Source organism: Nonomuraea sp. NPDC050478, from assembly GCF_044458265.1.
GTDB classification, from domain to species: domain Bacteria; phylum Actinomycetota; class Actinomycetes; order Streptosporangiales; family Streptosporangiaceae; genus Nonomuraea; species Nonomuraea ferruginea.
Genome location: NZ_JBITHT010000005.1, coordinates 170485 through 224676, shown reverse-complemented (window position 1 = coordinate 224676; position 54192 = coordinate 170485). Strand labels below are relative to the sequence as shown.

Below are 54192 nucleotides of genomic sequence, written 5' to 3'. Positions count from 1 at the left end.
CACAATTATGGATGGATGATCGGATTGTGGAAAGGGCGGGCAGTTTACCTCTTACGTCGTCCGTGCAAGAACGTGACAAGTCTGATCAGCCGCTCAAGCTCGTCAGGCTGCCGGGAGAACGAGGTCAGCCGCATTCCGGGCACCGGGAAGCGCTGCCGCGCGATGGCCTTGGCGCGGGCGAACTCGCGCAGCCCGTCGGCGCCGTGGATACGACCGAAACCGGAGTCGCCCGTACCGCCGAACGGCAGCGAGGCCACGCTCGCGAACGAGATGACCGAGTTGACGGACGCCATCCCGGTGCGCATCGCGCGCGCCAGCGCCATCGCCCTGCGCCGGTTCCCGGAGAACACCGTGCCGGCCAGCCCGTACGCCGTGTCGTTGGCCAGCTCCAGCGCCTCCTGAGCGTCCTTGGTGCGGCGCACCGTGATCGTCGGCCCGAACGTCTCCTCGCGCACCGCCGGTGAGTCCTCGGGCACGTCCTCCACGATCACCGGGTCCACGTACGGCGGCCGCACCGAGTCGGGCCCGCCCGCGACCGTCCTGCCGGACTTGGTGGCGTCGTCGATGTGCCGCTTGATGATGTCGAGCTGCCCCGGCATGGTGATCGGCCCGTAGTGCTCGCCCGCCTTCACCGTGGCGGCCCGCTCCGACAGCGCCCGCATGAACGGCTCGTACACGGCGTCGACCACGTACACCCGCTCCACGCCCACGCACGTCTGGCCGGCGTTCGACAGCGCGCCCCACAGGCACGCGTCCGCCGCCGCCTCGACGTCGGCGTCGGCGTCGACGATGAACGCGTCCTTGCCGCCGCACTCCGCCACCATCGGCGTCAGGTTCTCCGCGCAGGCCGCCATGACCCGCTTGGCCGTCGCCGTCGAACCGGTGAAGGCGATCTTCTTCACCCGGGGGTCCCGCGCCAGGGCCGCGCCCGTCTCGCCCAGCCCCGTCACCGTCTGGAACACCGGCCGCTCCGGCACCGCCTCCGCGAACAGCTCCGCCAGCCGCACCCCCACCCCGGGCGTGAACTCGCTCGGCTTGAACACCACCGCGTTGCCCGCCGCGAGCGCGTACGCGATCGACCCCATCGGGGTGAACACCGGGTAGTTCCACGGCCCGATGACCCCGACCACGCCCAGCGGCAGGTACTCCAGCGTGGCCGACAGGTTGGCGCCGACCATCCCGGGGGAGACCCGGCGCGGCCCCAGCACCTTCCGCGCGTTGCGGGCCGCCCAGTCGATGTGCGTGATCGCCAGCACGATCTCCAGCGTGGCGTCCGCGACCGGCTTGCCCGTCTCCTCGTGCACCAGCGCGGCCAGCTGCCGCAGCTCGCGCGTGACGACCGCCTTGTAGTCGAGCAGTCTGCGCCTGCGGCCCGCGTGTCCCAGCCCCTCCCACCACTCGGCGGCCTCCTGCGCCCGGGCGACGGCCGCGCGCACCGCCTCGGCGTCGTGCTTGGGGTGACTGGCGACGACCGTTCCGGTCGCGGGATTCAGGGAGTCGAATGTGAGCGTCGTCATGACGCCAACATAGAACGGTAAGCCGTCGCTTACTAGCGGGCCGGTGGCTCAGAAGAGCGTCGGGTTCTCCGGCTCGATGCCGCGCAGCGCCTGGTAGTCGAGCGTGACGCACTCGATGCCGCGGTCGGCCGCCAGCACCCTGGCCTGAGGCTTGATCTCCTGGGCGGCGAACACCCCGCGCACCGGGGCCAGCAGCGGGTCGCGGTTGAGCAGCTCCAGGTAGCGGGTGAGCTGCTCGACGCCGTCGATCTCGCCACGGCGCTTGATCTCGACCGCCACCGTCGCGCTCTTGGCGTCGCGGCACAGGATGTCGACGGGGCCGATCGCCGTCATGTATTCACGCCGGATGAGCGTGTAGCCCTCGCCGAGAGTGGTGATGTGCTCGGCGAGCAGCTCCTGCAGGTGGGCCTCGACGCCGTCCTTGATCAGCCCAGGGTCGACGCCCAGCTCGTGGGAGGAGTCGTGGAGGATCTCGGCCATCGTCAGGACCAGCTTCTCGCCGGTCTTGCCGTGGGTGACGGTCCAGGTCTCGCCGTCCTCCTTGAGCTTGCACGGCGGGTTCATCCAGTTGAGCGGCTTGAAGGCGCGGTCGTCCGCATGGATCGACACGCTCCCGTCCGCCTTGATGAGCACGAGCCTCGGCGCCATCGGGAGATGTGCCGTGAGCCGTCCGATGTAGTCGACGCTGCATCGCGCGATGACCAGCCGCATGAGAGTCCACCCTAGCGGCTCTGTAAAACTACAAGCATGGCGTTTGAAATGGTGGGAGTGGTCGGGCTCGGCACGATGGGTGCCGGGATCGCGGAAGTGTTCGCCCGGGGCGGGCTGCGGGTCATCGGGGTGGAGGCCGACGCCGACGCGCTCGCCCGCGGCCGGGGCCACCTGGAGAGATCGACGCAGCGCGCGGTCGACCGGGGCAAGCTGGCGGCCGGTGACCGCGACGAGGTCCTGGGCCGGATCACGCTCACCACCTCCCGCGAGGACCTGCGCGAGGCGGACCTGGTGGTCGAGGCCATCCCCGAGGTGCTCGGCTACAAGACGGCGCTGATGAACGACCTCGACGGGATCTGCAAGCCGGAGACGGTGCTGGCCACCAACACCTCCTCGCTGTCGGTCACCGCGATCGCCGCCGCCACCGGGCGGCCGGGCCGGGTGGTGGGCCTCCACTTCTTCAACCCGGCGCCGGTCATGCGGCTGGCCGAGGTGGTGCGCACGGTCGTGACCGACGACGACGTGGTGCCGGCGATGCGCGAGCTGGCCGTACGGCTCGGCAAGACGGCGGTGGTCGTCGGCGACCGCGCCGGGTTCGTGGTGAACCGGCTGCTCCTGCCGTACCTCAACCACGCCGCCGTGCTGATGGAGCAGGGCGTGGCCGGGCGCGACGACATCGACGCGGCGATGCGCGACGGCGCGGGGCTGCCGATGGGCCCGTTCCAACTGCTCGACCTGATCGGGCTCGACACCGCCTACGAGATCATGGGCGTGCTGTTCGACGAGACCCGCGACCGCCGCCACGCGCCCGCGCCGGTGCTGCGCGAGCTGGTCTCGGCGCGGCTGCTGGGGCGCAAGAGCGGGCGCGGCTTCTACGGCGACGAGCCCCGGCCGCACGAGCCCGCCAAGTCCTCGGTGATCACGTTCGACGTCGCCGGGCAGGGCGGCGACGAGCTGGCCGAGCGGCTGGGCACCGCCGGGTTCAAGCGGTCGGCGGAGCCCGACGTGCTGCTCCGGATGGCCGACCGGCCGGTGATCGAGCACGCCGTCCAGCTGTCCGACCCGTCGCGGCTGGTCGGTGTCCACGTGGTGGGCGGCCGGGTGGCCGAGGTCGTCTCCACGGTCCTCACCTCCCCGGAGGCGGCCTTCGCGGCCGCCGACCTGATGAAGGTGATCGGGCTGGCCCCGGTGGCCTGCAAGGACCGGGCCGGGTTCGTGGTGGACGCGCTGCTCTACCCGTATCTCAACGACGCCGTGCGGATGTACGAGTCGGGCTACGCCTCGATCGACGAGATCGACTCGGCCATGCGGCTCGGCTGCGGCTACCCCGCCGGGCCGTTCGAGACGCTGGAGTCCGTCGGCCTGGACGTGGTGCGCGACGGGCTGCGGGCGCTGTACGCGGAGTACCGCGAGCCGGCGTTCGCCCCCGCGCCGCTGCTCGACCAGCTCGTCACGGCGGGCGTGCGCACCTTCCCGCGGCCATGAGCCCGCGCCGCGCCCGGCGCAAGGAGCCCGCCCGGCCTCCCGTCTTCCCGCGCAGCTCCGACCGGGTGGAGGAGTGGCCGGACGGTGAGTGGAAAGTACGCTCACTCACCGGCGGGACCTCCACCAAGGACTACCGCTGTCCCGGCTGCGACCAGGAGATCCGGGGCGGCCAGCCGCACCTGGTCACCTGGCCCGACTGGCCGGGCGGCGAGGACGAGCGCCGCCACTGGCATCCGGTGTGCTGGCGCAAGAGACTGGACCGCGGCCCGGGCCGCAGCCGCTACTGACCGACTCGACCCCGATGGACGAAGGAGCGACGTGGAAATTCGCGCGGCGACCGTGCTGCCCGCCCGGCGTGAGCCGATCGAGCTGCACACCGGCGACGGCCTGACCCTGGTGGGCGAGCTCGCCCTGCCCGAGGACCGGCCGCCGGCGGCGACCCTGGTGATGCTGCACCCGCTGCCGACCCACGGCGGCTTCATGGACAGCCATGTCTACAAGAAGGCCGCCAACCGCCTGCCCGCGCTGGCCGATCTGGCGGTGCTGCGCTTCAACACCCGCGGCACCTCCTCCGACCGGGGCACCTCCGAGGGCACGTTCGACGGCGGCGAGGACGAGCGGTTCGACGTGGCGGCGGCGCTGGAGTACGCCGAGTTCCACGACCTGCCCCGGGTCTGGGTGGTCGGCTGGTCGTTCGGCAGCGAGCTGGCGCTCAAGTGGGGGCACGACCCGCTGGTCGAAGGCGCCATCCTGCTGTCCCCGCCGCTGCACAGGGCCAACGAGACCGACCTCGACGCCTGGGCGCGGTTCGGCCGGCCGCTGGTCGCGCTGGTGCCCGAGTTCGACGACTACCTGCGCCCCGACGAGGCCAGGCGCCGCTTCGCGCGGGTGCCGCAGGCCGAGGTGGTCGGCGTCGAGGGCGCCAAGCACCTGTGGGTGGGCGAGCCGTACGTGCGCGTCGTGCTGAACGAGATCGTCCGCCGCGTCGTCCCCGACCGTCACCCCCTCCCCACCGAGGTGTGACCGCCATAGAATCTCGTTCGGTCCGTACGGAGGAGGCAACATGGGCGCGTTCGCTCTCGACGGCAAGAAGGCTCTGGTCACCGGGGCGTCCAAGGGCATCGGCAAGGCGATCGCGCTCGCGTACGCCGAGGCGGGCGCCGACGTGGCGCTGACCGCGCGGTCGGCCGACGCGCTGGCCGAGGTGGCCAAGGAGATCCAGGCGCGCGGCCGCGAGGCCGTGGTCATCCCCGCCGACCTGACCGACAGGGACACCGCCGCCGCCGTCGTGCGCGAGGCCGTCGCCGGGCTCGGCCACCTCGACGTGGTGGTCAACAACGCGGGCGGGTCCAACTTCCTGGTCGAGTTCAAGGACCTGCGGCTGGCCGGCTGGGACAAGATCATGCGGCTCAACCTCGACTCCGCCATGGCCGTCTGCCACGCCGCCGCGCCCCACCTGCTCGGCCGCGGCAGCGGGTCCGTGATCAACATCGCCTCCGCGGCCGCGCTCGGCGCGCCCTTCCTGGCCCCGTACGCGGCCGCCAAGGCCGGTCTGGTGGCCCTGACCAAGACGCTGGCCCTGGAATGGGCGTCGGCGGGGGTACGGGTCAACGCGCTGTGCCCCGGCTGGACCGCCACCGACCTCAACCGCAACCTGTGGGACGACGAGAGCGGCGGACAGGCGACGGTGGCGAACGTGCCGATGCGCCGCTGGGCCACGGTGGAGGAGATCGCCCAGCCGGCCGTGTTCCTGGCCAGTGAGGCCTCGTCCTACATGACCGGCCAGATGATGATCGTCGACGGCGGCCTCACCACCGCCTGACGAACCGGACGGACCATTCACCGCATATCGGCACCGGCTGTGGAGTGATTGTCGCGGGGAACCGGGCTACCGTGAGGTCCGTGCAGCTCTACACGAGAACAGCCGGGACCGGGCTCCCGGTCGTACTGCTCCACGCGTTCCCGCTCTCGTCGGCCATGTGGCTGGCCCAGCGGGAGGGGCTGGCCAGGGCGTGCCGGGTGATCACCCCCGACCTGCGCGGCTTCGGCGGATCGCGGCTCGGCGACGACGAGCCGTCACTCGACCTCATGGCCGACGACGTTGCCAGGGTGCTCGACGGGGAAGGCGTCGAGCGGGCGGTCATCGGAGGGTTGTCGATGGGCGGTTACGTGACCATGGCGTTCTGCCGCCGCCACCCCGACCGCGTGCTGGGCGTCATCCTGGCCGCCACCAAGGCGAGCCCCGACGCCGCGCCCGCCCGCGACAACCGCGAGCGCATCGCCCAGGCGGTGCTCGCCGACGGCAGTGGCGTACTGGTCGAGGAGGTGCTGCCTGGCCTGATCGGGACCACCACCAAGCAGCGCAGGGCCATGGTGTTCGGCCGGGTCAAGGGGCTGGTGCAGTCGGCGCCGCCCAAGGCCGTGGCCTGGGCGCAGCGCGCGATGGCCGCGCGGCCCGACTCCCTCGACACGCTGGCCGCGCTCAAGGTGCCCGCGCTGGTGCTGGTGGGCGACGAGGACGAGCTGGCGCCGCCGGCGGACGCCCGGGCCATGGCCGGAGCGGTGCAGGACGGCCGGCTGGAGATCATCTCCAAGGCCGGTCATCTGATCGCCGTCGAGCAGCCCGAGGCGTTCAACGCCGCTGTCGAGCGCTTCCTCAGCTCTGAGCTTGCCGGGGTATCACGATCTCACGAATGATCAGGGCGATCGCGGCGGCCACCGGGATGGCCAGCAGCGCGCCCACGATGCCGAGCAGCGTGCCGCCCACCAGGGCGGCGATCACGGTCACCGCCGGGGTCACGTCGACCGAGCGTTTCATCACCTTCGGGTAGATGACGTAGTTCTCGATCTGCTGGTAGATCACGAAGAAGATCGCGCAGGCGATGCCGGCGGGGAGCGAGCCGAGCAGCGCGACACCGGTCACCACCACGGCCCCGATCGTGGCGCCCACCAGCGGGATCAGGTCGGTCAGGGCCACCACGAGGGAGAGCGCGAGCGCGTACTCCACGCCCAGGATCGACAGGAAGATCCACGTCAGCACGCCGGCGATGAGCGAGATGAGGATGTTGCCGGCGACGTAGCCGCCGATGCCGCCCAGGATCTCCTCGGCGATCGCCCCGGTGCGGTCGCGGCGCGAGGCGGGGACCAGCTTGAGCAGGTAGGCCTTGATCGTGTGCAGCGAGCCGAGGAAGTAGAGCATGAGCACCAGCAGCGTCACCGTGGTGAACAGGCCGTCGATCACCACCAGCCCGGCTCCCACCACGCCGGTGGCCAGCGACGGTCCGAGCGTGCTCGTGACGAACGTGGCCAGCTGCGGCAGGATCTGGTAGTCGGCGTCGAGCTCGCGCAGCGTCGGGTGGCTGCTCAGCTCGCGGATGTAGCCGGGCACGGCCGCCACGAAGTCGGCGAGCTCCCGGCTGACCGGCGGCACCACGGCCAGGCCGAACAGCACGAACGCCACGATCACCGCGGCGAACACGGACGTGATCGCCCACCGCCTGGCCAGGCCGCGCCGCTGCAGCGCCTCAACCGCCGGGTTGAGCCCCACGGCCAGGAACATCGCCACCACGATCATGATGATCACGCTCAGCGAGCTGACGACCATCTGCGCGATCGCGATGGCGGTGAGCACGCCGAGCCCGCCGGTCAGCCCGAACAGGAATGGGCCCCGGGCCAGCGGCTTCCCCGGCATCCCGTACGAACCCAGCGAGATCCCCGCGGGGACGTCGCCGGGGATGACGGTGCGCGCGCCCTGCTCCGCGCGCGGGGGACGCGGGGTGGCCTGAGCGTGATCTCCGGACCCGGCCGGCGCGGCCGTCCTGGCCCCGTCCGTGAGGGCGGAGGGCGGGTCCGCGGGAGGCTCCGGGCTCGGGAGGGAGTCCGCTCCGGCGGGCTCGGCTGCTGCGGTCACGGGGTCTCCTGCACGAGGGGGGCGCACAACGAGAGAGAGCCTAGCGACCTTGGTCGCCAGGCTCTCTCCGGTTATGCGATCGATCCCCGTGCAGCCGGCCCGGGACGCCCCTCGTGCCGGCCTACTCCTGCCACCACTCGGCGTCGTCGTCGGACTTGCTCGCGGCCTTGGCGGGAGCCGCCGGGGCGGCCACCGGGGCCGGGTGGTCGTCGACCGACGCGGCGGCGATGGCCGGCTTCGGCGGGGCCGCGGTGACGGCGGGGTCGGGGTCGAGGCCCGGCAGCGCCGCGCCGCCGAGCAGCTGGCGCAGCTGGGCGAGGTGGCTGGTGATGCTGTCGCGCTGGCGGGTCAGCTCGTCGACCTGGCGCTGCATCGAGGTGCGGGTGCGCTCGGCTTCGTTCTTCGCCTCGGTGACGATGGTCTCGGCGCTGCTCTTGGCCTCGGCGACGATCTGCTCGGAGTTCTTGCGCGCGTTGGCGACCAGCTGCTTGGCGTGCAGGTCGGCCTCGCGGCGGGTCTGCTCGGCCTGCTGGGTCGCCTTCGTGGCCCGGGACTCGGCGGTGGCGGCGCGCTGCTCCGCCTCGGCCACCAGCTTCTGCGTCGCGGCCTGGGTGGCGGCGTGGCGCTCGGCCTCCTGGCGCTCCGCCTCCTCGCGCCGGGCGGCGAGCTGGATCTCGAACTCGGCCTCGTCCTGCGCCCGCTTGGCCTCGGACTCCTCCAGCACCCGCTGAGCCTGCGCGCGCATCTCGTCGGCCTGCCGCTTGGCGGTGGTCAGGACCTCGTCGCGCTCGCGCTTGGTCGAGGCTCGCAGCTGGGCGACCTCGCGCTCGGTGGTGGTGCGCAGCTTGGCGATCTCGCGCTCGGCGTCGGCCCGCTTCTCCGCGACCTCGTGGTCGGCGGTGGCGCGGAGCTTGGCCACCTCGCGCTCGGTGGTCGCCGTCAGCTCGTCGGACTCGCGGCGGGCGGTCGAGCGGATCTCCTCGGCGTCGCGCTCGGCGCTGGTGCGCATCTCCTCGCTCTCGCGCGTCGCCTGCGCCCGCTTCTCGGCCGCCTCGGCCTCCGCGGCGGCACGCAGGTCGGCCGCCTCGACCTTGGCCGCGGCCTTGATCTCGTTGGCCTCGGACCTGGCCGCCTGGACGAGCTCCGTGGCCTGTTCTTCCGCCAGGCGGAGCAGCTGTTCGATACGGGCGCCGAGACCGGAGTAGGTGGGCCGCTCCTGCTCCTGCAGCTGGCGCTGGGAGTCGGAGAGCTCGCGCTGCAAGGACGTGGTCTGCTCGCGAGCCTGGCGCAACTCGGCGTCGAGCTGCTTCAGGTGGTCGTGGACCTGATGCCGGTCGTAACCTCGGAGCACCACGTCGAACTCGCGGGCTGGTGCGTCCTCGAAGAAGTTGTTGAGCTGGGCGTCGATGTCGGACTGCATGGAGGCTCGATCCTGGGTTGTCGAGACGGCTACACGGGCCGGACGGGGGGTTCGGGGCATCCGAGCCTGGAGCCCGTGCCTCGGGGCAGGCTCCATGTCCGGTGGAAGGCCAGCGTACTCCGCCGATGCCGAGTACGAAGCCCCGTCCGGGTTTCTGCGTGACTAGTTACTTATGAACGATTTTTGCGTTTGCTAGCCCTTGGCCGCTTGCACCAACTCGGTCAGCATTCCTCCCACGTCCTTGGGGTGCAGAAACGCGATCCGGGAGTCCATGGAACCGTGACGGGGGCGCTCGTCGAGCAGCCGGACGCCCTTGTCGCCGATCTTGGACATCGCCTCCGCGACGTCCGGGACGCCGAACGCCACGTGGTGCACTCCCTCACCCCTCTTGGCGAGGAATTTCCCCACGGGGGAGTCGGGCGAGAGCGGTTCGAGCAGCTGGATGTAGGAGCCGCCGCCGTCGGCGTCGGCGATGCGCAGCATGGCCTCCTTCACCCCCTGCTCCTCGTTGACCTCGCGGGCGACCACCTCCAGCTCGAACAGTTCAGAGAAGAGCGCGATCTTCTCTTCGAGGTCGTTGCACGCGATCCCGATGTGGTCGATGCGCATGAACATGTGGGCCACCTCCATAGCGAACACCCTGCTACCGATAGGTATGGTGTCAAAGAGCTCCCCTCGTGTGCACAGGAGGCCCCGCATGTCTGGTTCCGTCATCGTCGCCGGAGCGCGTACCCCCATCGGAAAACTGCTCGGCTCGCTGTCCGGCCTGAGGGCGGTGGACCTGGGCGCCATCGCGGTCAAGGCCGCGCTGGACCGTGCCGGGGTGGCGCCGGAGGCCGTCGAGTACGTGATCCTGGGCCAGGTGCTGCAGGCCGGGTCGGGTCAGCTCCCCTCCCGCCAGGCGGCGGTCAAGGCGGGCATCCCGATGACGGTCCCGTCCATCACGATCAACAAGGTGTGCCTGTCGGGCCTGGACGCCATCGCCATGGCCGACCAGCTCATCCGCGCGGGCGAGTTCGACATCGTGGTCGCGGGCGGCATGGAGTCGATGACCAACGCCCCGCACCTGCTGCCCGGCATGCGCAAGGGGGTCAAGTACGGAAGCGCCGAGATCCTCGACTCGATGGCCCATGACGGCCTGTTCTGCGCGTTCGACCAGTGCGCGATGGGCGAGTCGACCGAGCGCTACAACACGCGGCTGGGCATCGGCCGCGAGGAGCAGGACGCCGTGTCGGCCCGCTCCCACCAGCTCGCCGCCGCGGCGGCCAAGAACGGCGCGTTCGAGCCGGAGATCGTGCCGGTGGAGATCCCGCAGCGGCGCGGCGAGCCGCTGGTGGTCAAGGACGACGAGGGCGTGCGCGGCGACACCACTGCCGAGACGCTGGCCAGGCTGCGGCCCGCGTTCGCGGCCGACGGCACCATCACGGCCGGCTCGGCGTCGCAGATCTCCGACGGCGCCTGCGCGGTGGTGGTGATGTCCAAGGCCAAGGCCGAGGAGCTGGGCCTGGAGTGGCTGGCCGAGATCGGCCGCCACGGCAACGTCGCGGGCCCCGACTCCTCCCTGCAGTCGCAGCCGGCCAACGCCATCAAGCACGCCCTGGCCAAGCAAGGGCTGAGCCCGCAGGACCTGGACCTGATCGAGATCAACGAGGCGTTCGCCAGCGTGGTGATCCAGTCGGTCAAGGAGCTGGGCGTGCCGATGGACATCGTGAACGTCAACGGCGGCGGCATCGCGCTCGGCCACCCCATCGGCGCGTCCGGCGCCCGCATCGTGCTCACCCTCGCCCACGAGCTGAAGCGGCGCGGCGGCGGCGTCGGCGCCGCGGCCCTGTGCGGCGGCGGCGGCCAGGGTGACGCGCTGATCATCAGCGTGCCGAAGAACGCGTAACACCCGCGCGCCCGCTCCCCGAACCCAGGGGAGCGGGCGCGCCGGTGCGTGTCGCTAGGGGGGGAGATGCGCCCGGCCGCGAGGGAGGGTGCGGCCGGGCGTCCTTGGCATGGTCATGACTCGCGCAGCAGGCCGAAGAGGGAGCGGTGACGGCGCTCGGGCTTGCGCGCCCTGGCCGCCGCGCGGGCCAGCCGTCGCTCGGCGGCCTCCTGGCGCAGCTCGCGCGCCCGATGCTGCATGACGGTGTACTCGAACTCGGCGTTCATGAGAGTGCTCCTCGTGGTCGTTTCTCCGCACTCTCAAGATTCGTCCTAAGGCCCGTGGCGGCACATCGGGCGGATGCCTTATCTCCCGGCCTCAGCCGTGGCCGGCCCGCGTCTAAGGGTGCCTAGGGCTCGTCCGCGAACTTGACCGTGACCTTGGTGAAGCCGAGCGACTTCAGCATGCCCTCCAGCATGGTCCGGGTGTTGGCGTCGGCCCGGGCCCGCAGGTCGCTGGAGGCGGCCGCCTCGGCGATCTTGCGTTCGGCGAGTACGTACAGCTCCCGCTGGTCGGCCGGAGAGCCGGACAAAAAGTCCTCCACCCGGTCGAACAGCCCTCGCCGCTGGGCGAAGACGTAGGAGCGCTCGTTGTCCAGGTTGGGCTTCTCCAACTGGGCGCGGGGGAGGGTGACCGTGACCGCGGTGCGGTCCTCCGACACGGTCAGCGCGTCGCCGGCCAGGCCGGCGAAGTCGACGTACGCGTCCACGCCGCCGGCGCCGACGAAGAGGGTGCGGGTGCCCTTGACCGCGTCAGGCAGGAAGTTGGCGTCCTTCTCCAGGTCGACCACGACCTGGAAGGTGCCCGTCGCGGCCTCGAACCTGCTCAGGTCCTTGATCGATTCGAGCAGCACCGGCTGGCTGCGGTCGACGGTCTGCGTGCCCATGGGATTGAGCCAGGACCAGGCCAGCCGCCCGGCCACCACCAGCAGGACCGCCACGACCAGCAGCCCCGCCACATATCGCCACGTGCGGCGCCGGCGAGGAGAGACCGCCGAGGGCGCCGTCTGCGAAGTCGTCATGCCCCCTGACTACCCCCGGATCGATCATCTGTGCCAGCCATGAGGTGACATCTCCGGTCCCCAGTTCGGCGAGGGGTGCCCGCTCGGGTCAGGGTAGACCGGGTAGACCTGCGGGGCGCTCTCCTGGTGCACCTGCGTGGCCACCGGGGTGGCGGCCTGGGGCGGAGTGCCGGCCGGGCCGCCGCCGAAGTGGGTGGCCGACAGCTTGCAGGCCTGGAAGTCGCTGAAGAACATGCGCAGCCACTCGCGGCGCTGGTGCTCGTTCAGGCCGGAGAACCAGGCGGCGGCGTACTCGTGCTCCAGCAGCGGCCCCCCGGGCAGCGGCTCGCCGCGCAGCCAGGCCGTCACGATCTCGCGGTAGCCGTCGGCCGGCCTGCCGGGACACCGGGCGGCCAGGGCCTCGACGTACTCGTGCACGGCCTCCTCGGCGAACCCCGCCGACAGGTCCGGCACGTGGATCGGCGCCAGCCCGTTCGAGGGCTTGAGCGGGTCGTCCAGCGGCCGCTGCTCCACCCGGGTGAACGCGGCGGGCGTCTCGGCCAGGCGGGAGGCGATCTCGGTGAAGGCGGCGCCGAGCTCGGTCAGCCCGCCCCGCATGCCGGGATGGACGCAGACCGTGATGGGCCACTCCTGACAGCTGTAGGCGATGTCCTGGGCGGCCGCGGGACGCGGCTCGCCGAGCACCCGCGCCACGCCCGTGCCGGCCGCCAGCACCGCCAGCAGCGCGAAGGCCAGCACCACGGCCTGCCGGGTGACCAGCGCGGCCCAGCCCAGCAGCAGCGCCCCGGTCACGCCGAGCAGCCAGATGATCTGGTTGACGAAGACGGTGCCGCTCAGCCCCTGGAACAGGTCGTACGGCTCGCCCGTACCGGGTGCGAGGCGGTCGGCCCAGCCGTCGCCGTCGGCGACCCAGCTGAAGAGGGCGTAGCAGCCCAGCCCGGCCAGCGGCGCGGTCGGCGCGTACGGCAGCACCCAGCCGGCCACCCACCCGATCACCGAGTAGAGGGCCAGCCCCGCCATGCCCATGCCCAGGCCCGTCAGGCTGAGCCGGCCCGCCTGCTCGGTGAGCACCGTCTTGACGGCCAGCACCAGCACGGTCGCGGCGAAGGAGCCCAGCACCACCAGCACGATCGCCAGCGGCGCCTTCAGCGCGCGCCAGGTCGTCAGCGGCAGGTCGCGCGAGGCCCGGCGCTTGCGCAGGGCCACCCAGGCGGCGAAGGCGGCGGCGACGGGCCCGGTCAGCCTGAGCGAGCCGATGACCGCCGCCACGATGTTCTCCCACGCGTCCACGCCGGGGATCAGGACGCTCCACGCCGCGACCAGGCCGAGCGCGAGCAATACGGCCACCGTGACGGCCGCGCCCTGCTTCAGCTCCTCGCGTGAAACGCCCCCGTGCTCACGCACGCGTCATCCCAATGAAGTTCATCAAAAGCACCCCCCGTGCCCCGTCGGCGACAGGGGGAGCCGGCAGTCCGGCCGGTCCCCACACGGCTGATGGACTTGGCTCCCCCGTCACCATTCGATGCGAGAACCATAACGGAGCGTGATGAAGGACGCCCGGATTCTTGGCCAAGCGGAGAATGCGATTGCGCTCCGTAAGCAGACGAAACTGGACGAGCAGCGCGCTAACGTATCTGCGTGTCGCAGCCCAAGCCGCTCAACCTGCCGTTCGACCCCATCGACCGTGCCGCGGAGACCTGGCGCGATCACTTCGGGCCCTCGTCCGCCATGGCCGCCGTCACGTCGATCATGAGAGCCCACCAGATCCTGCTGTCCCAGCTCGACTCGCTGCTGAAGCCGTACGACCTGACCTTCGCCCGCTACGAGGCCCTGGTGCTGCTGACCTTCAGCAAGACCGGGGCGCTGCCGCTGTGGAAGATCGGCGAACGGCTGATGGTCCACCCGACGAGCGTCACGAACACCGTCGGCCGGCTGGAGAGGTCCGGGCTGGTGCGCCGCCTGCCCAACCCGCGCGACGGCCGGGGCGTGCTCGCGGAGATCACCGAGGCCGGTCGCGACGTCGTGCGGCGCGCCACGGGCGATCTCATGACCGCCGAGTTCGGCCTGGGCATGTACGCCGAGAGCGAGCTTGGCCGGATGTTCGACCTGCTGCGCACGCTGCGGGTGGCGGCGGGTGACTTCTCGGTCCCCCCGATGGGGCAAGATGAGGAGCATGGCGGACTTCTCTAGGCCCGGATCGCTCTACGGAGCGGTCGATCTGGGCGCACGTAAGCAGGCTCTGGAGGCGCAGGCCCGGCGGGAGACCGGTGGTGCCCAGGCAGCCTCATCGGCCTCGGTCGTCGACGTGACCGAGGAGACGTTCACCACCGACGTCATCGACCGCTCGATGAGCGTGCCCGTCGTGCTCGACCTGTGGTCGCCGCGGGCGCCCGGCAGTGCCCAGCTCAGCCCGGTGCTGGAGAAGGTCGTCGGCGACCTGGGCGGCAGGGCCGTGCTCGCCAAGGTCAACGTCGACGGCAGCCCGCAGATCGCGCAGGCGCTGCGCGTGCAGGCCGTGCCGACCGTCCTGGCGATCTTCCAGGGGCAGGCCGTCACCGGCTTCCAGCAGGTGCTGCCCGAGCCGGAGGTGCGTCGCTGGCTCGACGAGCTGATGGCCGCCGTGGAGCAGTTCTACCAGGCCAACCCGGGGGCCAGGCCGCCCGCCGAGGGGCCGGGCGAGCCGGAGGCGCCGCCCGCCGACCCCGACCTGGTCGCCGCCGAGCAGGCCATCGACCAGGGCGACCTCGACGCCGCCGCGGCCGCCTACGAGCGACTGCTCGCCCGCGTGCCCGGCGACGAGGACGCCAGGATGGGGCTCGCCGGCGTCAGGCTGATCAAGCGCACGTCCGGCGCCGACCCGGACGACGTGCAGCGCCGTCTGCAGGACCCCGCCGACATCGACGCGCACCTGCTGGCCGCCGACCTGGAGATGCTGTCCGGCTCCGTCGACCAGGCGTTCGAGCGGATCATCGCGGTGGTCAAGCGCACCTCGGGCGACGACCGCGACAAGGCCCGCGTCCACCTGCTGGGCCTGTTCGAGACGCTGCCGGCCGAGGACCCGTCCCTGGCGAAAGCCCGGCGAGCGCTGGCGAGCGCCCTGTTCTAACCTGAAGGTGTGCGAGTCGTCACAATTTCGGCGACCTACGGCACCGCCGGCCACCAGGTGGGCCCGGCCGTCGCCGAGCGGCTGGGCGTGCCCTTCGTCGACCGGGCGATCCCCGGCGCCGTCGCCGGAGAGCTGGGCTGCACCCTCGAGGAGGCCCTGACCTACGACGACCGCGCCGAGCACGGCCTCGGCCGCCTGCTGTCGGGGACGCTGCGGCTGCCGACCGTGACGTTCGGCGGCGTCGACATGTACGTCCCGGGCCCGCTGCCGCACGCGCCGGAGGAGTTCGTCCGGCGCACCGAGCAGGTGCTCCGCGACACCGCCCGCACCCAGGGCGGCGTCTTCCTGGGCAGGGCGGGGGCGATCGTGCTCGCCGATCTGCCCGGGGCGCTGCACGTACGGCTCGACGCCCCGCTGGAGCGGCGGGTCCGTCAGGCGGCCCGGCTGGGCTCGACGACCGAGCGGGAGGCCCGCAAGGTCATCGAGGACAACGACCGCGCCAGGAACGCCTACGTCCGCCACTTCTACCGCGCGGACCCGTCCGATTGCTGCCTGTATCACCTGGTGATCGACAGCACCGTGCTCCCGGTGCCGGTGTGCGCCGACATGATCGTCATGGCGGCCGAGGCGCTGGCTTGACCCGAACACCCCTAACATGGGAGCACTTCATGGGCAGGCGCGAAGGAGCGATTGACGTGGCGACCGTCCCCAGTGTGTCGTACTCCATCACCGTGCGGCTGGAGGTGCCGGCCGGGGGCAAGGCCGTCAGCCAGCTCACCCACGCCGTAGAGTCGGCGGGGGGCGTCGTGACCGCCCTCGACGTCACCAACGCCGGCCACGAGAAGCTCCGGATCGACGTCACCTGCGCGGCCCGCGACACCGACCACGCCCAGGCCATCGTCGACCAGCTCGAAGCCGTCGAAAGCGTGGTCATCCACAAGGTCTCCGACCGGACCTTCCTCATGCACCTCGGCGGCAAGATCGAGATGCAGTCGAAGGTGCCGCTGCGCAACCGTGACGAGCTGTCCATGGCCTACACGCCGGGCGTGGCGCGGGTGTCCATGGCGATCGCCCGCAACAAGGAGGACGCGCGCCGCCTCACCATCAAGCGCAACACCGTCGCCGTCGTCACCGACGGCTCGGCCGTGCTCGGGCTGGGCAACATCGGGCCGGAGGCGGCGCTGCCGGTGATGGAGGGCAAGGCGGCGCTGTTCAAGCGGTTCGCCGGCATCGACGCCTGGCCCATCTGCCTCGACACCCAGGACGTCGACGAGATCGTCCGGACCGTCCAGCTCCTCGCCCCCGGCTTCGGCGGCATCAACCTCGAAGACATCGGCGCCCCGCGCTGCTTCGAGGTGGAGCGGCGGCTGCGCGAGCTGCTCGACATCCCGGTCTTCCACGACGACCAGCACGGCACCGCCATCTGCGTGCTGGCCGCGCTCACCAACGCCCTGCGCGTGGTCGACAAGAAGCTGGAGGACGTGCGCATCACCATGGCGGGCGCGGGCGCGGCGGGCAACGCGGTGCTGCGGCTGCTGCTGGCGGCGGGCGCGCGCAACGTGATCGTCTGCGACTACCGCGGCGCCGTCTGCCGCACCCGCGACGACCTCGACGACTCGCTGCGCTGGATCGCCGAGCACACCAACGCCGAGGGCTACTCCGGCGACCTGCGCGGCGCGGTCAAGGGCGCCGACGTCTTCGTGGGCGTGTCGGCGCCGGGCATCCTCACCGGTGACGACATCGCCGCCATGGCGCCGGGCGCCGTGGTGTTCGCGCTGGCCAACCCCGAGCCCGAGGTGTCGCCCGACGAGGCCCGCGAGCACTGCGCGGTGGTGGCCACCGGGCGCTCCGACTACCCCAACCAGATCAACAACGTGCTGGCGTTCCCCGGCGTCTTCCGCGGTCTGCTCGACGCGCAGGCCACCGAGGTCACGGAGGAGATGCTCCTGGCCGCGGCCCGCGCCCTCGCCGCCGTGGTGACGACGGAGGAGCTGGGGCCCAACTACATCATCCCGAGCGTCTTCCACCCGGACGTGGCGGGCGCGGTCGCGGCGGCGGTCCGCGAGTCGGCGGGCGGCCGCGCCCGCGGCTTCACCGAGGCCTGACCCTTCCGCGGGTCCTCCCGGGCCGGGCCGCGGATCCTCACGGGTCCGGGCGCGGCCCCTTCCCGTGCCCGCGAACGTGTCTCGCCCGCGGGCGGCGGCCATCGCTCGCCCTCCCGGGCGGGTCGGTCATGCCCGTCCGGCGGCGCTCTCATCGAGTACGCGCCCATGCCCTGGTGAAGTAGAGCGAAAGGAGAGTCGATGGAATCAGGGTCCCGCTTGGCGGGAACGGTCCGTCCTGGCGGACGCACGGCGAAGGTCCGCGCGGCGGTGCTCCAGGCCACCCAGGACGAGCTCGCCGAACGCGGCTTCCACCGCCTGACCATGGACCAGGTGGCCAGCAGGGCGGGCATCGGCAAGACGACCATCTACCGGCGCTGGGGCACCCGCGTCCGCCTTGTCACCGATCTCATGAGGGAGCTGGCCGAGCGGTCCCTGCCGCCCCCCGGCGCGGGCTCGGTCGAGGACGTGCTCATGGCCAGCGCCAGGTCCGTGCTGGAGTCGCTCACCGACCCGCACCTCGGCGTCACCCTCCAGGCGGTCATCGCGGCCGCCGTCTCCGACGAGGAGGCGGCCGGCGCGCTGCGCGCCTTCTACGACCGGCGCATCGGGGAATGGGCCCGGTTCGTGGACGCCGCGGTCGAGCGCGGCGAACTGCCGCCGGGCACCGACGGGGCGGAGCTGATCCGCGCCGTCTCGGCGCCCCTCTACTACCGGCTGATGGTCGTCAGGCACCCCCTGGACGAGACGACGGCCGCCCGGTCGGTCGCCCGCGCCCTGGTCGCCGCCAGGGCGGGCGCGTTCGTGCCCACCTTAGGCTCAGCGCTCGAAGGGTGAGCCGGAGCGCGGCCAGAGGGACCCGTACCACCACACGACGCCGCCGGTGAGGATCAACCCGCCCGCCGTCGCCAGCTTGGCCACCAGGTCGAGCGGCGGGCCGGTCATCGGCAGCCGGTGACCCCACGGACAGTCGTTGCGCACCCGGGTGGAGTCGATCAGCGTGTCGGCCGCCGACCCGCTCACCGAGTACGCCTCGATCTCCGCGCTGCTGCCCTGGCGTACCTTCACCGTACGGGTGATCGCCTTTCTGGCCGGGATGGAGCCCGACGCCACGGTCGCCGAGTCGGCGCGCAGGTCGAAGCGGGTGAGCTGGCGGGTCTGGTTGCGCAGCGTGACCCGTACCGTGTTCGCGCGGCAGCCGATCCGGTCCACCGACATCGTGAACGGGTCACCGGGGTCGGGGCCCGGCCAGGCGCAGGCCGTCGCCGGCAGGAGGAAGACCACGAAGGCGGGCAGGGCGGCGAGGGCGAGGCGGGCGCGCATGCGATGGCTCCTCCAGGCACGGGCGAACGTGACACATTTTCGTCCCGCATCGTGCCCATATCGCTACGTTGAGTAACATGCGGCGGCTGTAGGCGCGAAGAGCCCCCTTCCTCCTTCATGATGGATGTATGGCGGAAGCGATCTACGTCGGCGGGTTGTTGGTGGCGACGCCGCTTCTCGACGATCCCAACTTCCGGCGTAGCGTCGTGCTCATCCTCGAACACGACCACGACGGCGGCACGCTCGGCGTGGTTCTCAACCGGCCGAGCGAGATCTCGGTGACCCAGGTGCTGCCCGTGTGGGACCCCCTGGTGACCGGGCCGCCGGTGCTCTTCGAGGGCGGGCCGGTGCAGACCGACAGCGCGCTCGCGCTGGCCGCCGTGCCGAGCGGGGAGGAGCCGCTGGGCTGGCGCCGGCTCCACGCCGGCACCGCGGCGGTGTCGCGGCTCGGCACGGTCGACCTGGACGCGCCGCCCGAGATCCTCCAGGGCGAGATCGCGCAGATGCGCATCTTCGCCGGCTACGCGGGCTGGACCACGGGCCAGCTGGAGAGCGAGATCGCGGAGGGCGCGTGGTACGTCGTCGACTCGGAGGCCGGCGACACCTTCCACGCCGATCCCGGCTCGCTCTGGCGACACGTGCTGCGGCGGCAGAAAGGTGAGCTGGCGTTCGTGGCGACCTGCCCGGACGATCCCACGATGAACTGACTAGGCGTCCCAGCCGGGGCGCAGCGAGCGCTCCACGAGCTGGAGCGTCTCCTCCATGCGCCGGACGATCTTCTGGAGGTCGGGCGGGTCCGCCGGGCAGGTGAATCCGATCCGCATGGCGGCCATCACGAACGTCACGACGAGATGGGGGAGCGGGCTCTCGTACGGGTCGACGCCCTGGCGGGCGGCGATGGCCTCGACCAGGCGCCGTTCGGACTCGACGGCCCGGGCGAAGGTGCTGTGGGCCAGGTGGGGGGTGGTGTCGAGAAGGCGCCTCACCTTGAGGAATCGCGCGACGTCGTCCGGTGTTGCGTACTCCATGGTGCGCAGCTGCGCGCGCAGGGCGTGGGTCATGGAGACGAACGGCGGCTCGTCCGCGGGGCGGTCGGCCAGGACCTCCAGCATCGTCTCCTCGACCTGGTCGTGGAGCCACAGGATCAGGTGTTCCTTGCTGGTGAAGTAACGGAAGAAGGTGCGTGGAGAGACCTCGACGGCCTCCGCTATCTGGTCGATCGGCGTCGAGTCGTACCCTTGTTCGAGGAAAAGATCGAGTGCGGCATCCAGAAGGGCGACCCGCGTCTTTTCCTTCTTGCGCTCCCGTAGTCCCATGTCTGTCACTCCCTCGACATCGTGATGTCACATACTGCCACATGTCAGCTTCTGGCGAATAAAACCCGTTTGTCATGTGGCAGCGTCTGCCACTATGGTTCCTGGGGTTTAAGAGACAATTGAGGGGGATTCAATGGCAGATGCGAAGACGGTGGCCGCGCCGTCGTCGCCGCCGGGCAAGACCGGGGCTCGCGGCAATCCTTGGCTGGTGCTGCTGGCGGTGAGCCTCGGCGTCATCATGGTGATGCTCGACGGCACCGTGGTCGGCATCGCGAACCCGGTGATCCAGGCCGACCTGGGCGCGACGCTGGCCGAGCTGCAGTGGGTGACCAGCGGCTACCTGCTGGCCCTGGCCGTGTTCCTGATCACCGCGGGGAAGCTGGGCGACCTTTTCGGGCACAAGCGCGTCTTCCTCATCGGCGTGGGCGGCTTCGCCCTCGTGTCGGTGGGCATCGGCTTCAGCGCCGAGCTGGCCGACGTCGTGCCCGGCGTGTCGCCGGCCGGCATGCTGATCGGCCTGCGCGTGCTGCAGGGCCTGTTCGGCGCGCTGCTGCAGCCCGCCGCGCTGGCGCTGCTGCGCGAGGCGTTCCCCGGCGACAGGCTGAAGCAGGCGATGGGCGCGTGGGGTGCGATCATCGGCCTGTCCAGCGCCGCCGGCCCGATCGTGGGCGGCGTGCTGGTGGAGAACGTGAGCTGGGAGTCGGTCTTCTTCATCAACGCCCCGGTGGGCGTCATCGCCCTCATCATGGGCGCGCTGCTCATCGAGAAGAGCCCGATCAAGGTGCTGAACAAGATCGACTGGGGCGGCGTGGTGCTGCTGTCCGGCGCCATGTTCGCGCTCGTCTGGTCGATCATCAAGGCGCCCGAGTGGGGCTGGGGCGACTCGACCACGCTGACCTTCCTCGGCATGTTCGCGGTGCTCACCGCCGCCTTCGTCTTCTGGCAGAGCCGGGCCAAGCAGCCGCTGGTGCCGCTGTCGCTGTTCGCCAACGCGTCGATCTCCATCGGCACCGTGCTGATGATGATGGTCGCCTTCGCGATGTTCGGCGCCATGTTCTTCCTGGGCTTCTTCTTCCAGGGCACCCACGGGCTGACCCCTCTGGAGGCCGGCATCCGGATGCTGCCCATGAGCGCAGGCATGATCGTCGCCTCGCCGCTGGCGGGCATCCTGCTCGGCAAGCTGGGGCCGCGGCTCACCATGGCGGCCGGTCTGGTGGTGACCTCGGGGGCCATGTTCCTGATGTCCCAGCTGACGATGGACGCCACGTTCCTGGAGACCTCGATCCCGTTCGTGGTGCTGGCGTTCGGCATGTCGCCGGTCTTCGTCGGCGCCACCGAGATCATCGTGGGCAACGCCCCCGAAGGGCTCACCGGCGTGGCGGGCGGCCTTCAGCAGTCGGCCATGCAGGTCGGCGGCGCGCTCGGCACCGCCATCCTGGGCGCGGTCATGGCGGGGCAGATCTCCGCCAAGCTGCCCGGCTACCTCGGCCCGGCCGCCCAGTCGATCCCGCCCGACCAGCTCGCGCAGCTGGAGGCGGCGGCCTCGTTCGGCGGGCTCCCGCCGGGCACTCCCGAGCAGATCGCCCAGATCGTGGGCCCGGCCGCGAAGAGCGCCTTCATGGACGGCATGCACCTCGCCTTCCTGGTGAGCACCGGGATCGCGCTGCTGACGGCCGTGCTGGCCCTGTTCGTCAAGGCCGGACGCAAGACGGAGGACGTCCCCGTCCACGTCGGCTGAACCCCTTGGACACGGCCCCCGCCCGCACCGGGCGGGGGCCGTACCACTTTCCTGGATCGGCGCGCGGCGGGCATAGACTCGGTGGGGTGAGCACGAAGATCCTTCCAGAGCAGGAAACGCGTCCGAAGACGTCACACGGCGACGGTGACCACGAACGCTTCGCCCACTACGCCGACAAGCACAAGATCACCGAGTCCATGGTGACGGGCACGCCGATCCGGGCCCTGTGCGGCAAGGTGTGGGTGCCCAGCCGCGACCCGAAGAAATACCCCGTCTGCCCGGAGTGCAAGGAGATCTACGAAGGTCTGCCGTCCGGTGGCGGCGAGGGCGACGGCAAGGACAAGTAACCCGGCCACCGGGTCTGCCCTGGGGTCACGCCTGAATACGATGTCCGGGTGACAGCACCGAAAGCACTCGACACCCCATACGATGCCCCGCGCATCTTCGGCCCCGCATACCGCACGGCGACCCTGGGCATCCTCCTCGTCGTCACGCTGGTCGCCTTCGAGGGCATGTCGGTCAGTGTCATCATGCCGGAGGTCTCCAAGGACCTGCGGGCCCTGGAGCTCTACGGCGTCAGCTTCTCCGCCTTCTTCATCGCCAGCCTCTTCGCCAACGTGGTGGCGGGTCTGTGGGCCGACCGGCGCGGCTACGCGCTGCCGTTCCTGGCCGGTCTGGTGCTGTTCGTGCTCGGCATGGCGCTGGCCGGGGCCGCGACGGGCAAGGAGATGTTCCTGCTGGCGCGGGCCGTGCAGGGGCTCGGCGCCGGGCCGACGGTCGTGGCGCTGTATGTCATGATCGCCCGGGTCTATCCGCAGGACGTGCGGCCCCGGGTCTTCGCGGCGCTGTCGGCCGCGTGGGTGCTGCCGTCGATGATCGGCCCGTCCGTGGCGGGGTTCGTCGCCGAGCACCTCGGCTGGCGTTGGGTGTTCTACGGCATCATCCCGCTGGTCGTGCCCGCCCTGCTCATGCTCCTGCCCTCGCTCAGGCGGCCGGCCGACGACCACGAGCCCGCCACCGGCCCGCGCTCGCGCCCGATGGCCATGACGGTGGCCGCCACCGCCACCGCCGTGGGCAGCGGCGTGCTGCTGTACGGGGTCGAGGAGCTGTACGACGCGCCGCTGGTCAGCGTCGTGTGGTGTGTGCTCGGGCTGGCGGCGCTCGGCTACGGGCTGGCCAGGCTGCTGCCGCCGGGTGCGCTCCGGTTCGGCCGCGGGCTGCCGACGACCGTCATGATGCGCGGGCTGTTCGCCGCCGCGTTCTTCGGGGTCAACGGCTTCATCCCGCTCGCCCTGACCGACGTCAAGGGGTTCACCACCGCCCAGGCGGGCATCGCGCTGACCACCGGGGCGCTCGGCTGGTCGGCCGGCTCCTACCTGCAGAGCAGGCGCGTGATCGACCCGTACCGCAGGATCAGGATGGGCGCGGCCTGCGTGACCGCCGGCATCCTGCTGGTCGTGCCCTCGGTCGTGGCCGGGGTGACCGGCTGGGTCGCGGTGCCGGCCTGGATCGTCGCCGGGTTCGGGATGGGGATGGCGATGGCCACCATCAACGTGACCGCGCTCAAGCAGTCGCCGGTCAACGAGCAGGGCGCCAACAGCGCCGCGCTGTCCGTGACCGACATGCTCGGCGCGGCGCTCGCGCTCGGCGTCGGCGGCGCCCTGTCGAACGTGATCGGCTTCACGCCCAGCCAGATCGCGGTGGGATTCGCGGTGATCTGCGGGCTGATGGCGCTGATCGGGCTGGCCGCCACCTTCCTTTCGGCCCGGGTCACCGACCCGGCAGCCTGAATCCGTCCCTCCAGCCACACCGGCAACGGATCGCCGGACCGGGGCCGCCCCGGGATGGTAGGACAGCGGTCGTGGAGCGTGACGACCGCGTCCGTACGCGCTGGGACTCCCTGCCGCCGTCCGCGCGCATGTACGGCACCCCTGCCGACCCCGGCCCCCGGGTGCCGCGGCGCGCGCTGGGGCGCCTGGCCCGGCCCGTGCTGGCGGTTGTGGCCGCGGCCGGGCTGGTGGCGGCGCTCGCCCTCGCCGTGCTCCGGCTGATGCCCTCGGGCGGGGAGGCCACGCCGCTGACCGACACGCTGGCCGGGGTGCGGCTGGCGCTGCCGCCCGGCTGGGAGGAAGAGAAGGTGGCGCCCGTCACCGGGTTCACCTCGTCGGCCAGGAACGACGACGGCGGCCTGGTCATGACCAGGCCGCTGCCGGGAGAGATCGCCGACCCGCGCGCGGGCGTCAAGGACGCCGCCGAGCACTACGCGCGCCTCCTGCTGAAGGGGGACAGGGTGAAGGTGGTCGACGACCGGCCGGTCGCCGGCGGCCACACCAGGGCGCTGCTGGCCCGGTACGACGACGTGGTGAACCGTCCCGCGTACCTGCGTGTGACGCTTGTCACGAACGGCGGCAAGGCGGCGCTCGTCCTCGGGCTGCTCCAGCCCGAGGAGACGGCCGCCAGGCAGGCGCTGGACGGGGTGATGGCCAGTGCCCGATAACGCCCATAGCACGCGCGGGAGAGCTTGGCCAGGATCGAGGAGCACGGCACGTCTTGTCGGTGGGCCGGTCTACTCTTGGGACACTGTGAGAAAGCGAAGCACACGAACCCCAGAGGTGATGCGGTGAGCACCTTCGCCGCATCCCACCTGTCGCCTTCCTATCCCGACCGCGCCGCGTGGGGCACCGCGCCCAAGTTGCGCGCCTGGCAGCAGGAGGCGTTCGACCTCTACTTCGGGCGAGAGCCGCGAGACTTCCTCACCGTGGCCACGCCGGGCGCCGGCAAGACCACCTACGCCCTGCGCATCGCCAGCGAGCTGCTCACCCGCGGGGTGATCCGCGCGATCACCATCGTCACCCCGACCGAGCACCTCAAGCGCCAGTGGGCCGACGCCGCCGGCAAGGTCGGCATCAGCATCGACCCCGAGTTCAAGAACAGCCAGGGCACCACCAGCCGCGACTACACCGGGGTCGCGGTGACCTACGCCCAGGTCGCCATGCACCCCGCGCTCCACCGCGCCCGCACCGAAGCCCGCAAGACGCTGGTCATCTTCGACGAGATCCACCACGCGGGCGACGCCAAGTCCTGGGGCGACGGCGTGCAGGAGGCGTTCGAGCCGGCCGCCCGGCGGCTGCAGCTCACCGGCACCCCGTTCCGCTCCGACGACAGCCCGATCCCGTTCGTCACCTACGAGGAAGACGCCGAGGGCCTCAAGCGCAGCCGCGCCGACTACTCCTACGGCTACGGTCCCGCGCTCGCCGACAACGTCGTGCGGCCGGTCATCTTCCTGGCCTACTCCGGCGAGATGAGGTGGCGCACCCGCGCCGGCGACGAGCTCGCCGCCACGCTCGGCACCCCGCTCACCAAGGACCAGCTCTCCCAGGCCTGGCGCGCCGCCCTCGACCCGAAGGGCGACTGGATCCGCCAGGTCATGCAGGCCGCCGACCGCCGCCTGACCGAGGTGCGCCGCCACGTGCCCGACGCGGGCGGCCTGGTGATCGCCACCGACCACGAGACGGCCCGCGCCTACGCCCGCCACCTGCGCAACATCGCCGGCGAGGCGGCCACCGTCGTGCTCTCCGACGACCCCGGCGCGTCCAAGAAGATCAAGAACTTCGCCGCCTCGGGCGACCGCTGGCTGGTCGCGGTCCGCATGGTCTCCGAAGGCGTCGACATCCCGCGGCTGTGCGTGGGCGTCTACGCCACCTCCACCTCCACCCCGCTGTTCTTCGCCCAGGCCGTGGGGCGCTTCGTGCGCGCCCGCAAGCGCGGCGAGACCGCCTCGGTGTTCCTGCCCTCGGTGCCGACCCTCATGGGCCTGGCCAACGAGATGGAGGCCGAGCGCGACCACGTGCTCAACCGCCGCCCGCCCGAGGACGGCCTCGACGACAGCCTGCTCGACGACGCCAACCGCAAGAAGGACACCCCCGACGTCCTCGGCGACGAGCTGCCGTTCGAGACCATGGAGACCTCGGCCACCTTCGACCGGGTGCTCTTCGACGGCGGCGAGTTCGGCACCGGCGCCGAGGTCGGCTCCGCCGAGGAAGAAGACTTCCTCGGCCTGCCCGGCCTGCTGGAGCCCGACCAGGTGGCCACGCTGCTGCGCAAGCGCCAGTCCGATCAGCAGGCGGCCAAGCGCAAGCAGCCCGAGCCCAAGGACACCCTGGCCCCGCACGAGCGCATCGCCGAGCTGCGGCGCGAGCTCAACGGCCTGGTCGGCGCGTGGAACCACCGCACCGGCCAGCCCCACGGCGTGATCCACGCCGAGCTGCGCCGCTCCGCCGGCGGGCCGCCGATCGCGCAGGCGACCGCCGAGCAGATCCAGGAACGCATCGACCTCATCCGGCGCTGGGCGACCCAGCGCCGGTAGGCGGCTTTCGGATCAGCGGCCCCGGAGATCGTGACGCTCCGTAACCCTATGCGTTTGGCAACAGAGCAGTAGCCTTCCGTTAGAAAGCAGGCCGGACAGGCAACACTTTCCGATGGGCTGCCTAACGGAGATCCAGAGGGACGTGCTCATGTCGCCTGAGGCCATGGGAAGGTCGATGCTCGCCGTCTCGTCCGGGCTCTTCTCCAATGCGATCGTCATCCGGCTGAGCGGCGAGATCGACGTGTACGGGCTCCCGGCGCTCCGCGATCACCTCACCCGGGTGTGGGACCTGCCGCCCACGCCGTTCCTGATCCTCGACATGCAAGAGGTCGGTTTCTGCGATTCGATGGGCATGAACGAGCTCCTCGACATCATGCACCGCTGCGAGGCGCGTGACACAGGGCTGCTGCTGGGCGGCGTGCAGGGCGTGATGGCCCGGGTGCTGTCCATCACCGGGCTGCGCAACGCCTTCGAGGTCTTCGGCACTCTCGACGAGGCGTTGCGCCACGCCGGCATGCGGGCCTGAGAACCCGTTTCCCGCCATCGGGTGAAAGGGAGTACGACACCCGATGGAAAGGGGGCGATTTGATTACGGACACAGAACGCGTGTCCACGGACGCCGAGGTGATCGAACAGTCCTGGCGGGACCCGGCCGCCTTCTCGACGCTGTTCGACCGTCACGCGCCCGCCCTGCACCGCTACGTCACCCGGCGGCTGGGCGACTCGCTCGCCGACGACGTCGTGGCCGACACGTTCCTGGCCGCCTTCCGGCGGCGCGACCGGTACGACGTGCGCCACACCGACGCCCGCCCCTGGTTGTACGGGATGGCCGCCAACTTGATCGGCAAGCACCGCCGCAGCGAGGTCAGGTCCTACCAGGCGCTGGCCAGGACCGGCGTGGACGACGTGGTGGAGAGCTACGCCGACCGGGTGGACGCGCGGGTGTCGGCGTCGGCGGCGCAGCGCGACCTGGCCCGCGCGCTGGCCGAGCTGTCCCCTGACGAGCGTGACGTGCTGCTGATGATCGCGTGGGCCGACCTGGGCTACGAGGAGGTGGCCCAGGCGCTCGGCATCCCGGTCGGGACCGTCAGGTCCCGGCTGCACCGGGCCAGGAAGAAGACCCGCGCCGCTCTGGGCGGGATGAATCCGACGGACGTCGACGAGGAGAACGATCATGGATGACCTGCGGTTGCTCCAAGAGATGCGCGCGGACGCGCCGGAGCCCGGGGAGGCGCGGCTCGCTGAGATGCGTGCCGCGCTCAGCGAGGAGATCACACTCAGCGGCCTGACAGCGGGCACGCCACCCCGCGAGGCTCTCGCGGCGGGCGCGCTCGCCACCCAGGGCGCCGTCCGGGGGACCGCGGCGCGACGGGTGCCGCGCTTCGTCAAGCTGGGCGTCGCGCTGTCGGGGGTCGCGGCGGCCGCTCTCGCGGCGCTGCTGGTCAACGGCGGTGCGGCCCCGGCGTTCGCCGTCACCTCTCAGGCCGACGGCTCGATCAAGGTGACCATCAACGAGTTCAGCGACCCCGGCAGCCTTGAGGAAGCGCTGGCGGACAAGGGCGTCAACGCCGCGGTCGACTACCTGCCCGAGGGGAAGACCTGTCAGGGCACACGGGGCGAGCCCGCCAAGGCGAGCGGACGGGTGGAGACCGGCCTCCGCTCGAACGGCGGCGGCGTGGACTTCACCATCACCAAGGGCGCGGTCGGCAGCGGCGAGACGCTGGTCCTGGCCATCTCCGGCGGCGGGTCCGGCAAGGCGCCCTCCGGCATGAATGTCGCGGTGATCAAGGGCGAGGTGAAGGAGTGCACGCCGGTCTCGGTGCCCGCTCCCGCCGATTCCGGCGAGGGTGAGAAGGGTTCCGAGGTCAACGAGCAGGGCGGCCCGGAGAAGGGGACCCACAGCGTCACCGAGGGTGACGACCAGGGCCCCCGGCACGACACGGGCGGCAGCTCCGACGACGGCTCCAAGATCCTCCACCACAGCGGCGACTAGCGACGCGCCCTCACCCGGCGGCCCCGCCACGGGGCCGCCGGGAACCCGGGCTCCTAGGGGCGGCCCCTTCGCATGACACGTGGCCTCGCCGAGGTGGCCGCCCTGCTGGCGACCGCGCCGCTGCCATGGTGGATCGGCGGCGGACACGCGATCGAGCCGGCGGTCGGCCACGCGTACCGCACGCACGGCGACGTGGACCTCGGCCTGCTGCGCCGCGACCACGTCCCGGCCGTCCCCCGACCGCCCTCACCGTCGCCGGCGTCCCCTGCGACGGCTCGCTCCGGAGGTCCGGCTCCTCTACAAGGCGCGGGCGCCGCGCCCCAAGGACGAGATGGACTTCGACCGCATGCTGCCCCTGCTCACCCCGCCCCAGCGAGACTGCGGAGACCGAGCACGGCGCCCATCCGTGGCGGGGCCGTCTGATGATGTGAACCGGTGGTAGAGATCTTTCCTCTCGGGGGGAGAAAGGTCTTCGGGTTCTTGGCGCCCACGTAACCGGAGCGTGAGGAAATCTGTACTCTTCGTGATCGGTGGTGTCGCAGGGACGCCGCGTTACCGTAGAGGAGTGCCAGAGGTGAGTCTGTACCTGCCGGAGGATATGAAGCAGCGGGTCGCGGAAGCGGCCAGGGCGCATCACATGTCCGAGGACGCCTACATGCGCGAGGCGATCGCGCGGATGCTCGGCGCCGAGGTCCTGACCGAGCGGCCCCGTCCCACGCTGCCGCTCTTCGACAGCGGTGACCCGAGCCTCGCCCGCAGGGTCGACGAGATCATGGAGGACTTCGACCCGGGCGGGCGCGACTGATGCTCGTCCTCGACACCAGCGGCGCCTTCGCCGCCATCGACCGCGCCGCCGAGGACCACGGGGCGGCCAGGCGGACACTGGAGGCGGAGAAAGGGCCGATCCTCCTGTCGCCCTTCGTGCTCGCGGAGCTCGACTACCTGCTCCTGACCCGGATCGGCCTGCGGGCCGAGACCGACTATCTACGCGAGGTGACTTACGGAACGTACGATCTCGTACCGATGGCGCGGCAGGAGATCGTCGAGGCCACCGACGTCATCCTCCGCTACGCCGACATGAAGGTCGGCCTGGCCGACGCTTCCATCGCCGTGCTGGCGGCCCGCTATGAGACGACCCGGGTGCTGACGCTGGATCAGCGGCACTTCCGGGCCATGAAGCCGCTCTGGGGCGACGCGTTCACCGTGTTGCCCGCCGATCTGAACTAGCGGACGATCGGGGCGCCGTGGAGGGTGGCGCCGGCGGCGTCGAGCTGGGCCACGGCGGCGTCCGTCGTCTGCTTGGCCACGCCGGCCGTGAGGTCGAGCAGCACGCGGACCGTGAGGCCGTGCTTGACGGCGTCGATGGCGGTGGCGCGGACGCAGTGGTCGGTGGCGATGCCCACCACGTCGACGTCGCGCACGCCGTGCCGGCGCAGCCACTCCGCCAGCGGGACGCCGTCGCCGGAGGTGCCCTCGAAGCCGCTGTAGGCCGCCTCGTGGGCGCCCTTGCTGAAGACCTCCTCCACGGCCGACATGTCGAACGCCGGGTGGAAGTCGGCGCCGGGGGTGCCCGCCACGCAGTGGGCCGGCCAGGAGGTGGCGAAGTCGGGCTCGTCGGCGAAGTGGGAGCCGGGGTCGACGTGGTAGTCGCGGGTGGCCACCACGTGGTCGTAGCCGTGGTCGGCCACGTGTCGCGAGATCGCGGCCGCGACCTCGGAGCCGCCCGCCACGGCGAGGCTGCCTCCCTCGCAGAAGTCGTTCTGCACATCGACGATGATCAGCGCCGTACCCATACGGCCCACGATACGTCAGGCGAACTCCGTGGGGATCGCCGCGTACCCCCGGGCGAGGTGGAGCGCGTCCTGCGGCAGGCGGGCGATCGCCTCGGCGTGCCGCGCCCGCGCCTCGGCGAGGGGTTCGCGGCCGACGATTTCGCCCTCGCGTACGAACTCGGTCAGCAGCGGCACGCCGCCCTCCGGCACCAGCCCGGACGTGGTGACCAGCTCCGTCTCGTAGTGGTCCGACTTGTTCAGCAGGCGGTAGGCCTGCTTGCGCCCGCCCCGCGACGGCTTGCCGACCGACCGTTTGGCCACCGGTTCCAGCTTGCCGGTCCTGGTCTCGCGGGCCACCAGCTTGTAGACCAGCGCGGCCGTGGGCACGCCCGAGCCGGTCACCAGGGAGGTGCCGACGCCGTAGCCGTCGACCGGGGCCGCGGCCAGCGCGGCGATCGCGTACTCGTCCAGGTCGGAGGTGACCAGGATGCGGGTGTGGAAGGCGCCGAGCGAGTCGAGCTGCTCGCGTACCTCCTGGGCGGCGGCGGCCAGGTCGCCGGAGTCGATGCGGACGGCGCCCAGCTTCTCGCCGGCCAGCTCGACCGCGGTGCGCACGGCCTCACGCACGTCGTAGGTGTCGACGAGCAGCGTGGTGCCGGGGCCCAGCGTGGCGATCTGGGCCTCGAACGCCTGCTCCTCCGAGTCGTGCAGGAGCGTGAACGCGTGCGCGGCCGTGCCGGCCGTGGGGATCCCGTACAGCCGCCCGGCCTGCAGGTTGGAGGTGGAGGAGAACCCGGCGAGGTAGGCGGCGCGGGCGGCGGCCACCGCGGCCTGCTCGTGCGTGCGGCGGGCGCCCATCTCGATGATCGGCCGCTTGCCGGCCGCGTTCACCATCCGGGAGGCGGCCGAGGCGATCGCGCAGTCGTGGTTCAGCACCGAGAGGATCAGCGTCTCCAGCAGCACGGCCTCGGCGAACGTGCCCTCCACGACCATGATGGGGGAGGCGGGGAAGTACAGGTCGCCCTCGCGGTAGCCGTGGATGCTCCCCGAGAACCGGTACTCGGCCAGGAACGCGAGGGTCGGCTCGTCGACGACGTTGTGCTCCTGGAGAAAAGTGAGTTCTTCGTCACCGAAACGGAAGCGTTCCAGCTCGTCGAGGACGCGTCCCGCCCCGGCGACCACTCCGTAGCGCCGCCCGCCGGGCAGGTGGCGGGCGAACACCTCGAAGACCGCTCGCCGGTGTGCCGCGCCGCTTCGCAACGCCGCCTGCAGCATCGTCAGCTCATAGTGATCTGTCAGCAACGCGGTGCTCATGGTCATCGTCACGAGTCGAAGACTACGGCCCACATAGGGCAGACTCATGGATGTGGGTAGCACCGCTCCAATCACCGTCGAGCGTCCTTCACAGGACGTCCGGCCCGATCTGCCGTGGGTGACGATCGTCTGGAACGACCCGGTCAACCTCATGTCCTATGTGACCTATGTCTTCCAAACGGTCTTCGGCTACACCCGGGAGAAGGCCGAGAAGCTGATGATGGACGTCCACCACAAGGGGAAGGCCGTCGTGTCCAGCGGCACGCGCGAAGAGATGGAACGCGATGTGCAGATTCTCCACTCCTACGGCCTGTGGGCGACGGTCCAGCCGGATTCGGTCAAGTGAGGCGGTGCCGGTGAGCTCGGGGTTCTCCTCCGGACGCGACGGAGCGGTGATCGCGAAGTTCGAGGCCGCGGAGGTCTCGATCCTGTCCTCGCTCGTCGGGATGGTGCTCGGGCTGGTCGCGCCCGGTGAGACCAGCGACGACCCGCTGGAGCGGGCGCTCGGCATCGGCGACGGCGCGGCGCCGTCCGATCCGGTGCTGGCGCGGCTGTTCCCGTCGGCTTACGAGGACGAGGAGGAGTCGACGGAGTTCCGCCGCTACACCGAGGCGACGCTCCGCGACGGCAAGCGCGCCGACGCCCAGACCCTGCTCGACACCGCCGCGCCGGGCCGGGTGGAGCTCACTCCCGAGCAGGCCCAGGCCTGGCTGCGCTCGCTCAACGACGTCCGGCTCACGCTCGGCACCCGCCTGGAGGTGACCGAGGAGATCCACGACGAGCTCGAGTCGATGTCCGAGGACGACCCGCGCTACCCGGCGTTCGTCACCTACGACTGGCTCACCTACCTGCAAGACAGCCTGGTCCGAGCGCTCTGGTAACTTCCGCAGCATGCTGACCATCTCGAAGGAACTGGCCGACAAGATCGTCGCGCATGCCCGGGCCGACCACCCCGACGAGGCATGCGGCGTGATCGCGGGGCGTGACGGCGTCCCGGAGCGGTTCATCCCGATGGAGAACGCCGAGCGCTCGCCCACCTTCTACCGGTTCGACTCGATGGAGCAGTTCCGCGTCTGGCGTGAGATGGACGACCGCGACGAGGAGCCGGTGGTGATCTACCACTCCCACACGGCCACCGAGGCATACCCGTCGCGGACCGACGTCTCATACGCGTCAGAGCCGAACGCCCACTACGTCCTGGTCTCGACCAGGCACGAGACGGACGTCGAGTTCCGCTCGTACCGGATCCTGGACGGTGAGATCACCGAGGAAGAGGTAAGGTTCATCCCATGATGGGCTGGCCTGTGCAGAGTTTCCTCTTCGCGCACACTCCGGCTGTCCTCCTGTACGACTGTCGCTGGCTCTGATCAGGTAACTGAGCAGGAATCCCCAGACACCCGTCGGTGTTGCATGCCGATGGGGACGACGACCAGATCGAGGAGATTGACAGCGATGGCCATCGAGGTCCGCATTCCGACCATCCTGCGTAACTACACCGACGGCGCCAAGGCCGTCAGCGCCGAAGGCGCGACCCTGGACGAGCTGATCGCCAGCCTGGAGTCCCGCCACCCCGGCATCAAGGACCGCCTCGTCGACGACAACGGCCTGCGCCGCTTCGTCAACGTCTACCTGAACGACGAGGACGTGCGCTTCCTCGGCGGGCTCGGCACCCCCGTCTCCGACGGCGACACGGTGACCGTCCTCCCGGCCGTCGCCGGCGGGTGACATGCGGTTCGAATCGCTGACCGACTCGGTCGGCCGGACGCCCATGGTGGGGCTGCCGAGGCTGTCCCCGTCGCCCGAAGTGCGCGTCTGGGCCAAACTCGAGGACCGCAACCCCACCGGCTCCATCAAGGACCGCCCGGCGCTGTGGATGGTCGAGCAGGCGGAGAAGGACGGCCTGCTCACCCCCGGCTGCACGATCCTGGAGCCGACCAGCGGCAACACCGGCATCTCGCTGGCCATGGCGGCCAAGCTCAAGGGCTACCGCCTGGTGTGCGTCATGCCGGAGAACACCTCGGATGAGCGCCGCCAGCTGCTGCGCATGTGGGGTGCGGAGATCATCTCCTCGCCGGCCGCGGGCGGCTCCAACGAGGCGGTGCGGGTGGCCAAGGGCCTGGCCGAGTCCCATCCCGACTGGGTCATGCTCTACCAGTACGGCAACCCGGCCAACTGGCGCTCCCACTACGAGACGACCGGGCCGGAGATCCTCGAGGACCTGCCCACCGTGACCCACTTCGTGGCGGGCCTGGGCACCACCGGCACCCTCATGGGTGTCGGCCGCTTCCTGCGCGAGCGCGTGCCCGAGGTGCAGATCGTGGCCGCCGAGCCGCGTTACGGCGAGCTCGTGTACGGGCTGCGCAACGTCGACGAGGGCTTCATCCCCGAGCTGTACGACGAGTCGGTGCTGACCACCCGGTTCTCCGTGGGGTCGGCCGACGCGCTGCGCCGCACCCGAGAGCTGCTGTCCTCCGAGGGCATCTTCGCGGGCGTGTCCACGGGCGCGGCCCTCCACGCCGCCCTGGGCGTCGCGCGCAAGGCCGTCAAGGCGGGCCAGCGGGCCGACGTCGTGTTCGTGGTGGCCGACGGCGGCTGGAAGTATCTCTCGACGGGCGCGTACGAAGGCACCCTCGACGAGGCCGAGCAGCGCCTCGAAGGCCAGCTCTGGGCCTGAGACCGCGAAGGGGCGGCCGGCGCGCGCCGGCCGCCCCTTCGCGTCCCGTCATCAGTTGAACAGCACCCGCATGGAGAACGTCACTTCCGTGTCGGTCTGCTTGCCGCTGAGGCCGACGGCGCGCAGCACCTCCAGGTTGGCCTTCTCCTCGCCCCGCATGTTCGCGAGGTAGAGCTTCTCCACCTTGTCCAGGTCGACGAACAGGCCGTACGTGGCCTCGCCCGCGTCAGGGATGGCGGTCTGGAAGGTCTCGCTCTCGCCGAGCGTGCCCTCACCGGCGAGCGTCTTGGCGTACTCGTCGGTGGTCGCCACGGTGAAGACGCCGTCGCCGGCGACCTTGGCGATCTGCACCTGCTGCCCCTGGGCGTTCAGGCTCTGCTGCACCCGGTCCAGGATGGCCTGGGCCTTGGCGGCGTCGGTGGTGATCCGCACGCCCGCCTTGAACTGCTGGGTGTCGAGGCCCTCGCTGTCGACGGCCACGGTGAGATTCTGGCCGAGCACGGTGGCCAGGTCGTCCGGCAGCTTGAGCCCGAACTGGGTCTGCGCCTGCTGCAGGAACGTCTGGAACTCCTGGGACGCCCCGGCCGACTTCTGGATCTCGGCCCACTGCTTGGTGACGATCTTGTCCAGGCCGGAGATCGTGAGCGCGCCCGCGGTCGAGCCCGGCAGCGCGGCCAGGTTCGCGGTCGGCACGTCCTCGCCGCCGGTCAGGTCCTTGGCGCCGCGCAGCACGCCGGCGAGCTCGACGTACCCGCCGTCGAACCGCAGCGCGCCCGCGAACCTGGCGGTCTTGACCTGCTCGACCACCTGCTGCTGCTCGGCGGTCAGCGTCTCGCCCGAGAGCTCGGCGACCTTGCCCATGTGCGCCCAGAACGACAGCACGCCCTGCTCCCCGATGGCGCTCAGGTCGTCGCTGAAGTCGGCGTTGTCGGCCAGCGTGGTCTCCGCGGCCGCGTACTTGTCGGCGTTCTCCTGCGTCTCGGCGACGATCGCGTAGTCCTCGCGGAAGGCCAGTCCGTGCTTGCTCTTCCCCATCATCTTGGCGATGCCGGCCTTGGCGGCCGCCTCGTCCTTCACCTGGATCGCCATCGCGACGCCGGGCTCCTCGCCGCCGCTGGGCAGCACGCCGACCCCGACCCGGCTCCCGAGCCACGGGTCGATGTCCTTGGCGAAGTCGACGTCCTTGAGGCTGTTGTCGCTCTCCTTCAGGGAGTCGAAGAAAGCCTTGCGCGGGTCGTCGCCCTGGAAGGTGTCCTTGGTGGTGGAGAACTTCTGCGCGATCTGGAACAGGGCCAGCTTCTGGTTGGCGGCCGGGTCGAGGTCCAGGCGGACGTAGGCGATGGCGTCGGCGGGCAGCACGTCGTGCGGCTGCGTGCCGCCGCCGCCGAGGAACGAGCCCACGGCCCAGGCGCCGCCGCCGAAGAGCACCACGGCGAGCGCCGCCGCGACGGCGATCACCCAGCCCTTGCGGCCCTTCTTGGGCGGCTCGCCGCCGTGGCCGGGGAAATCCTGGCCCGGGGCCTGCCAGCCGAGCTGCTCCTGCTGCCCGTAACCCTGCTGTCCAAAGCTCTGCTGCCCGTAGCCCTGCTGCTGACCGTACTGCTGCTGCTGGCCGTACTGGGGCTGCTGGCCGTACTCAGGCTGCTGGCCGTACTGGGGCTGGCCGTACTGGGGTTGCCCGTACTGCTGCGGGTCGTAGCCGGGCTGGCCGCCGTGCGGAGGCTGCTGCCCGTAGGACGCCTGCTGCCCGTAAGGGGACTGCTGACCTGGGTCGGCCTGCTGACCGTACTGCGGCTGACCGTACTGGGGCTGCTGGCCGTACGGGGCCTGCTGCTGGTACGGCTGCTGCGGGGGGTACGGCTGGCCGTGAGACATAGGCGTCGTCGGCGGGTTCTCGGGCTGCTGCTCCTGATTCCACCGGAACGCTGTCGTCCGGTCAGGATCCTGCCCCGGCGGGGGATTATTCGCAGACATCACTCAACTCACAGTGTGGACATTTAAATCACACAGAAGGTAGCTGATGTTGCTAGACCCCCGCTTGCAATGCGCTGAAGTGTGCAGGCGGCCCGGTTTGGGGTGGGTTTCTGGATGTACAGTATGAACTCACTAGAATATAGTTCCGTACTTGAGGCAGGGGCGGATGACCAAGTTCGACGAGGCCACGCAGGCGATCCGGGTCGACGAGACCACCTACGACGTCTGCCTCGACCCCGGCTACCAGATCGGCGGCCCGCTCAACGGCGGCTACCTGATGGCGGTGGTCCTGCGGGCGGTGGTCGACGACTCGCCGTTCGCGCACCCGGTGAGCACCACCGCGCAGTTCCTCAAGGCTCCCGTGCCAGGGCCCGCCACCGTACGCGTCGAGCGGATCAAGACCGGCAAGACCGCCGCGTTCACCCGCGCCACCCTCGTCCAGGACGGCGTCGCGCAGATCGAGACCCTCGTCACCACCGCCACGCTGACCAACGCCGACCCCGTCTACGCCGACGGGCCCGCGCACGCCATGCCGCCCCTGGAGGAGTGCGTCAAGCTGCCGGACCCCAAGCCCGAGTCGAACATGAACATGAACGCCCAGGTGGAGGTCGTGTTCGACCCGCCGAGCATCGGCTGGCTCTCCGGCGCGCCCGCCGGCCGGCCCGAGTCGCGCGCCTACTTCCGGATGGCCGAGCCGCAGGACCCCGACCCGTTCGTGCTGGCGGTGGCCGTGGACGCGCTGCCGCCCGTGGTGTTCTCCGCCGGCCTGCGCGGCTGGGCGCCGACCGTCGAGCTCACCTGGCACCTGCGCGCGCTGCCCGCCCCCGGCTGGCTCACCGTGCTGGCCGGCGGGCGGCTCGTCGCCGACGGCTGGTTCGACGAGGACGCGGAGGTGTGGGACTCGACGGGCCGCCTGGTGGCGCAGTCGCGGCAGCTGGCACGGGTGGGGCGAGGTTGACACGCGCGCTGTGAGCATTCTTACGCAGTGAAAAGAGCGCAGGTCGCCTACCCTCTGAAGCGTGCCGGACGCGAGTATTGGGATCTTCGACAGCGGGGTGGGCGGCCTCACGGTCGCCCGGGCGATCATCGACCAGCTGCCCCATGAGTCCATCACCTACGTGGCCGACACGGCCCGGCAGCCGTACGGGCCCAAACGCATCGCCGAGGTGCGCGCCTACGCCCTGGAGGTGATGGACCACCTCGTCGAGCACGACGTCAAGATGCTCGTGATCGCCTGCAACAGCGCCAGCGCCGCCGTGCTGCGCGACGCCCGCGAGCGCTACGACGTGCCCGTCGTCGAGGTGATCCAGCCCGCCACCCGGCGGGCGGTGCGCGCCACCCGCAACGGCAGGGTCGGTGTGATCGCCACCCGGGCCACGATCGAGTCGATGGCCTACCACGACGCCTTCACCGCCGCTCCCGACGTCCAGCTCACCGGCGTGGCCGCCCCACACCTGGTGTCGTACGTCGAGCGCGGCGAGACGATGAGCGAGCAGCTCATCGAGGTCGTCCGCGGCTACCTGGAGCCCATCCAGGACGCCGGATGCGACACGCTCATCCTCGGCTGCACCCACTACCCGCTGCTCACCGGCGCGATCTCCTATGTCGCGGGCGACGGGGTCACGCTGGTGTCCAGCGCGGACGAGACGGCCAAGGACGTCTACCGCATCCTGCACGACCGCGGCCTGGCGGCCGGCGGCGAGGCCAGCCCCCGGCACCGCTTCCGCGCCACCGGCGACTCCACGCTCTTCGCCCGGCTCGGACGCCGCTTCCTGGGTCCGGAGATCGACGCGGTCGAAGTCGCTCCAGTGGGGGGTACCACCGTCAAGGGAGGCCCGCATGAAAGTGACCATCATCGGCTGCTCGGGAAGTTTTCCCGGCCCTGACAGCCCCGCGTCCTGCTACCTCGTCGAGGCGGAGGGCTTCCGTCTGCTGCTCGACTTCGGCAGCGGGTCCCTGGGAGTGCTCCAGCGCCACATCGGCCTGTACGACGTCGACGCGATCTGCCTGACCCACCTGCACGCCGATCACTGCCTCGACCTGTGCGGCTACCACGTGGCCCGCACCTACGGCCCCGACGCCCCGTACCCGCGGGTGCCCGTCTACGCGCCGGCCGACGCGCCGCGCCGGCTCGCCGCCGCCTACGGCATGCCGGACGAGCCCGGGCTGGAGACCGCCTTCGACTTCGCGGGGCTCGCGCCGGGCACGATCGAGGCCGGCCCGTTCACGGTGACCGCGGCCCTGGTCAACCACCCGGTGGAGGCGTACGGGTTCCGCGTCGAGCACGGCGGGCGCAGCGTCGTCTACTCCGGCGACACCGGCGAGTGCGCCGAGCTGGTCAAGCTGGCCGCCGACGCCGACCTGCTGCTGTGCGAGGCGTCGATGCTCGACGGCCCCGACCTGCCCACCGGGCTCCACCTGTCCGGCCGCCAGGCGGCCGAGCACGCCGCCGAGGCCGGGGCCGGGCGGCTCGTGCTCACCCACCTCGTCCCCTGGAACGACCCGGCCGACGTGCTGGACGACGCCACCCGCGGCGGCTTCTCCGGGCCGATCGAGCTGGCCCGCAGCGGCGCCGTCTACGACCTGGCGTGAGGTCGTGCGGGGCGGGGATAGGCTGATCTGCATGTCGCGACAGGATGGCCGAAACCCCGACCAGCTCCGCCCCATCACCATCACCCGCAACTGGATCACCCACGCGGAGGGGTCCGTGCTGGTGGAGTTCGGCCAGACGCGGGTGCTGTGCGCCGCGTCCGTCCAGGACAGCGTGCCGCGCTGGCGGCGCGGCACCGGCCAGGGCTGGGTGACGGGCGAGTACGCGATGCTCCCGCGCGCCACCAACACCCGCAACGACCGCGAGTCCGTCCGCGGCAAGATCGGCGGACGGACCCACGAGATCTCCCGCCTGATCGGCCGCTCGCTGCGCGCCTGCGTCGACTACAAGGCCCTGGGCGAGAACTCGATCCTGCTCGACTGCGACGTCCTGCAGGCCGACGGCGGCACCAGGACCGCCGCCATCACCGGCGCCTACGTCGCGCTCGCCGACGCCGTCGCCTGGATGCGCGAGCGCAAGATGTGCCCCGGCGACCCGCTCATCGGCTCGGTGTCGGCGGTCTCCGTGGGCGTCGTCGGCTCGGTGCCGATGCTCGACCTCTGCTACGTCGAGGACGTCGCCGCCGAGACCGACATGAACGTCGTCATGACCGGCGAGGGCAGCTTCGTCGAGGTGCAGGGCACCGCCGAGGGCGCCCCGTTCGACCGCGGCGCGCTCGACCGGCTGCTCGACCTCGCCGTGACCGGCTGCGAGGAGCTCACGCTCATCCAGCAGGAGGCGCTGTCCGCATGAGGATCTTGCTCGCGACCCGCAACCCCGGCAAGATCGCCGAGCTGCGGCGCATCCTCGCCGGGTTCGACATCGTGGGGCTGGAGGAGTTCCCGGAGATCGGCGACGTGGCCGAGACCGGCGTCACCTTCGAGGACAACGCCCTGCTCAAGGCCCGCGAGGTGGCCAGGCAGTCGGGCCTGCCCTCGGTGGCCGACGACTCCGGGCTCTGCGTCGACGTGCTCAACGGCATGCCCGGCGTGTTCTCCGCCCGCTGGTCGGGCCGTCACGGCGACGACCAGGCCAACCTCGACCTGCTGCTCGCCCAGGTGTCCGACGTGCCCGACGACAAGCTCACCGCCCACTTCACCTGCGTGGCCGCGCTGTCGCTGCCCTCGGGCGAGTCCAGGGTGGCCGAGGGCGTCCTGCCCGGTCATCTCGTGCGCGCCCCGCGCGGCTCGGGCGGCTTCGGGTACGACCCGATCTTCGTGCCCGACGGCGACAGCCGCACCACGGCCGAGATGACGGCCGGCGAGAAGGACGCGATCTCCCACCGGGGCCGCGCCTTCCGCGCGCTCGCGCCGATCGTGCACGAACTGCTGGCGCCGTAACCATCCCTTAAGACCTGCCGGGCGCCGCGCGGCGTAGCGTCGGAGTCGTGCGAAGTAATCAGGTCACGCCCGTCTGGGCGGGCGCGCTGGCAGGCATCGTGGCGGGCGCCGTGGCGCTCGGCGTCGCGCAGCTCGGCGCGGGGCTGGTACGAGCCTCGTCGTTCCCGGTCCTGGCCGTGGGCGACTGGGTGGTCGACCTGTCGCCGGCGCCGCTGAAGGAGTTCGCGATCCGGACCTTCGGCGAGAACGACAAGAACGTCCTCATCGGCGGCGTGCTCGTGGTGCTCACCCTGATCGCGGCCGGCATCGGCGTCGTGGCCCGGCGCCGCCGCGCGTACGGGACGGCGGGGCTGGCGCTGTTCGGGGTGGTGGGGCTGGTGGCGGTGCTGACCAGGCCCGGCGCGACGGCCGCCGACGCGCTGCCGACGCTGGCGGGGGTGGCGGCGGGCGCCCTGGCCCTGTCCTGGATCCTCCGCCGCGCCACCCCTTCCGTCCGCGAGGTTTCCGCCGGGGACGTCGAGCGGCCCGGGGTCATGTGGGCTCCGGGCATGCCGTACGCGTTCGACCGGCGCAGGCTGCTGACCGGGGCCGCCGGGGGAGTGGTGGCCGCCGGGGCCGCCGCCGTCGTGGGCCGTTCGCTCAGTGGTGCTCGCGCCGTCGACGCGGCACGGGTCAACGTCGCGATCCCCGCGCCCGCCGTGCCGGCCCCGCCCCTTCCGGCCGGAGCCGATCTCAGGATCAGGGGCCTGTCGCCGTTCGTCACCCCGAACGCCGACTTCTACCGCGTGGACACCGCGCTCATCGTCCCCCAGGTGGACCCGCGGGCGTGGACCCTGCGCGTGCACGGCCTCGTCGACCGCCCGATCGAGATCACGTACGAGGAGCTGCTCAGGCGCCCGCTCATGGAGGCCGACGTCACCCTCGCCTGCGTCTCCAACGAGGTCGGCGGCCCTCTGGTGGGCAACGCGCGCTGGCTCGGGGTGCGGATGGCCGACGTGCTGCGCGAGGCGGGGCTCCGCCCGGAGGCCGACATGCTGCTGTCGACCTCCTCCGACGGCTTCACCTGCGGCACGCCGGTGGACGTCGTCATGGACGGCAGGGACGCCCTGTTCGCCGTCGCGATGAACGGCGAGCCGCTTCCCGTGGCCCACGGTTTCCCGGTGCGGCAGGTGGTGCCGGGTCTGTACGGGTACGTCTCGGCGACCAAGTGGGTGGTGGACGTCAAGGCGACCAGGTTCGACACCGACGAGGCGTACTGGACGCCGCGCGGCTGGTCGGCCAGGGCGCCCATCAAGACGGAGTCCCGGATCGACGTCCCGGCGCCGGGGGCCACGGTGCCGGCGGGCCGCACCACGATCGCGGGCGTCGCCTGGGCTCAGCACAAGGGTGTCGACGCCGTGGAGGTACGGGTCGACCGAGGCGCGTGGCGGGAGGCCCGGCTCGCCCAGGTGCCCGGCCCGGACACCTGGCGGCAGTGGGCGCTCGACTGGGACGCCACGCCGGGGGATCACACGCTCGAAGTACGGGCGACGGACGCGGCCGGATACACCCAGACCGAGCAGCGCGCCCCGGTGATGCCCGACGGCGCCACCGGCTGGCACACGATCGACGTCCACGTCACCTGACTCGTCCGTTGATAGGGCGTTTGTGCTGGTAGGGCGCCCAGTCCTGGCCGAGAATCTTCCTGACTTTCGCCCCTGCGTCACGCTGTCCGCCCCTACGATCGGTCGTCGAGCAGTGACAGGAGGCAGGACGTGGCCCGCGACCGCAAGTCCGGCGTCCGGTGGGTCCTACCCGAGGGGCAGTACAACCCCGTGGTCGCAGACGGGGTGCGGTGGCTCGACTACGAGAACGCCACTGCCCCCGGACCGCCCGACTCCGAACCGACCGACCCATCCCCGACCGACCCCACGGGTGGCGGCGAACCCGTCCAGGGCAGCCGCGAAGGCCCCTGGAACTCCAGCCAGCCGCCCGCGGACGCGACGCTACGGCCTGCCGCGAGCCCGCGCCCGGGGGAGCACGCCGAGAGCCCCGGCAACCGGCTCGCCGACGGCCCGTCCCGTTCCTGGCGCGATGACCGGAATCCTGACGTTTCGGTACGCCGGCGGGACCGCGACGACCGGAACTCTGACGCCCCGGTGTGGCGGCGGGACACCGACGGCGATGCTCCGCCCGTGACGTGGCGTGGCGAGGATGCTGATGGTTCGCCCACCAGCAGTCCTGGTCAGCGGGACAGCGATAGTGCTGGCGATCCCTCTGCGGGGGATCCGACGTGGGGTGGTGGTGCGGATTCTGATGGTTCGCCCATCGGAGGTGCTGGTCAGCGAGGTGGCGCCAGTGCCGCGCCGCATATTGAGGGCACGGCGGGGCGTGGGAATGACGGTCTCCCTGCTGGAAGGTCGTTTCGGTGGGGCGATGCGGGACGGGACGGTTCGCCCGTCAGAGGTTTCGGTCAGCGGGGATCGGCGACGGTGGCCGGGGGTTCCGGGTGGCCGGTGCCGCAGGAGAACCTCGCCGATTCGCCTGCTGACGGGAGGGCCGGTACCCAAGGTGACGGGGCGTGGGGGAACGGCGGGTCCGGGAGTGAGATACCCCAGCCTGCCGAGGGTGCCGGGTTCGGTGGTAAGGCAGGGGCTTCGGAGGGTGGCGGCTCGCCGTCGTTCGAGCGGCGTGAAGGTGACGAAGAGGGTGGCGACTCGCGGCCGTTCGAGCGGCCTGAACGCGATGCGAATGGTCAGGGCGTCGCGCCTGCTGTCCCTCCAGTGAGCTTCCTCCAGGCGCGGATGAGGGCCGACGGCGGTGCGCCGGCACCGTCCGCAGGAGAGAGCGGCGGTCCCGTACGGGCAGGTGGGCCGACGTCCTGGCCCGCCACCGCTCGCCCGTACGATCACGAGCCCACCACCGCTCGCCCGTACGATCACCAGCCCGCCACCGCTGGTCCTCTTGATCAGGGGGCGGCGATCGCCGGTCCTCCTGATCACGGGTTGGCGGGCACCGGGCCGGTTGGTCAGGGGGCGGCGACTGCCGGGCCGTCCGGTCGCGGGTCGGTGACTAGGAAACCGTTCGGTCAGGGGTCGGAGACTGCCAAGCCGTTCGATCAGAGGTTGGAGACTGGGGGCCCCTTCGATCAGATGTCGGCGGCTGGCGGGTTCTTCGATCAGGGGTTGCCGGTCGGTGGGGTCTTCGATCAAGGGTTGGCGCCCTGCGGTCCCGGGGCCGATGGGGTGGATGCGGGGGTCAGGCGGGGGGTCGCCGAGTATGACTGGTTCGACTGGCCGCATCGGCCGCCGAAGCTGGCCGGGAGCAGGTCGTACGGGGCGCCGGGCGGGCTGGCGCGGCCGGACCCGCAGGTGGAGCAGGACCTGGCGATGGCGGTGGAGCCGGGCGCCAGGTTCCCGGACCCGCGCGGCACGTGGGTGCGGCTCATCAACGGCGGCGGGCCGGCCGACGACCCGTTCCGGGCCTCGAACGCCGCCGACTGCGCACTGGCCGTGCTGTCCACCTGGCACGGGGAACCGGCCGCCGCGGCGCCGAGGACGCCCGAGTACGACGCCATCGGGCGCCCGCTGGTCACCGGAGAGGCGGGCAGCACGGCGCGGATGGAACGCTGGGCGGGACAGCGCTTCCAGTACGCCGGGCAGGGGCGGCACGCGTACCCCATGCTGGCCCGCCGCCTGCGGGAGGCGGGTCACGGCGCGTCGGCGATCATCGTGGTCCGCTGGCCCGCCGGCGGGTCGCACGCCTGGAACGCGGTCAACTACCTGGACGAGGTCATCTGGATCGACGCCCAGCGTGGTCACATGGCCGTCGAACCCCTCTACACCACCGTGACCGGGGTGTTCTGCGTCATCCTCGACAGGCAGGGGCAGCCGCGATGAACCTCGACCAGGCCAGGGCGCTGGCGGAGGAGTACTTCAACGGGGTGCGCCCGCAGGAGGAGGCGCTGCCGGTGGGGATCTACGGGTTCGGTGACGGGTACGTGGCGTGGGCGCGCGAGCCGGAGCCCGACGACCCGGCCCGGTTGCCGGACACGATCGGCGGCGGGTGCGTCGTCATCGACAGGTCCTCGGGAGAGGTGGTGGCCCGCCCTCTGCTGGACCCGGAGTCGGTCGCCGACCTCTGGCCCGGCCGCCACCCTCGCTGAGCGCTGCCATACGAAGTACGGAAAAAGCGCCCCTCCGCCATAGAAACGCTGGAAACTAGGGCAAGGCCGGGCGTCGCCCCCATGGACGCCCGGCCTCCCTCGGGCACGCGAGAGCGAAGGTCCCGCGCGCAACCGAGCTACACATATCCGGATTTGACCGCCTATAACTGATTTATCCGGGTTTGTGGCTAGAAGGGTCAGCCTGCCAGCGATCCCACGATCGACGCCCTGGCCGCACGCCGGCCCGGCAGCACCGCGGCCACCATGCCCGCCACCCCCGACAGCAGCACGAACAGCCCGATCTGCCACGGCGACGCGGTGAAGACCGCCCCGTCCAGCATCGCCCGCGTGGCCGCCCACCCGAACACCAGGCCGAGCGCCACCCCGACCACCGCGCCGATGAGCCCGAACACCAGCGCCTCCACCGACAGCATCCGCCGCAGCTGCGCCCTGGTCAGCCCGAGCGCCCGCAGCAGCGCTGACTCCCTGGCCCGTTCGTGCACCGACAGGGAGAGCGTGTTGGCGATGCCGAGCAGCGAGATGAGGATCGACAGCCCGAGCAGCCCGGTGATGATCATCAGCAGCATGTCCAGCGTCTGGTCGAACTCCTCGCGCACCTCGGTCGAGCTCTGCACCTGGACCGTCGGGTGGGCGGCCGTGGCCGCCTCCACCACGGCCCGCGCCCGCTCGGGCGCCACGTCGTCCGCGATATCGATCAGCACCCGGCTGTCCTGGACGTCGCCGAACAGCTCCGCGAACTGCCCCGGTGCCAGGGCGAGCGTCGGCAGCGGCGACTCGTCGTCCACGACCGCCACCACCTCCAGCGGCACCGCCCGGGAGCCCGGGCCGACCCGTACCGTGTCGCCGACCCCCACGCGCAGGTCCCGCGCGGCGTGCGCGGCCACCGCCACCTGCCCGGCGGCCAGTTCGGGCAGCGCGCCGGAGACCAGCTTCGGGCTGATCGGACCCTCGTACGTGCCGACCCGCACCCTGACACCGCCCACTGTCGCGGCGGTGTCGCGGACCCGCAGCACGGCGGCGAACTCCGGCCGGTCCTTCAGCTCCTCGCCGACCGACCGGGGGATGCCTCCCTCGCGGCCCTGGGTCATGAGCGCGTAGTCCACGGGGAACTGCTCGTCCAGCTTGTCCGTGACCGTCGCCCGGGTGGACGCGGTGACCACCGAGATCAGCGTCATCAGCGTCACCCCGATCGTCAGCGCCACGGTCGTGGTCGCGGCCCGCTTGGGGTTGCGGCCCGAGTTGTCCACGGCCAGCCGCCCCGGCACCCCGAACAGCTTGGCCGGGACCCAGCCGAGCACCGCGCTCAGCGGCCTGACCAGCACCGGCCCCATGACCAGCACCCCGAGGAAGGTCAGCACGCCGCCCGCCATCACCACGAACAGCGAGGTCTGCTCGCCCGGCGGCAGCACCAGCGCCCCGGCGCCCCCCGCGCCGAGCCCCGCCAGCAGGAACAGGGCGGCGAAGACCACCCGCGGCACGCCCGCGCGGAACGTCCGCTCCTCCACCTGCGTGCGCAGCGCGGCCACCGGCGAGACCCGGGTGGCGGTCCGCGCGGGCAGCACCGCGGCGCCGACGGTGACGGCCAGGCCCACGCCCAGGCCGACGGCGATCGTCTCCGGCGACAGCGCGAGCGCCGCCTCGGTCGGCAGCGGCGCGTCGAGGGCGCCCAGGACCGCGAGCGTGAGCGCGCCCAGCCCGTACCCGGCCGCGAGCCCGGTCACCGACGCCACCACGGCGACCACCGCCGACTCGATCAGGACCGAGCCGAACACCTGCCCCCGGGTGGCCCCGATGCAACGCAGCAGCGCCATCTCGCGGGTGCGCTGCGCCACCAGGATGCCGAACGTGTTGTAGATGACGAGCGCGGCCACCAACATCGCCACCAGGCCGAACATGAGCAGCCCGACCGTCAGCGTGCGCATCTCCAGCCCGGCCTGCCTGGCCAGGTCGGCGGCCAGTTCCTCGCCGGTCAGCACCTCGTGCCCGGCGCCCGCGGCCGCCGCCACGGCCGGCTTGAGCGCGGCCGGGTCGTCTCCGGCGACGTCGATCTCGGCGAAGCCCTCGGCGCCGGTCATCCGCTGCGCCGTGGCCGTGGTGAAGCCGACCGCGCCCGTGTAGGCGAGCTCCTGGTCGAGGCCCGGGTCCAGGAGGCCGACGAGCCGGAACACGTGCTCGCGCCCCCGGCTGTCGAGCACCTTGATCGTGTCGCCGACCTGGAAGCCCGCCGCCTCGGCCGTGTTCTCGTCGAGCACCGCCGCGTGGTCGTCGGAGCCGGGGCCGGTGCCGCTGACGATCGTCGTGCGGTCCAGCGCCCCAGGGACGATCGACACGGCCGTGGTCGGCATGCCGCCGACCGCCTTGCCGTCCTGGCCCAGCAGCGGCGCGCTGCCCCGTACCAGCCCCACGGCCTCGCGCACGCCCGGCACGGCGCGCACCCGCTCCAGCACCTCCGGCCCGATCCGCTCGCCGGGACCTTCCGGCAGTACGGCGACCGCGACCTTCTCGGCGTCGGCCGTGACCCGCTCGGCGAACCCGGCCTGGATGGTGTCGTTCAGCACGAACGTGCCGGCGATGAACGCCACCCCCAGCATGATCGCCAGGGAGGTGAGCAGCAGCCGGAGCCGGTGCGCGCGCAGCCCGGCGAGAGCCGTCCTCAGCACCTCACGCCTCCAGCTTCATCAGCGTGTCCAGCACCGTCTGCGGCGTGGGCGCGGACAGCTCGTCCACCAGCCGGCCGTCACGCAGGAACACCGCCCGGTCGGCGTACGAGGCCGCCATCGGGTCGTGCGTCACCATGACGATCGTCTGCCCCAGCTCGCGCACCGACGTGCGCAGGAACGACAGCACCTCCGCGCCGCTGCGCGAGTCCAGGTTGCCCGTCGGCTCGTCCGCGAAGATCACCTGCGGCTTGCTGATCAGTGCCCTGGCCACCGCGACCCGCTGCTGCTGGCCGCCGGACAGCTCCGCCGGCCGGTGCCCCAGCCGGTCGCGCAGCCCCACGGTGTCGATCACCCGGTCGTACAGCACCTGGTCGGGCCGGCGGTCGGCGATCCGCAGCGGCAGCAGGATGTTCTCCTCGGCGCTCAGCGTGGGCAGCAGGTTGAACGCCTGGAAGACGAAGCCGATCCGCTCCCTGCGCAGCAGCGTGAGCCGCTTGTCACTGAGCCCGGTCAGCTCCACCTCGCCGACGCGCACGGTGCCGGAGGTGGCCGTGTCGAGGCCCGCCAGGCAGTGCATCAGCGTGGACTTGCCCGAGCCCGACGGGCCCATGATGGCCGTGAAGGCGCCGGTGCCGAAGGACACGTCCACCTCGCGCAGCGCGTGCACCCGGGCGTCGCCCTCGCCGTACACCTTGGTCAGCGCCCCGGCCACCACGGCGGGGTGCCGGGTCTTCGTGAAAGTCACGTCCACTCCTCGTCGGGATCTGAAGAACGCGACTCACGCTATGGCCAGAAATTTCGTGATCCATGGGCCCTGAGGAGGGACTTCTCCTGCGACGCCAGACGACCCCACTCAGCCGTTCGGCCGATGCGACGGCACGATCAGGCCCGCCTCGTACGCGTACACCACGACCTGCGCCCGGTCCCGCAACCCCAGCTTGGCCAGCACCCGCCCCAGATGCGTCTTCACCGTGGCCTCCGCCACCTCCAGCTCGGCGGCGATCTCCAGGTTGGAGCGCCCCCGCGCCACCATCAGCAGCACCTCACGCTCGCGCGGCGTCAGCTCCGCCGCCGCGGCCGGCGCCTCCGACGGCAGGTGGACGGCGAACCGGTCGAGCATCCGCTTCAGCGTGCGCGGCGACACCACCGCGTCACCCGCGTGCACCGAACGGATCGCGCTCACCAGCTCCGCCGGCGGCACGTCCTTCAGCAGGAAGCCCGAGGCCCCCGCCCTGATGGCCGCGAACGCGTACTCGTCCAGGTCGAACGTCGTCAGAATGAGCACCTTCGGCCCCCTGATGTGGCCGATCGCCTCCACCCCGTCCATGCGCGGCATGCGCACGTCCATGAGCACCACGTCCACCTCGACGGACCGCAGCAGCTCCACCGCCCGCAGCCCGTCGCCCGCCTCGGCGACCACCTCGATGTCGGGCTGCGCGCCCAGCACCATGCGGAACCCGGCCCGCAGCAGCTCCTGGTCGTCCACCAGCATCACCCGGATCACCTGGTCCACCCCGACCTCCCTAAGCCGCCCTGACCCGCGGCACCGGCAGCCTGGCCAGCACCTCGAAGCCGCCACCCGGCCGCGGCCCCGCCGTGACCTCGCCGCCGTACATGCCGACCCGCTCCCGCATCCCCACCAGCCCGTGGCCGCCGGAGGCGAGCGGCGCCGCCGCCCCCCTGCCGTCATCGGTCACCCGCACCACCAGCTCGGAGCCGCGGCAATCCAGCTCCACCAGGGCGCGCGCGTCCGGGCCGCCGTGCTTGAGCGCGTTCGTCAGCGCCTCCTGGACGATGCGGTAGACGGCGAGCTGCACCCCCTCCGGCAGCTCGCCCGGCGTGCCCGTGACCCGCAGCGTGGCCGGCACGCCCGCCCCGCGCACCAGGTCCTCCAACTGCGCCAGACCCGGCTGCGGCGTGTAGTCGGTGCCGCCGCCCGCGCCCTCGTCCTCCCTGAGCACGCCCACCAGCCTGCGCATCTCCGCCAGGGCCTCCCGTCCGGTACGGGAGATCGTCCGCACCGCCAGCCGGGCCTGCTCCGGGTCGGAGGCGATCGCGTAACCCGCGCCGTCGGCCTGCACCACCATGACGCTCACATGGTGGGCCACCACGTCGTGCAGCTCCCTGGCGATCCGCGCCCGCTCGGCCGCCGCTGCCATCTTCGCCCGCTGGTCGCGCTCCAGCTCCGCCCGTCTGGCCCGCTCCTCCAGGCTCTCCAGGTAACGCCTGCGCGTGCTCGCGTACAGCCCGGCCAGCCAGACCGTCACCACGAGGATCGAACCGGTCGTGAACATGCCCAGCGTGGGCGTGTCCCACCGCACCAGCGCCAGGAACACCCCCAGCTCGGCCACCAGCAGGGCGGCCAGCGCCCACCGGAACGAGCTCCGCGCGGCCACCGCCCAGAGCGCCACCAGCACCACGAAGTTGGCCGGCAGCACGTCCACGCTCGCCGCCCACTGGCCGAAGCTCACCAGCGCGACACCCGCGAACGCCGCCACCGGCCGCCGCCACCACACGAACAGCGGCGCCAGCAGCACCAGCGTCAAGAAGACGTAGCCGGTCACCCCGCCGGGCTCGTAGAACACCTGCGGGACCGCCGGCAGCAGGCACAGCACCGCGACGGGCGCCACCCGGAGGGCGTCCATCAGCCTCCCGCGGCGCGCCGACCACGCCCTCACCTTGCCGAACACATCCTCACGATACGGATGCCGCCAACCACTCGGCTCAGCCTTGAGGGGGAAGTACGCGTACAACCCAGGTCTTACGCCACGCTTACGGGTGCTGCGGCAATCTAGTTCCCGGGAGCGCCCTCCGGGGCGAGTAAAGGGAGATCGTGATGGCGGATCATGATCGTGACGCCGGGTCGCGCGGTGAAGAGGAACCACCGCGCGACCCGAACCGCCGGGACACCCGCCCCACGCCTTACGGTGAGCTCGGGCCGGGCCCGTACTCCGGCCCCGGCTGGGGCCCCCTGCCCGCACCGCCCGCCAAGCCCACCCTCCGCGACTTCCTGCGCCGCAAGCAGACCCAGGTCGTCGGCGCCGGGCTCGCCGGCCTCGTCGTGGGCGGCCTCATCGGCGGCGGCGCCGTCGCCCTGACCGGCGCCCTCTGGGCCCGCCCCGGCCCGGCGGACTCCTGGCAGCGGCCCGGCGAGCGCCCACCGGTCTGCCTCCGCATCGAGGGCCGCGTCATCTGCGACCTCCAACCGGCGCCCCTCCCGACGCGCGTCGGCTAGATCCCCAGGTTCTCCGATCCGATACGGGGAATGAACCCGTGGCAGCCGAACCCCGGGAACACCATGCCGACACAAGAGCCCATCACGCCCGCCCAGTCCGGAGCGTCCACCCAGCCCCTCATCGCCCTCGTGCCCGAGCCGCGCGGCCTCGACGCGCTCGCCGCCGTCGACGGGGTCACCGCGCTCCTGTACGACGTGCGCGACGAACCGCCGGAAGGCGCCGAGGCGGCCGAGGTCATGGTCATCCCCTCCCGCCCGGTGGACCGCGTGCTCGCCCTCGTCGACCGGCTGCCCGCGCTTCGGCTCGTGCAGACGCTCAGCGCCGGCACCGACAACTGGACCGGCCGCCTGCCCGCCCACGTCACCCTGTCGAACGCGCGCGGCGCCCACGGCCCCGCCGTCGCCGAATGGGCCGCCGCCACCCTGCTGGCCGTCGCCCGCGACCTGCCCGCCTTCGCCGCCGACCAGGCCGCCGCCCGCTGGAACCCGCACGTCGCCGAGACGCTCTGGGACAAGCGGGTGCTCATCCTCGGCGCCGGCGACCTCGGCGTCCAGCTCCGCGCCCGCCTGGAGCCGTTCGGCCCGCACATCACGATGATGGCCCGCCACCCCCGCCCCGGCGTCGTCACCATGGCCGACCTGCCGGCCCTCCTGCCCGCCCAGGACGTGGTCGCCCTCATGCTGCCCCTCACCCCCGACACCCACCACCTCGCCGACAAGGACTTCCTCGCGGCCATGAAGGACGGCGCCATCCTCCTCAACGCGGCCCGCGGCCCCGTCGTCGACACCCAGGCCCTGCTCGCCGAGACCCGCACCGGCCGCCTGCGCGCCATCCTCGACGTCACCGACCCCGAACCCCTGCCCCCGGACCACCCCCTCTGGCACACCCCCGGGGTCCTCATCACCCCGCACGTGGCAGGCGACGTCCCCCAGGCGGACGCCCGCGCCTGGCAGGTGGCCGCCGCTCAGATAGCCCAGTACGCCCGCGGTGAACGACCGGCCAACACGGTCTCGTGATCTACAGCAGAAATCGCCACGCAGGGAGCACGATCTGCCGGCGAGAATGAAGGAAAATGTAGGGCCGATGGGATTCGAACCCACACTGCCAGCCACCTAAAGACTGTGCCTCTGCCATTGGGCTACGGCCCCTTCGCCTTTCCCTTGCCCGCGAAGTTGGCGGTCTGAGAATGGCAATTCGGACAGAGGAATCGCAAATTCTCCTGTCGATTGTCGAGCCAGTCACCGTTGATGTGGTCGACATGGAGAGTGAGCGGCTTTCCCTGCCACGTGCCGTCAATCCTACAGCCTGCGCAGGCGTAGGGCAGCCCGGCTTCCCGCAACGCCCGGCGCAGCGCGGGCGCCTTCTCTCGGATGGACGCCGGCGGGCGGAGGACGAGGATCTCCTGATAGGGGCGCAGAGTGGGAGATCTCCTGCCCTTGCCGTGCGCCCTCCCCACGAAATGGGAGGTGTCGATGGCGAAGTGCTTCAAGCGGCGGCTGATGTGTGCATGACTGCCGCCGGTCCATCTGATGCCGAGGCGGCGGAGCACGTCGGCAACGCTGAGAGAAGTCGCCGCCGCCTCGGCGAGCATCTCTCGCGTGTACTTCTGATAAGCGGCCATGTCGTAAAGCTAGAAAAGCCGGCCGACAGTTTCAGTGTTTGCGGACGAGCGAAGTCCTTCTGGTCAGGAAAGGCCGAGTTTCTTCTTGAGGCTTGCGACGTGGCCGGTGGCTCGCACGTTGTACAGCGCCTGTTCGATCTTTCCGGCGGGGTCGATGACGAAGGTGGAGCGGATGACGCCCTCGACCTCCTTGCCGTACAGCTTCTTCAGCCCGAACGCGCCGTACGCCTTGTGGATCTCCAGCTCGGGGTCCGACAGGAGCGGGAAGGTCAGGGCGTCGCGTTCGGCGAACTTGGCGAGTTTGGCGGGCTTGTCCTTGGAGACGCCGAGGACGACGTAGCCCTCGTCGGTGAGCCGGCCGAGGTTGTCGCGGAAGTCGCAGGCCTGTTTGGTGCAGCCGGGTGTCATGGCGGCGGGGTAGAAGTAGAGGATCACGCGCTTGCCGCGGTGGTCGGCGAGAGAGACGCTGCCGCCGTCGGAGGTGGGCAGCGTGAACTCGGGCGCGGCGTCGCCGGGCGCGAGCTTGGATTCGGTCATCAGGTCCTCCCGTGGTTCTCCTGGAGAACCTACCGGCCGGGCTGGCGTGCCGTCCGGGGTGATGACCTGACAGACTGATCGTCACGAGCAGGAGCGCGCCGGAAGGAGAGTCATGGCTGACACCGATCCTGATGAGCTGGAGCGGCGGATCGCGCGGACGCGCGCGGAGTTGGCGCAGACGGTGGATGCCATCGCCGACCGGGTGAGCCCGAAGCGGGTCGCCGAGCGCACGGTGGCGGACGTGAAGACCAGGGCGGGCAACCTGGTGGCGCAGGTGAGTGACGCGCTGGGCATGTCGCCGCGGCCGGTGGAGCTGGGGCAGGACCCCGAGCGGCTGTGGGACGAGGAGCCGCCGGATCTGGCCCCGGTGCTGATCGGGGTGGGCGCGGTGCTGGTGCTGGGGGCGGCCGTGGTGCTGTGGCGGCGGCGCAGGCGCCGGTAGCGGTCAAAGGAACACGGCGGCGGTAAGCGGTCAGAGGAACGTCCTGCCCTCGCCGCGGTAGGTCGGCACGGATTCCACGACGGTGTCGCCGTCGACGAGGTGGAGGGTGTCGAAGCGCTCGCACAGCTCGCCCGCCTTGGCGTGCCTGAACCAGACGCGGTCGCCGACGCGCAGGTCCTCGGCGGCCTGGCCGGTGAGGGGGGTCTGCACCTCGCCCGCGCCCTCGTCGCGGCTGTAGCGCAGGCCGGCGGGCAGGTACGGCTGGGGCGCGCGGCCGGTCCCCGGAGGGCCGGAGGCGATGTAGCCGCCGCCGAGCACGGTCACGGTGTCAGGTGAGGGACGGCGCACGACGGGGAGCGCGAACATCGCGGCGGGGTGGCCGGTGAAGCCGCGGTAGAAGTCGAACAACCTCGGGTGGAAGAGCCCGGATCCGGCGGCGACCTCGGTGACGGCCTTCTCGCGTACGGTGCGTTCGATGGAGCCGGTGCCGCCGCCGTTGACGAACTCGAGGTCGGCGACCTGGCGGACGGCGTTGACGATGCGGCCGCGGCGCATCACGAGCTCTCTGGCCGAGAGGGTCTGCATGAGCCGCACGACGCGGCCGTAGGCGGCGCTCTGGGGGGCGTCGCCGACGCCGGCGATCTGGGCCTCGTACGCGAGCAGTCCGGCCAGCCGGTAGCCGGGGCGTTTGGCGATGTCGGCGGCCAGGCGGGCGGCCTGGTCGGCGTCGCGGACGGGGGAGCGCAGCGCGCCGGCCCTGAACCGGCCGCCGAGGGCGACGAAGCCGGCGTCGATGTCGAGGCAGAGCCGGATCTCGTGCCGGGGGTGGACTCCGGAGAGCGCCTGGTCCAGGTAGGCGAGGTGGTCGGCCGAGTCGACGGTGATCGTGATGTGCCGGGCGGCGTCGGCGTCCGCGGCCAGGGCGGCGAGGGCCTGCCGGTCGGCGGTGGGGTAGGCGACGAGGATGTCGGTGCGGCCTCGGGACGCGAGCCAGAGCGCCTCGGGGAGGGTGAACGCCATCAGGCCGCGGAAGCCCTCGATGGCCAGCACCCGCTCCAGCACCGGCCGGGATCGGAGTGATTTGGTGGCCACCCTGATCGGCTTGCCCGCGGCCCGGCGCACCATGCTCGCGGCGTTGGCGCGCATCGCGGCCAGGTCGAGGATGGCGAACGGCGGCTCGAGCGCGGCGGTGGCACGGTCGTAGCGCTGGCGGTCGTCCATACCGGCAGCGTAACGGCATAACCGGCAATTGAACATGAGGCTGGTTCGCATTGATCGCGTGGCCCGTAATGATCCTGCAAACGGGCGGCGGGGACACGGTCGAGCGGGAGCCTCGCCCGTGTACCTCTGATGGTTGTGATGACCACGCTCCAGCAGCTTCTGCCCGGTACCTCCGCCACGGTGCGCGACTCCCCGGTCCGCAGATCCCGCCGGGTGCTCCGGCCGGCCAGAACGCCCGCCGGTGTGGCCGTGGCGGCGCTGCTGACCGCCGGGCTCGGGCTCCTCGCCGCGGAGATCGTCGCGGGCCTGTGGGCCCGGCCGCTGGGCCTGGTGCCGATCGACGAGGCCGCCGCGCTGGCGTCCGCGTCGTCCTGGAAGGATCTGTCGGCGCCCGCGCTGGGGGTCGCGGGCCTGGGCGTGGGCCTGCTCCTGCTGGCGGTGCTGCCGGGCCGGTGCAGGCTCGTACCCGTGGAGACCACGGACCCGCTGATCGTCATCGGCATCACCCGCTCCGGCCTGCGCCGCACGCTGCGCGAGGTCGCGCGGCAGGCCGACGGGGTGGACCGGGTCAGGGTACGGCTGCGCAGGCGGCGCATCGAGGTCACCGTGGTGACCGGCCCCGAGTCGTCGGGCGCGATGCTCAGGCAGGTGGGCACCGCGGTGGGCGACCGGCTGGCGGGGTTGGGCACGCTCGGCACGGGTGAGGTCGTG

The 54192-nt window shown here is 71.6% G+C and carries 60 protein-coding genes and 1 tRNA gene (1 of these 61 only partly in view); 40 read left to right on the top strand and 21 right to left on the bottom strand.

Annotation, left to right across the window (positions count from 1 at the left end; translation table 11 throughout):
• Window positions 1-44: 44 nt before the first annotated feature.
• Together ACIBF7_RS25870 and nucS are read right to left on the bottom strand one after the other, a co-directional pair.
• Window positions 45-1517 carry an aldehyde dehydrogenase family protein gene (locus ACIBF7_RS25870; protein WP_364226361.1) on the bottom strand — a complete coding sequence of 491 codons (1473 nt, stop codon included), beginning with the start codon at window positions 1515-1517 and terminating at the stop codon, window positions 45-47.
• 48 nt (window positions 1518-1565) lie between these two features.
• Window positions 1566-2228 carry an endonuclease NucS gene (gene nucS, locus ACIBF7_RS25865; RefSeq protein ID WP_148033900.1) on the bottom strand — a complete coding sequence of 221 codons (663 nt, stop codon included), beginning with the start codon at window positions 2226-2228 and terminating at the stop codon, window positions 1566-1568.
• Between the two features lie 36 nt (window positions 2229-2264).
• On the opposite strand from nucS, the gene ACIBF7_RS25860 reads away from it, so the two are divergent.
• From ACIBF7_RS25860 to ACIBF7_RS25840, 5 genes are all read left to right on the top strand, one after another.
• Entirely contained in the window at window positions 2265-3713 is a 1449-nt protein-coding gene (locus ACIBF7_RS25860) for a 3-hydroxyacyl-CoA dehydrogenase NAD-binding domain-containing protein (protein WP_364226365.1), read from the top strand.
• Window positions 3710-4000 carry an ATP/GTP-binding protein gene (locus ACIBF7_RS25855; protein WP_148033898.1) on the top strand — a complete coding sequence of 97 codons (291 nt, stop codon included), beginning with the start codon at window positions 3710-3712 and terminating at the stop codon, window positions 3998-4000. Before ACIBF7_RS25860 ends, ACIBF7_RS25855 begins: the two co-directional genes overlap by 4 nt.
• A 31-nt stretch (window positions 4001-4031) precedes the next feature.
• The gene (locus ACIBF7_RS25850) at window positions 4032-4736 is read left to right on the top strand and encodes an alpha/beta hydrolase (RefSeq protein ID WP_148033897.1); all 705 of its coding nucleotides are present in this window, start codon (window positions 4032-4034) and stop codon (window positions 4734-4736) included.
• Between the two features lie 40 nt (window positions 4737-4776).
• On the top strand, window positions 4777-5535 hold the full coding sequence (locus tag ACIBF7_RS25845) for an SDR family NAD(P)-dependent oxidoreductase (RefSeq protein ID WP_219551072.1): 759 nt from the start codon (window positions 4777-4779) through the stop codon (window positions 5533-5535).
• A gap of 80 nt (window positions 5536-5615) precedes the next feature.
• Complete coding sequence (locus ACIBF7_RS25840) at window positions 5616-6410, top strand: alpha/beta fold hydrolase (RefSeq protein ID WP_364226370.1); 795 nt, start codon at window positions 5616-5618, stop codon at window positions 6408-6410.
• On the opposite strand, the gene ACIBF7_RS25835 is transcribed toward ACIBF7_RS25840, so the two are convergent.
• The 3 genes from ACIBF7_RS25835 to mce all read right to left on the bottom strand — a co-directional run bounded on the left by ACIBF7_RS25835 (window position 6370) and on the right by mce (window position 9658).
• A complete protein-coding gene (locus tag ACIBF7_RS25835) occupies window positions 6370-7623 on the bottom strand; it encodes an AI-2E family transporter (RefSeq protein WP_148033894.1) in 1254 nt (417 codons plus the stop codon). The genes ACIBF7_RS25840 and ACIBF7_RS25835 overlap by 41 nt on opposite strands.
• A 121-nt stretch (window positions 7624-7744) precedes the next feature.
• Window positions 7745-9043 (bottom strand): DivIVA domain-containing protein, encoded by a 1299-nt coding sequence (locus ACIBF7_RS25830; RefSeq protein WP_364226373.1) that lies wholly within the window; start codon window positions 9041-9043, stop codon window positions 7745-7747.
• Window positions 9044-9235: 192 nt separating this feature from the next.
• Complete coding sequence (mce, locus tag ACIBF7_RS25825) at window positions 9236-9658, bottom strand: methylmalonyl-CoA epimerase (protein WP_148034891.1); 423 nt, start codon at window positions 9656-9658, stop codon at window positions 9236-9238.
• A gap of 82 nt (window positions 9659-9740) precedes the next feature.
• On the opposite strand from mce, the gene ACIBF7_RS25820 reads away from it, so the two are divergent.
• The gene (locus tag ACIBF7_RS25820; protein WP_219551082.1) at window positions 9741-10931 is read left to right on the top strand and encodes an acetyl-CoA C-acetyltransferase; all 1191 of its coding nucleotides are present in this window, start codon (window positions 9741-9743) and stop codon (window positions 10929-10931) included.
• Between the two features lie 113 nt (window positions 10932-11044).
• Here the strand turns inward: ACIBF7_RS25820 and ACIBF7_RS25815 are convergent, their stop codons facing one another.
• The 3 genes from ACIBF7_RS25815 to ACIBF7_RS25805 form a co-directional block, all read right to left on the bottom strand.
• The gene (locus ACIBF7_RS25815; protein WP_187281349.1) at window positions 11045-11197 is read right to left on the bottom strand and encodes a hypothetical protein; all 153 of its coding nucleotides are present in this window, start codon (window positions 11195-11197) and stop codon (window positions 11045-11047) included.
• Between the two features lie 122 nt (window positions 11198-11319).
• Window positions 11320-11991 carry a DUF4230 domain-containing protein gene (locus ACIBF7_RS25810; RefSeq protein ID WP_148033891.1) on the bottom strand — a complete coding sequence of 224 codons (672 nt, stop codon included), beginning with the start codon at window positions 11989-11991 and terminating at the stop codon, window positions 11320-11322.
• A gap of 24 nt (window positions 11992-12015) precedes the next feature.
• Window positions 12016-13395, bottom strand: coding sequence for a hypothetical protein (locus ACIBF7_RS25805; RefSeq protein WP_148033890.1), 1380 nt, complete (start codon window positions 13393-13395; stop codon window positions 12016-12018).
• 234 nt (window positions 13396-13629) lie between these two features.
• Between ACIBF7_RS25805 and ACIBF7_RS25800 the strand changes: the two genes are divergently transcribed.
• The 5 genes from ACIBF7_RS25800 to ACIBF7_RS25780 all read left to right on the top strand — a co-directional run bounded on the left by ACIBF7_RS25800 (window position 13630) and on the right by ACIBF7_RS25780 (window position 18036).
• Window positions 13630-14181 (top strand): MarR family winged helix-turn-helix transcriptional regulator, encoded by a 552-nt coding sequence (locus ACIBF7_RS25800; RefSeq protein ID WP_148033889.1) that lies wholly within the window; start codon window positions 13630-13632, stop codon window positions 14179-14181.
• Complete coding sequence (locus ACIBF7_RS25795; RefSeq protein WP_397198354.1) at window positions 14165-15097, top strand: tetratricopeptide repeat protein; 933 nt, start codon at window positions 14165-14167, stop codon at window positions 15095-15097. Before ACIBF7_RS25800 ends, ACIBF7_RS25795 begins: the two co-directional genes overlap by 17 nt.
• A gap of 9 nt (window positions 15098-15106) precedes the next feature.
• The gene (locus tag ACIBF7_RS25790) at window positions 15107-15736 is read left to right on the top strand and encodes an AAA family ATPase (protein WP_397198353.1); all 630 of its coding nucleotides are present in this window, start codon (window positions 15107-15109) and stop codon (window positions 15734-15736) included.
• Window positions 15737-15792: 56 nt separating this feature from the next.
• On the top strand, window positions 15793-17202 hold the full coding sequence (locus ACIBF7_RS25785) for an NAD-dependent malic enzyme (RefSeq protein ID WP_148033886.1): 1410 nt from the start codon (window positions 15793-15795) through the stop codon (window positions 17200-17202).
• Window positions 17203-17400: 198 nt separating this feature from the next.
• Window positions 17401-18036, top strand: coding sequence for a TetR/AcrR family transcriptional regulator (locus ACIBF7_RS25780; protein ID WP_271279917.1), 636 nt, complete (start codon window positions 17401-17403; stop codon window positions 18034-18036).
• Here the strand turns inward: ACIBF7_RS25780 and ACIBF7_RS25775 are convergent.
• Window positions 18019-18522, bottom strand: coding sequence for a hypothetical protein (locus ACIBF7_RS25775; RefSeq protein WP_271279918.1), 504 nt, complete (start codon window positions 18520-18522; stop codon window positions 18019-18021). The genes ACIBF7_RS25780 and ACIBF7_RS25775 overlap by 18 nt on opposite strands.
• Window positions 18523-18650: 128 nt before the next feature.
• Between ACIBF7_RS25775 and ACIBF7_RS25770 the strand changes: the two genes are divergently transcribed.
• Window positions 18651-19229, top strand: a complete 579-nt coding sequence (locus tag ACIBF7_RS25770; protein WP_148033883.1) for a YqgE/AlgH family protein — start codon at window positions 18651-18653, stop codon at window positions 19227-19229.
• Here the strand turns inward: ACIBF7_RS25770 and ACIBF7_RS25765 are convergent, their stop codons facing one another.
• On the bottom strand, window positions 19230-19838 hold the full coding sequence (locus tag ACIBF7_RS25765) for a TetR family transcriptional regulator (protein WP_148033882.1): 609 nt from the start codon (window positions 19836-19838) through the stop codon (window positions 19230-19232). It lies immediately after the preceding gene.
• Between the two features lie 133 nt (window positions 19839-19971).
• On the opposite strand from ACIBF7_RS25765, the gene ACIBF7_RS25760 reads away from it, so the two are divergent.
• The 11 genes from ACIBF7_RS25760 to ACIBF7_RS25710 all read left to right on the top strand — a co-directional run bounded on the left by ACIBF7_RS25760 (window position 19972) and on the right by ACIBF7_RS25710 (window position 29162).
• Complete coding sequence (locus tag ACIBF7_RS25760) at window positions 19972-21576, top strand: DHA2 family efflux MFS transporter permease subunit (RefSeq protein WP_219546530.1); 1605 nt, start codon at window positions 19972-19974, stop codon at window positions 21574-21576.
• 86 nt (window positions 21577-21662) lie between these two features.
• Window positions 21663-21923 (top strand): DUF3039 domain-containing protein, encoded by a 261-nt coding sequence (locus ACIBF7_RS25755; protein ID WP_148033880.1) that lies wholly within the window; start codon window positions 21663-21665, stop codon window positions 21921-21923.
• Window positions 21924-21971: 48 nt separating this feature from the next.
• Entirely contained in the window at window positions 21972-23366 is a 1395-nt protein-coding gene (locus ACIBF7_RS25750) for an MFS transporter (RefSeq protein ID WP_271279919.1), read from the top strand.
• Between the two features lie 71 nt (window positions 23367-23437).
• Window positions 23438-24073, top strand: a complete 636-nt coding sequence (locus ACIBF7_RS25745; RefSeq protein ID WP_148033878.1) for a hypothetical protein — start codon at window positions 23438-23440, stop codon at window positions 24071-24073.
• A 123-nt stretch (window positions 24074-24196) separates the two neighbouring features.
• Window positions 24197-25942 carry a DEAD/DEAH box helicase gene (locus tag ACIBF7_RS25740; protein WP_271280154.1) on the top strand — a complete coding sequence of 582 codons (1746 nt, stop codon included), beginning with the start codon at window positions 24197-24199 and terminating at the stop codon, window positions 25940-25942.
• Window positions 25943-26105: 163 nt separating this feature from the next.
• Window positions 26106-26468: an STAS domain-containing protein gene (locus tag ACIBF7_RS25735; RefSeq protein WP_261808804.1), complete on the top strand. Its 363-nt coding sequence runs from the start codon at window positions 26106-26108 to the stop codon at window positions 26466-26468.
• Between the two features lie 80 nt (window positions 26469-26548).
• Complete coding sequence (locus ACIBF7_RS25730; protein ID WP_261808803.1) at window positions 26549-27124, top strand: RNA polymerase sigma factor; 576 nt, start codon at window positions 26549-26551, stop codon at window positions 27122-27124.
• Complete coding sequence (locus tag ACIBF7_RS25725) at window positions 27117-27935, top strand: hypothetical protein (protein ID WP_148033875.1); 819 nt, start codon at window positions 27117-27119, stop codon at window positions 27933-27935. The genes ACIBF7_RS25730 and ACIBF7_RS25725 overlap by 8 nt, the downstream gene beginning before the upstream one ends.
• 72 nt (window positions 27936-28007) lie before the next feature.
• Window positions 28008-28358, top strand: a complete 351-nt coding sequence (locus ACIBF7_RS25720) for a nucleotidyltransferase domain-containing protein (protein ID WP_397198352.1) — start codon at window positions 28008-28010, stop codon at window positions 28356-28358.
• Window positions 28359-28509: 151 nt separating this feature from the next.
• Complete coding sequence (locus tag ACIBF7_RS25715) at window positions 28510-28740, top strand: hypothetical protein (RefSeq protein ID WP_148033874.1); 231 nt, start codon at window positions 28510-28512, stop codon at window positions 28738-28740.
• Window positions 28740-29162, top strand: a complete 423-nt coding sequence (locus ACIBF7_RS25710) for a PIN domain-containing protein (protein WP_397198351.1) — start codon at window positions 28740-28742, stop codon at window positions 29160-29162. The genes ACIBF7_RS25715 and ACIBF7_RS25710 overlap by 1 nt, the downstream gene beginning before the upstream one ends.
• Here the strand turns inward: ACIBF7_RS25710 and ACIBF7_RS25705 are convergent.
• Both ACIBF7_RS25705 and ACIBF7_RS25700 read right to left on the bottom strand, forming a co-directional pair.
• On the bottom strand, window positions 29159-29728 hold the full coding sequence (locus ACIBF7_RS25705; protein WP_397198350.1) for a nicotinamidase: 570 nt from the start codon (window positions 29726-29728) through the stop codon (window positions 29159-29161). The two genes, ACIBF7_RS25710 and ACIBF7_RS25705, sit on opposite strands and share 4 nt — an antisense overlap.
• Before the next feature lie 15 nt (window positions 29729-29743).
• A complete protein-coding gene (locus tag ACIBF7_RS25700) occupies window positions 29744-31027 on the bottom strand; it encodes a nicotinate phosphoribosyltransferase (protein ID WP_246640380.1) in 1284 nt (427 codons plus the stop codon).
• A gap of 46 nt (window positions 31028-31073) precedes the next feature.
• Between ACIBF7_RS25700 and clpS the strand changes: the two genes are divergently transcribed.
• From clpS to ACIBF7_RS25675, 5 genes are all read left to right on the top strand, one after another.
• Window positions 31074-31367, top strand: a complete 294-nt coding sequence (gene clpS, locus ACIBF7_RS25695) for an ATP-dependent Clp protease adapter ClpS (protein WP_148034889.1) — start codon at window positions 31074-31076, stop codon at window positions 31365-31367.
• A gap of 46 nt (window positions 31368-31413) precedes the next feature.
• The gene (locus ACIBF7_RS25690; RefSeq protein ID WP_271280148.1) at window positions 31414-31902 is read left to right on the top strand and encodes a DUF2017 domain-containing protein; all 489 of its coding nucleotides are present in this window, start codon (window positions 31414-31416) and stop codon (window positions 31900-31902) included.
• 10 nt (window positions 31903-31912) lie between these two features.
• On the top strand, window positions 31913-32314 hold the full coding sequence (locus ACIBF7_RS25685) for a Mov34/MPN/PAD-1 family protein (RefSeq protein WP_148033869.1): 402 nt from the start codon (window positions 31913-31915) through the stop codon (window positions 32312-32314).
• A 159-nt stretch (window positions 32315-32473) separates the two neighbouring features.
• On the top strand, window positions 32474-32746 hold the full coding sequence (locus ACIBF7_RS25680) for a MoaD/ThiS family protein (protein WP_148033868.1): 273 nt from the start codon (window positions 32474-32476) through the stop codon (window positions 32744-32746).
• Between the two features lies 1 nt (window position 32747).
• Complete coding sequence (locus ACIBF7_RS25675; RefSeq protein ID WP_397198349.1) at window positions 32748-33695, top strand: PLP-dependent cysteine synthase family protein; 948 nt, start codon at window positions 32748-32750, stop codon at window positions 33693-33695.
• A 51-nt stretch (window positions 33696-33746) separates the two neighbouring features.
• On the opposite strand, the gene ACIBF7_RS25670 is transcribed toward ACIBF7_RS25675, so the two are convergent.
• On the bottom strand, window positions 33747-35570 hold the full coding sequence (locus ACIBF7_RS25670; protein ID WP_397198348.1) for a DUF3352 domain-containing protein: 1824 nt from the start codon (window positions 35568-35570) through the stop codon (window positions 33747-33749).
• 265 nt (window positions 35571-35835) lie between these two features.
• Here ACIBF7_RS25670 and ACIBF7_RS25665 point away from each other — a divergent pair, with 265 nt between their 5' ends.
• The 8 genes from ACIBF7_RS25665 to ACIBF7_RS25630 all read left to right on the top strand — a co-directional run bounded on the left by ACIBF7_RS25665 (window position 35836) and on the right by ACIBF7_RS25630 (window position 43743).
• On the top strand, window positions 35836-36627 hold the full coding sequence (locus tag ACIBF7_RS25665; RefSeq protein WP_148033865.1) for a thioesterase family protein: 792 nt from the start codon (window positions 35836-35838) through the stop codon (window positions 36625-36627).
• Between the two features lie 61 nt (window positions 36628-36688).
• The gene (murI, locus tag ACIBF7_RS25660; protein WP_397198347.1) at window positions 36689-37555 is read left to right on the top strand and encodes a glutamate racemase; all 867 of its coding nucleotides are present in this window, start codon (window positions 36689-36691) and stop codon (window positions 37553-37555) included.
• Window positions 37509-38261, top strand: a complete 753-nt coding sequence (locus tag ACIBF7_RS25655; protein WP_397198346.1) for an MBL fold metallo-hydrolase — start codon at window positions 37509-37511, stop codon at window positions 38259-38261. Before murI ends, ACIBF7_RS25655 begins: the two co-directional genes overlap by 47 nt.
• A gap of 31 nt (window positions 38262-38292) precedes the next feature.
• A complete protein-coding gene (gene rph / locus ACIBF7_RS25650) occupies window positions 38293-39012 on the top strand; it encodes a ribonuclease PH (protein WP_148033863.1) in 720 nt (239 codons plus the stop codon).
• Entirely contained in the window at window positions 39009-39599 is a 591-nt protein-coding gene (gene rdgB / locus ACIBF7_RS25645; RefSeq protein WP_397198345.1) for an RdgB/HAM1 family non-canonical purine NTP pyrophosphatase, read from the top strand. The genes rph and rdgB overlap by 4 nt, the downstream gene beginning before the upstream one ends.
• 47 nt (window positions 39600-39646) lie before the next feature.
• Window positions 39647-41224 (top strand): molybdopterin-dependent oxidoreductase, encoded by a 1578-nt coding sequence (locus tag ACIBF7_RS25640; RefSeq protein WP_397198344.1) that lies wholly within the window; start codon window positions 39647-39649, stop codon window positions 41222-41224.
• Between the two features lie 1599 nt (window positions 41225-42823).
• Window positions 42824-43477 carry a toxin glutamine deamidase domain-containing protein gene (locus ACIBF7_RS25635; RefSeq protein ID WP_271279083.1) on the top strand — a complete coding sequence of 218 codons (654 nt, stop codon included), beginning with the start codon at window positions 42824-42826 and terminating at the stop codon, window positions 43475-43477.
• A complete protein-coding gene (locus tag ACIBF7_RS25630; protein ID WP_148033860.1) occupies window positions 43474-43743 on the top strand; it encodes a hypothetical protein in 270 nt (89 codons plus the stop codon). The genes ACIBF7_RS25635 and ACIBF7_RS25630 overlap by 4 nt, the downstream gene beginning before the upstream one ends.
• A gap of 197 nt (window positions 43744-43940) precedes the next feature.
• On the opposite strand, the gene ACIBF7_RS25625 is transcribed toward ACIBF7_RS25630, so the two are convergent.
• The 4 genes from ACIBF7_RS25625 to ACIBF7_RS25610 all read right to left on the bottom strand — a co-directional run bounded on the left by ACIBF7_RS25625 (window position 43941) and on the right by ACIBF7_RS25610 (window position 49114).
• Complete coding sequence (locus tag ACIBF7_RS25625; RefSeq protein WP_397198343.1) at window positions 43941-46424, bottom strand: ABC transporter permease; 2484 nt, start codon at window positions 46422-46424, stop codon at window positions 43941-43943.
• Between the two features lies 1 nt (window position 46425).
• Complete coding sequence (locus tag ACIBF7_RS25620) at window positions 46426-47169, bottom strand: ABC transporter ATP-binding protein (RefSeq protein ID WP_148033858.1); 744 nt, start codon at window positions 47167-47169, stop codon at window positions 46426-46428.
• A gap of 108 nt (window positions 47170-47277) precedes the next feature.
• On the bottom strand, window positions 47278-47928 hold the full coding sequence (locus tag ACIBF7_RS25615; RefSeq protein WP_222709198.1) for a response regulator transcription factor: 651 nt from the start codon (window positions 47926-47928) through the stop codon (window positions 47278-47280).
• A 19-nt stretch (window positions 47929-47947) separates the two neighbouring features.
• Window positions 47948-49114: a sensor histidine kinase gene (locus ACIBF7_RS25610; protein WP_148033857.1), complete on the bottom strand. Its 1167-nt coding sequence runs from the start codon at window positions 49112-49114 to the stop codon at window positions 47948-47950.
• A 146-nt stretch (window positions 49115-49260) separates the two neighbouring features.
• On the opposite strand from ACIBF7_RS25610, the gene ACIBF7_RS25605 reads away from it, so the two are divergent.
• Together ACIBF7_RS25605 and ACIBF7_RS25600 are read left to right on the top strand one after the other, a co-directional pair.
• Entirely contained in the window at window positions 49261-49659 is a 399-nt protein-coding gene (locus ACIBF7_RS25605) for a hypothetical protein (protein WP_397198342.1), read from the top strand.
• 63 nt (window positions 49660-49722) lie between these two features.
• The gene (locus ACIBF7_RS25600; RefSeq protein WP_397198341.1) at window positions 49723-50676 is read left to right on the top strand and encodes a 2-hydroxyacid dehydrogenase; all 954 of its coding nucleotides are present in this window, start codon (window positions 49723-49725) and stop codon (window positions 50674-50676) included.
• A gap of 59 nt (window positions 50677-50735) precedes the next feature.
• Here ACIBF7_RS25600 and ACIBF7_RS25595 read toward each other — a convergent pair.
• The 3 genes from ACIBF7_RS25595 to bcp form a co-directional block, all read right to left on the bottom strand.
• Window positions 50736-50808, bottom strand: a tRNA-Leu gene (locus ACIBF7_RS25595).
• Window positions 50799-51281 (bottom strand): HNH endonuclease signature motif containing protein, encoded by a 483-nt coding sequence (locus ACIBF7_RS25590; RefSeq protein WP_148033854.1) that lies wholly within the window; start codon window positions 51279-51281, stop codon window positions 50799-50801. Before ACIBF7_RS25590 ends, ACIBF7_RS25595 begins: the two co-directional genes overlap by 10 nt.
• 63 nt (window positions 51282-51344) lie before the next feature.
• Window positions 51345-51818, bottom strand: coding sequence for a thioredoxin-dependent thiol peroxidase (bcp, locus tag ACIBF7_RS25585; RefSeq protein ID WP_148033853.1), 474 nt, complete (start codon window positions 51816-51818; stop codon window positions 51345-51347).
• Between the two features lie 112 nt (window positions 51819-51930).
• On the opposite strand from bcp, the gene ACIBF7_RS25580 reads away from it, so the two are divergent.
• Window positions 51931-52260 (top strand): DUF3618 domain-containing protein, encoded by a 330-nt coding sequence (locus tag ACIBF7_RS25580; protein WP_148033852.1) that lies wholly within the window; start codon window positions 51931-51933, stop codon window positions 52258-52260.
• Window positions 52261-52290: 30 nt separating this feature from the next.
• On the opposite strand, the gene ACIBF7_RS25575 is transcribed toward ACIBF7_RS25580, so the two are convergent.
• Window positions 52291-53481 (bottom strand): amino acid deaminase/aldolase, encoded by a 1191-nt coding sequence (locus ACIBF7_RS25575; protein WP_397198340.1) that lies wholly within the window; start codon window positions 53479-53481, stop codon window positions 52291-52293.
• A gap of 138 nt (window positions 53482-53619) precedes the next feature.
• On the opposite strand from ACIBF7_RS25575, the gene ACIBF7_RS25570 reads away from it, so the two are divergent.
• Window positions 53620-54192 carry the 5' portion of a DUF6286 domain-containing protein gene (locus ACIBF7_RS25570; RefSeq protein WP_148033850.1) on the top strand. 27 nt of this gene lie beyond the right edge of the window, so 573 of the gene's 600 nt are visible here — the first part of the coding sequence; its start codon is at window positions 53620-53622; the stop codon falls past the right edge of the window.

Coding starts and splice junctions, on each gene's coding strand:
- ACIBF7_RS25710 (WP_397198351.1), top strand. CDS start 28,740: ATGCTCGTCCTCGACACCAGCGGCGCCTTCGCCGCCATCGACCGCGCC.
- ACIBF7_RS25860 (WP_364226365.1), top strand. CDS start 2,265: ATGGCGTTTGAAATGGTGGGAGTGGTCGGGCTCGGCACGATGGGTGCC.
- nucS (WP_148033900.1), bottom strand. CDS start 2,228: ATGCGGCTGGTCATCGCGCGATGCAGCGTCGACTACATCGGACGGCTC.
- ACIBF7_RS25770 (WP_148033883.1), top strand. CDS start 18,651: ATGGCGGAAGCGATCTACGTCGGCGGGTTGTTGGTGGCGACGCCGCTT.
- ACIBF7_RS25820 (WP_219551082.1), top strand. CDS start 9,741: ATGTCTGGTTCCGTCATCGTCGCCGGAGCGCGTACCCCCATCGGAAAA.
- ACIBF7_RS25590 (WP_148033854.1), bottom strand. CDS start 51,281: ATGGCCGCTTATCAGAAGTACACGCGAGAGATGCTCGCCGAGGCGGCG.
- ACIBF7_RS25600 (WP_397198341.1), top strand. CDS start 49,723: ATGCCGACACAAGAGCCCATCACGCCCGCCCAGTCCGGAGCGTCCACC.
- ACIBF7_RS25870 (WP_364226361.1), bottom strand. CDS start 1,517: ATGACGACGCTCACATTCGACTCCCTGAATCCCGCGACCGGAACGGTC.
- ACIBF7_RS25830 (WP_364226373.1), bottom strand. CDS start 9,043: ATGCAGTCCGACATCGACGCCCAGCTCAACAACTTCTTCGAGGACGCA.
- ACIBF7_RS25765 (WP_148033882.1), bottom strand. CDS start 19,838: ATGGGACTACGGGAGCGCAAGAAGGAAAAGACGCGGGTCGCCCTTCTG.
- rdgB (WP_397198345.1), top strand. CDS start 39,009: ATGAGGATCTTGCTCGCGACCCGCAACCCCGGCAAGATCGCCGAGCTG.
- ACIBF7_RS25675 (WP_397198349.1), top strand. CDS start 32,748: ATGCGGTTCGAATCGCTGACCGACTCGGTCGGCCGGACGCCCATGGTG.
- ACIBF7_RS25685 (WP_148033869.1), top strand. CDS start 31,913: ATGCTGACCATCTCGAAGGAACTGGCCGACAAGATCGTCGCGCATGCC.
- ACIBF7_RS25795 (WP_397198354.1), top strand. CDS start 14,165: ATGGCGGACTTCTCTAGGCCCGGATCGCTCTACGGAGCGGTCGATCTG.
- ACIBF7_RS25575 (WP_397198340.1), bottom strand. CDS start 53,481: ATGGACGACCGCCAGCGCTACGACCGTGCCACCGCCGCGCTCGAGCCG.
- ACIBF7_RS25670 (WP_397198348.1), bottom strand. CDS start 35,570: ATGTCTCACGGCCAGCCGTACCCCCCGCAGCAGCCGTACCAGCAGCAG.
- ACIBF7_RS25760 (WP_219546530.1), top strand. CDS start 19,972: ATGGCAGATGCGAAGACGGTGGCCGCGCCGTCGTCGCCGCCGGGCAAG.
- ACIBF7_RS25605 (WP_397198342.1), top strand. CDS start 49,261: ATGGCGGATCATGATCGTGACGCCGGGTCGCGCGGTGAAGAGGAACCA.
- ACIBF7_RS25815 (WP_187281349.1), bottom strand. CDS start 11,197: ATGAACGCCGAGTTCGAGTACACCGTCATGCAGCATCGGGCGCGCGAG.
- ACIBF7_RS25665 (WP_148033865.1), top strand. CDS start 35,836: ATGACCAAGTTCGACGAGGCCACGCAGGCGATCCGGGTCGACGAGACC.
- rph (WP_148033863.1), top strand. CDS start 38,293: ATGTCGCGACAGGATGGCCGAAACCCCGACCAGCTCCGCCCCATCACC.
- ACIBF7_RS25655 (WP_397198346.1), top strand. CDS start 37,509: ATGAAAGTGACCATCATCGGCTGCTCGGGAAGTTTTCCCGGCCCTGAC.
- ACIBF7_RS25680 (WP_148033868.1), top strand. CDS start 32,474: ATGGCCATCGAGGTCCGCATTCCGACCATCCTGCGTAACTACACCGAC.
- ACIBF7_RS25720 (WP_397198352.1), top strand. CDS start 28,008: ATGACACGTGGCCTCGCCGAGGTGGCCGCCCTGCTGGCGACCGCGCCG.
- ACIBF7_RS25735 (WP_261808804.1), top strand. CDS start 26,106: ATGGGAAGGTCGATGCTCGCCGTCTCGTCCGGGCTCTTCTCCAATGCG.
- ACIBF7_RS25810 (WP_148033891.1), bottom strand. CDS start 11,991: ATGACGACTTCGCAGACGGCGCCCTCGGCGGTCTCTCCTCGCCGGCGC.
- ACIBF7_RS25700 (WP_246640380.1), bottom strand. CDS start 31,027: ATGACCATGAGCACCGCGTTGCTGACAGATCACTATGAGCTGACGATG.
- ACIBF7_RS25780 (WP_271279917.1), top strand. CDS start 17,401: ATGGAATCAGGGTCCCGCTTGGCGGGAACGGTCCGTCCTGGCGGACGC.
- ACIBF7_RS25630 (WP_148033860.1), top strand. CDS start 43,474: ATGAACCTCGACCAGGCCAGGGCGCTGGCGGAGGAGTACTTCAACGGG.
- bcp (WP_148033853.1), bottom strand. CDS start 51,818: ATGACCGAATCCAAGCTCGCGCCCGGCGACGCCGCGCCCGAGTTCACG.
- ACIBF7_RS25580 (WP_148033852.1), top strand. CDS start 51,931: ATGGCTGACACCGATCCTGATGAGCTGGAGCGGCGGATCGCGCGGACG.
- ACIBF7_RS25855 (WP_148033898.1), top strand. CDS start 3,710: ATGAGCCCGCGCCGCGCCCGGCGCAAGGAGCCCGCCCGGCCTCCCGTC.
- ACIBF7_RS25845 (WP_219551072.1), top strand. CDS start 4,777: ATGGGCGCGTTCGCTCTCGACGGCAAGAAGGCTCTGGTCACCGGGGCG.
- ACIBF7_RS25725 (WP_148033875.1), top strand. CDS start 27,117: ATGGATGACCTGCGGTTGCTCCAAGAGATGCGCGCGGACGCGCCGGAG.
- mce (WP_148034891.1), bottom strand. CDS start 9,658: ATGTTCATGCGCATCGACCACATCGGGATCGCGTGCAACGACCTCGAA.
- ACIBF7_RS25705 (WP_397198350.1), bottom strand. CDS start 29,728: ATGGGTACGGCGCTGATCATCGTCGATGTGCAGAACGACTTCTGCGAG.
- ACIBF7_RS25775 (WP_271279918.1), bottom strand. CDS start 18,522: ATGCGCGCCCGCCTCGCCCTCGCCGCCCTGCCCGCCTTCGTGGTCTTC.